53 protein-coding genes (1 of these 53 cut by a window edge) are annotated in these 50,822 nt (G+C 66.5%); 10 read left to right on the top strand and 43 right to left on the bottom strand.

Translation table 11 applies throughout. The annotated features are described in order from the left end of the window. The 3 genes from AC1DIX_RS01040 to AC1DIX_RS01030 form a co-directional block, all read right to left on the bottom strand. Positions 1–896: NBR1-Ig-like domain-containing protein (locus AC1DIX_RS01040; RefSeq protein WP_477321327.1), on the bottom strand; the 896-nt coding region annotated here is incomplete at its 3' end. A 1,237-nt stretch (positions 897–2,133) separates the two neighbouring features. Then, on the bottom strand, positions 2,134–4,632 hold the full coding sequence (locus AC1DIX_RS01035) for a hypothetical protein (protein ID WP_477321325.1): 2,499 nt from the start codon (positions 4,630–4,632) through the stop codon (positions 2,134–2,136). A gap of 532 nt (positions 4,633–5,164) precedes the next feature. After that, positions 5,165–6,190 carry an IS110 family RNA-guided transposase gene (locus AC1DIX_RS01030; protein ID WP_477321323.1) on the bottom strand — a complete coding sequence of 342 codons (1,026 nt, stop codon included), beginning with the start codon at positions 6,188–6,190 and terminating at the stop codon, positions 5,165–5,167. 233 nt (positions 6,191–6,423) lie between these two features. Between AC1DIX_RS01030 and AC1DIX_RS01025 the strand changes: the two genes are divergently transcribed. Both AC1DIX_RS01025 and AC1DIX_RS01020 read left to right on the top strand, forming a co-directional pair. Then, positions 6,424–7,572: a DNA topoisomerase IB gene (locus AC1DIX_RS01025; protein ID WP_477321321.1), complete on the top strand. Its 1,149-nt coding sequence runs from the start codon at positions 6,424–6,426 to the stop codon at positions 7,570–7,572. Between the two features lie 27 nt (positions 7,573–7,599). After that, complete coding sequence (locus AC1DIX_RS01020) at positions 7,600–8,646, top strand: L-dopachrome tautomerase-related protein (RefSeq protein WP_477321319.1); 1,047 nt, start codon at positions 7,600–7,602, stop codon at positions 8,644–8,646. Positions 8,647–8,655: 9 nt separating this feature from the next. On the opposite strand, the gene AC1DIX_RS01015 is transcribed toward AC1DIX_RS01020, so the two are convergent. Continuing rightward, a complete protein-coding gene (locus AC1DIX_RS01015) occupies positions 8,656–8,808 on the bottom strand; it encodes a hypothetical protein (RefSeq protein WP_441934129.1) in 153 nt (50 codons plus the stop codon). A gap of 144 nt (positions 8,809–8,952) precedes the next feature. Here AC1DIX_RS01015 and AC1DIX_RS01010 point away from each other — a divergent pair, with 144 nt between their 5' ends. After that, on the top strand, positions 8,953–9,846 hold the full coding sequence (locus AC1DIX_RS01010) for an AEC family transporter (protein ID WP_477321317.1): 894 nt from the start codon (positions 8,953–8,955) through the stop codon (positions 9,844–9,846). On the opposite strand, the gene AC1DIX_RS01005 is transcribed toward AC1DIX_RS01010, so the two are convergent. Together AC1DIX_RS01005 and AC1DIX_RS01000 are read right to left on the bottom strand one after the other, a co-directional pair. Then, a complete protein-coding gene (locus tag AC1DIX_RS01005) occupies positions 9,829–10,737 on the bottom strand; it encodes a pyridoxamine 5'-phosphate oxidase family protein (protein ID WP_477321315.1) in 909 nt (302 codons plus the stop codon). The genes AC1DIX_RS01010 and AC1DIX_RS01005 overlap by 18 nt on opposite strands. 10 nt (positions 10,738–10,747) lie before the next feature. Further along, positions 10,748–11,356, bottom strand: a complete 609-nt coding sequence (locus AC1DIX_RS01000) for a glutathione S-transferase family protein (RefSeq protein WP_477321313.1) — start codon at positions 11,354–11,356, stop codon at positions 10,748–10,750. Positions 11,357–11,461: 105 nt separating this feature from the next. Between AC1DIX_RS01000 and AC1DIX_RS00995 the strand changes: the two genes are divergently transcribed. Then, positions 11,462–12,355, top strand: coding sequence for a LysR family transcriptional regulator (locus tag AC1DIX_RS00995; RefSeq protein ID WP_477321311.1), 894 nt, complete (start codon positions 11,462–11,464; stop codon positions 12,353–12,355). Here AC1DIX_RS00995 and AC1DIX_RS00990 read toward each other — a convergent pair. From AC1DIX_RS00990 to AC1DIX_RS00890, 21 genes are all read right to left on the bottom strand, one after another. Next, positions 12,352–13,314: a DMT family transporter gene (locus AC1DIX_RS00990; RefSeq protein ID WP_441934119.1), complete on the bottom strand. Its 963-nt coding sequence runs from the start codon at positions 13,312–13,314 to the stop codon at positions 12,352–12,354. The genes AC1DIX_RS00995 and AC1DIX_RS00990 overlap by 4 nt on opposite strands. A gap of 66 nt (positions 13,315–13,380) precedes the next feature. Continuing rightward, complete coding sequence (locus AC1DIX_RS00985) at positions 13,381–14,142, bottom strand: helix-turn-helix transcriptional regulator (RefSeq protein ID WP_477321309.1); 762 nt, start codon at positions 14,140–14,142, stop codon at positions 13,381–13,383. 67 nt (positions 14,143–14,209) lie between these two features. After that, entirely contained in the window at positions 14,210–15,598 is a 1,389-nt protein-coding gene (locus tag AC1DIX_RS00980; protein ID WP_477321307.1) for an FAD-binding oxidoreductase, read from the bottom strand. 92 nt (positions 15,599–15,690) lie between these two features. Further along, positions 15,691–16,437, bottom strand: a complete 747-nt coding sequence (locus AC1DIX_RS00975) for an SDR family NAD(P)-dependent oxidoreductase (protein WP_477249384.1) — start codon at positions 16,435–16,437, stop codon at positions 15,691–15,693. Positions 16,438–16,454: 17 nt separating this feature from the next. Continuing rightward, positions 16,455–17,642 carry a nicotinate phosphoribosyltransferase gene (gene pncB, locus AC1DIX_RS00970; protein ID WP_441934111.1) on the bottom strand — a complete coding sequence of 396 codons (1,188 nt, stop codon included), beginning with the start codon at positions 17,640–17,642 and terminating at the stop codon, positions 16,455–16,457. Positions 17,643–17,657: 15 nt separating this feature from the next. Beyond that, on the bottom strand, positions 17,658–18,149 hold the full coding sequence (locus tag AC1DIX_RS00965) for an SET domain-containing protein (RefSeq protein WP_441934109.1): 492 nt from the start codon (positions 18,147–18,149) through the stop codon (positions 17,658–17,660). 87 nt (positions 18,150–18,236) lie between these two features. Next, the gene (locus tag AC1DIX_RS00960) at positions 18,237–19,925 is read right to left on the bottom strand and encodes an AMP-binding protein (protein ID WP_477321304.1); all 1,689 of its coding nucleotides are present in this window, start codon (positions 19,923–19,925) and stop codon (positions 18,237–18,239) included. A gap of 68 nt (positions 19,926–19,993) precedes the next feature. Continuing rightward, a complete protein-coding gene (locus AC1DIX_RS00955; protein ID WP_477321302.1) occupies positions 19,994–21,682 on the bottom strand; it encodes a 4Fe-4S binding protein in 1,689 nt (562 codons plus the stop codon). Beyond that, positions 21,679–22,200 (bottom strand): DUF3306 domain-containing protein, encoded by a 522-nt coding sequence (locus AC1DIX_RS00950; protein ID WP_477321337.1) that lies wholly within the window; start codon positions 22,198–22,200, stop codon positions 21,679–21,681. Before AC1DIX_RS00950 ends, AC1DIX_RS00955 begins: the two co-directional genes overlap by 4 nt. 2 nt (positions 22,201–22,202) lie before the next feature. After that, positions 22,203–22,643, bottom strand: coding sequence for a DUF3305 domain-containing protein (locus AC1DIX_RS00945; protein ID WP_477321300.1), 441 nt, complete (start codon positions 22,641–22,643; stop codon positions 22,203–22,205). Between the two features lie 18 nt (positions 22,644–22,661). Beyond that, the gene (locus AC1DIX_RS00940; RefSeq protein WP_477321298.1) at positions 22,662–23,189 is read right to left on the bottom strand and encodes a hypothetical protein; all 528 of its coding nucleotides are present in this window, start codon (positions 23,187–23,189) and stop codon (positions 22,662–22,664) included. A 42-nt stretch (positions 23,190–23,231) separates the two neighbouring features. Next, on the bottom strand, positions 23,232–23,681 hold the full coding sequence (locus tag AC1DIX_RS00935; RefSeq protein ID WP_477321296.1) for a hypothetical protein: 450 nt from the start codon (positions 23,679–23,681) through the stop codon (positions 23,232–23,234). Then, a complete protein-coding gene (locus tag AC1DIX_RS00930) occupies positions 23,678–24,763 on the bottom strand; it encodes a formate dehydrogenase subunit gamma (protein WP_477321294.1) in 1,086 nt (361 codons plus the stop codon). The genes AC1DIX_RS00935 and AC1DIX_RS00930 overlap by 4 nt, the downstream gene beginning before the upstream one ends. Positions 24,764–24,773: 10 nt before the next feature. Further along, positions 24,774–24,986 carry a hypothetical protein gene (locus AC1DIX_RS00925; RefSeq protein ID WP_441934093.1) on the bottom strand — a complete coding sequence of 71 codons (213 nt, stop codon included), beginning with the start codon at positions 24,984–24,986 and terminating at the stop codon, positions 24,774–24,776. Then, positions 24,983–25,663, bottom strand: coding sequence for a formate dehydrogenase FDH3 subunit beta (gene fdh3B, locus AC1DIX_RS00920; RefSeq protein ID WP_477321292.1), 681 nt, complete (start codon positions 25,661–25,663; stop codon positions 24,983–24,985). The genes AC1DIX_RS00925 and fdh3B overlap by 4 nt, the downstream gene beginning before the upstream one ends. A gap of 49 nt (positions 25,664–25,712) precedes the next feature. After that, positions 25,713–28,535, bottom strand: coding sequence for a formate dehydrogenase subunit alpha (locus AC1DIX_RS00915; protein ID WP_477321290.1), 2,823 nt, complete (start codon positions 28,533–28,535; stop codon positions 25,713–25,715). Between the two features lie 9 nt (positions 28,536–28,544). Further along, on the bottom strand, positions 28,545–28,763 hold the full coding sequence (locus AC1DIX_RS00910) for a formate dehydrogenase (protein WP_477321288.1): 219 nt from the start codon (positions 28,761–28,763) through the stop codon (positions 28,545–28,547). An 8-nt stretch (positions 28,764–28,771) separates the two neighbouring features. Further along, entirely contained in the window at positions 28,772–29,407 is a 636-nt protein-coding gene (locus AC1DIX_RS00905) for a TorD/DmsD family molecular chaperone (RefSeq protein ID WP_477321286.1), read from the bottom strand. Between the two features lie 124 nt (positions 29,408–29,531). Next, entirely contained in the window at positions 29,532–29,654 is a 123-nt protein-coding gene (locus AC1DIX_RS00900; RefSeq protein WP_441934083.1) for a DUF2474 family protein, read from the bottom strand. Then, on the bottom strand, positions 29,654–30,661 hold the full coding sequence (cydB, locus tag AC1DIX_RS00895) for a cytochrome d ubiquinol oxidase subunit II (protein WP_441934450.1): 1,008 nt from the start codon (positions 30,659–30,661) through the stop codon (positions 29,654–29,656). Before cydB ends, AC1DIX_RS00900 begins: the two co-directional genes overlap by 1 nt. Before the next feature lie 8 nt (positions 30,662–30,669). After that, on the bottom strand, positions 30,670–32,097 hold the full coding sequence (locus tag AC1DIX_RS00890; protein WP_477321284.1) for a cytochrome ubiquinol oxidase subunit I: 1,428 nt from the start codon (positions 32,095–32,097) through the stop codon (positions 30,670–30,672). 198 nt (positions 32,098–32,295) lie between these two features. Here AC1DIX_RS00890 and fnr point away from each other — a divergent pair, with 198 nt between their 5' ends. The 3 genes from fnr to AC1DIX_RS00875 all read left to right on the top strand — a co-directional run bounded on the left by fnr (position 32,296) and on the right by AC1DIX_RS00875 (position 34,082). Then, positions 32,296–33,066, top strand: a complete 771-nt coding sequence (fnr, locus tag AC1DIX_RS00885; protein ID WP_441934079.1) for a fumarate/nitrate reduction transcriptional regulator Fnr — start codon at positions 32,296–32,298, stop codon at positions 33,064–33,066. A 209-nt stretch (positions 33,067–33,275) separates the two neighbouring features. After that, positions 33,276–33,737, top strand: a complete 462-nt coding sequence (locus tag AC1DIX_RS00880) for a GNAT family N-acetyltransferase (protein WP_477321282.1) — start codon at positions 33,276–33,278, stop codon at positions 33,735–33,737. 24 nt (positions 33,738–33,761) lie between these two features. Then, a complete protein-coding gene (locus AC1DIX_RS00875; RefSeq protein ID WP_441934075.1) occupies positions 33,762–34,082 on the top strand; it encodes an EthD family reductase in 321 nt (106 codons plus the stop codon). Positions 34,083–34,096: 14 nt separating this feature from the next. Here AC1DIX_RS00875 and AC1DIX_RS00870 read toward each other — a convergent pair whose 3' ends face one another. Further along, entirely contained in the window at positions 34,097–34,318 is a 222-nt protein-coding gene (locus tag AC1DIX_RS00870) for a hypothetical protein (RefSeq protein ID WP_477321280.1), read from the bottom strand. Positions 34,319–34,648: 330 nt separating this feature from the next. Between AC1DIX_RS00870 and AC1DIX_RS00865 the strand changes: the two genes are divergently transcribed. Then, positions 34,649–34,846 carry a hypothetical protein gene (locus tag AC1DIX_RS00865; protein ID WP_477321278.1) on the top strand — a complete coding sequence of 66 codons (198 nt, stop codon included), beginning with the start codon at positions 34,649–34,651 and terminating at the stop codon, positions 34,844–34,846. Positions 34,847–34,961: 115 nt separating this feature from the next. On the opposite strand, the gene AC1DIX_RS00860 is transcribed toward AC1DIX_RS00865, so the two are convergent. The 5 genes from AC1DIX_RS00860 to AC1DIX_RS00840 form a co-directional block, all read right to left on the bottom strand. Continuing rightward, entirely contained in the window at positions 34,962–35,480 is a 519-nt protein-coding gene (locus AC1DIX_RS00860; protein ID WP_477321276.1) for a GNAT family N-acetyltransferase, read from the bottom strand. 91 nt (positions 35,481–35,571) lie between these two features. Next, on the bottom strand, positions 35,572–36,012 hold the full coding sequence (locus AC1DIX_RS00855) for a DUF695 domain-containing protein (RefSeq protein ID WP_441934067.1): 441 nt from the start codon (positions 36,010–36,012) through the stop codon (positions 35,572–35,574). Positions 36,013–36,077: 65 nt separating this feature from the next. Then, positions 36,078–37,916, bottom strand: a complete 1,839-nt coding sequence (locus AC1DIX_RS00850) for a DUF885 domain-containing protein (protein WP_477321274.1) — start codon at positions 37,914–37,916, stop codon at positions 36,078–36,080. A 35-nt stretch (positions 37,917–37,951) separates the two neighbouring features. Then, on the bottom strand, positions 37,952–39,340 hold the full coding sequence (locus AC1DIX_RS00845; protein ID WP_477321272.1) for a heavy metal sensor histidine kinase: 1,389 nt from the start codon (positions 39,338–39,340) through the stop codon (positions 37,952–37,954). Beyond that, entirely contained in the window at positions 39,337–40,005 is a 669-nt protein-coding gene (locus AC1DIX_RS00840; RefSeq protein WP_477321270.1) for a heavy metal response regulator transcription factor, read from the bottom strand. Before AC1DIX_RS00840 ends, AC1DIX_RS00845 begins: the two co-directional genes overlap by 4 nt. Before the next feature lie 121 nt (positions 40,006–40,126). On the opposite strand from AC1DIX_RS00840, the gene uraH reads away from it, so the two are divergent. Then, the gene (gene uraH / locus AC1DIX_RS00835; protein WP_477321268.1) at positions 40,127–40,531 is read left to right on the top strand and encodes a hydroxyisourate hydrolase; all 405 of its coding nucleotides are present in this window, start codon (positions 40,127–40,129) and stop codon (positions 40,529–40,531) included. 3 nt (positions 40,532–40,534) lie between these two features. On the opposite strand, the gene AC1DIX_RS00830 is transcribed toward uraH, so the two are convergent. Genes AC1DIX_RS00830 through ccoN form a run of 6 tightly spaced genes read right to left on the bottom strand, consistent with a single transcriptional unit; the run spans position 40,535 to position 45,655 of the window. Then, on the bottom strand, positions 40,535–41,047 hold the full coding sequence (locus AC1DIX_RS00830; RefSeq protein WP_477321266.1) for a FixH family protein: 513 nt from the start codon (positions 41,045–41,047) through the stop codon (positions 40,535–40,537). An 11-nt stretch (positions 41,048–41,058) separates the two neighbouring features. Then, a complete protein-coding gene (gene ccoG, locus AC1DIX_RS00825; protein ID WP_477321264.1) occupies positions 41,059–42,447 on the bottom strand; it encodes a cytochrome c oxidase accessory protein CcoG in 1,389 nt (462 codons plus the stop codon). Continuing rightward, entirely contained in the window at positions 42,444–43,379 is a 936-nt protein-coding gene (ccoP, locus tag AC1DIX_RS00820) for a cytochrome-c oxidase, cbb3-type subunit III (RefSeq protein WP_477321262.1), read from the bottom strand. Before ccoP ends, ccoG begins: the two co-directional genes overlap by 4 nt. Next, complete coding sequence (locus tag AC1DIX_RS00815; RefSeq protein WP_441934051.1) at positions 43,372–43,548, bottom strand: cbb3-type cytochrome oxidase subunit 3; 177 nt, start codon at positions 43,546–43,548, stop codon at positions 43,372–43,374. Before AC1DIX_RS00815 ends, ccoP begins: the two co-directional genes overlap by 8 nt. Positions 43,549–43,561: 13 nt before the next feature. After that, positions 43,562–44,176 carry a cytochrome-c oxidase, cbb3-type subunit II gene (gene ccoO / locus AC1DIX_RS00810; protein ID WP_441934050.1) on the bottom strand — a complete coding sequence of 205 codons (615 nt, stop codon included), beginning with the start codon at positions 44,174–44,176 and terminating at the stop codon, positions 43,562–43,564. 18 nt (positions 44,177–44,194) lie between these two features. After that, entirely contained in the window at positions 44,195–45,655 is a 1,461-nt protein-coding gene (ccoN, locus tag AC1DIX_RS00805; RefSeq protein ID WP_477321259.1) for a cytochrome-c oxidase, cbb3-type subunit I, read from the bottom strand. Between the two features lie 133 nt (positions 45,656–45,788). Between ccoN and AC1DIX_RS00800 the strand changes: the two genes are divergently transcribed. Beyond that, a complete protein-coding gene (locus AC1DIX_RS00800) occupies positions 45,789–46,094 on the top strand; it encodes a TraR/DksA family transcriptional regulator (protein WP_477321257.1) in 306 nt (101 codons plus the stop codon). A 160-nt stretch (positions 46,095–46,254) separates the two neighbouring features. Here AC1DIX_RS00800 and ccoS read toward each other — a convergent pair whose 3' ends face one another. The 4 genes in view from ccoS to hemN are tightly spaced (at most 7 nt apart) and all read right to left on the bottom strand, a layout consistent with a single transcriptional unit that may run on beyond the window. Next, complete coding sequence (gene ccoS / locus AC1DIX_RS00795; RefSeq protein ID WP_477321255.1) at positions 46,255–46,395, bottom strand: cbb3-type cytochrome oxidase assembly protein CcoS; 141 nt, start codon at positions 46,393–46,395, stop codon at positions 46,255–46,257. After that, positions 46,395–48,812 carry a heavy metal translocating P-type ATPase gene (locus AC1DIX_RS00790; protein WP_477321253.1) on the bottom strand — a complete coding sequence of 806 codons (2,418 nt, stop codon included), beginning with the start codon at positions 48,810–48,812 and terminating at the stop codon, positions 46,395–46,397. The genes ccoS and AC1DIX_RS00790 overlap by 1 nt, the downstream gene beginning before the upstream one ends. Beyond that, complete coding sequence (locus tag AC1DIX_RS00785; protein WP_441934449.1) at positions 48,809–49,558, bottom strand: sulfite exporter TauE/SafE family protein; 750 nt, start codon at positions 49,556–49,558, stop codon at positions 48,809–48,811. The genes AC1DIX_RS00790 and AC1DIX_RS00785 overlap by 4 nt, the downstream gene beginning before the upstream one ends. A gap of 7 nt (positions 49,559–49,565) precedes the next feature. After that, a protein-coding gene (gene hemN, locus AC1DIX_RS00780) for an oxygen-independent coproporphyrinogen III oxidase (protein ID WP_477321251.1) crosses the window boundary here: on the bottom strand, positions 49,566–50,822 show its 3' portion. The gene runs 189 nt beyond the window's last position; 1,257 of the gene's 1,446 nt are visible here — the last part of the coding sequence; its start codon lies off the right edge, out of view; it ends in the stop codon at positions 49,566–49,568.

The following is a 50,822-nucleotide window of genomic DNA, read 5'->3' as shown; positions in this document are numbered from 1 at the left end:
GTGCTGTACTGGCCGAAGCGCTGGTGGAATTCCCACACCATGCCCCACTGGAAGGTATAGGTGCCGGCGCTCGACGGTGCGCTGACCTGGAAGTTGAAGGTGGCGTTCTGGCCCGGCGCGACGGTGGACGGGCTCATCGCAATCCGGTTCATGCCAAAGGCAACGTTGTCGTCCGGCGTGGCCAGCAGGAAGTCGGGCGAGGTCCAGGTCGTGTTGCCGCTATTTCGGAACATCATCGAGACGTTGTAGCCGCCGCCGGGTGTCATCGTCGTGGGCACGCTGGCCGACACCAGTTGCGCGTCGTAGACCGGCGCCGGCGCGGCCACCGTGATCGTCGACGAGATATTGCCGCCGAACCAATGCATCCCTTCGCGCAGCATGGCCCAGCCGAAGGTGTAACTGCCCGGTGTCGTCGGCGCCGTGATCGTGAAACCGAATACGGCCTGGCCGCCCGGCGCGACGGTGCTGCCCAGGTCGACGCGGCCCATCCCCCAAGTGGTATTGTCCTGCGGGTTCTGCGAACCCAGGCGGTAGGGATAGGACAGGCCCGRATACCAGGTCGTGGTGCCGCTGTTGCGGATCGTGACCGTGACGTAGGCGGTCGAGCCCGGCGCCATCGTCGACGGCGCCGAGATGCTCACGCCCGTGGCGCCATCGTAGGGCGCGGGCGGCTCCGGGTCGTCCGGCGGCGGCGGCAGGTAATTGGTACCGGGCGGTGCCTTAATGACGGACGTGGTGGATGTCCCGAGCTGCGCCCAGGACGTGCCGCTCACACACAAGAGCAGCAGCGCGAGCGCCAGCGATTGCAGCAGGGTGCGTGCGCCGCGCAGGGCCGGCAAGAAGGCACGGACCAGCGTCGCGGAAAGGTCAACAGCGGGAGTTCGAACGGCCAGCATTACTTCACCTCCGCGATCTGGTGATTGTGCAGATAGATGTACTTGGTGCCGCTGCTGCCGCTGGGTGCGGTGTACAGCAGTTGCCCGGCCTGGCTATAGACCTGGATGCGGTTGACGCCRTCGGTGCCGACCACGCTGGCGCGGCGGCCGAGGCCGTCGTAGACATAGGTCGCGCGCCCGGGCGCGGCCGTCATGCGGTTGGCCAGGTCGAACTGGAAGCTCTGCGCGCCGCGRCTSGTGATGTTGCCCTGGCTGTCGTAGCCGTAGGCGAAGTTGAAGCTGGCCGGGCCGTTCGTGATGCTGGCCAGGCGGTTGGTGGCGTAGTCGATGTTGTGCAGCGTGTTGCGCGCATTCGGCCCAGCGGTGATCGCCGTCGAGACCAGGTTGTCGAGCGTGTCGTAGCCATAGGTCGCGGTACCCCACAGGTTCGGCGCCGTTGTCGTTTTGAGCCGGTCGAGGTTGTCGTACCCCATGCCGCGCGTCGCCACGCCCTGCAGCTGGTCGGTGATGCTCTCGACGTTGGCGTTGCTGTCGTAGGTGTATCGCTCGTTGAGCACGGCGCCGTCGGCCGCCACCTCGGGCAGGCCGCGCGCGTTCTGCGTCATTGTGTGGCGGATGCCGTTGCCGTACGTGAAGCCGGCAATCGCGCCGCTCGGGTGATAGCTGATCGCCGTCGCATAGCTGCCGACCTGGCGCGGCTCGCCCAGCGCGTTCGGGTTGTACGCGACCGTCAGGTTGTCGACCGGATAGCGCAGCTGGGACAGCGAACCGTTGGCGTCATAGCTGCGGGCGATGCCGTAGTTGACCCCGCCGTAGAGCAGGTTCTCCCCTTCCAGCAGGCGCCGCTTGTTGTAGCTGTAGGTCCACCTGGTGCCGTTCGAGGACACCGTCTCCGGCAGGCCGTCGGGCGTATACGTACGGTTGATGGCGGCGCTGCCGTCGCCGAAGCTGGTGTCTGTCAATCGATTGCGGGCGTCGTAGCCGAACGAGGCCTTCTTCGCCGCCCCCACGCTCGCGGTGTCGCAAGCGCTCGTGGACGGCAACGACAGGCCGGTCGCGCGCCAGGCAACATTGTTGGCCAGGTCGTAGTCCTGGACGGTCGCGCCGGTCTCGGGCTCGATGGTCTTGCACAGGCGCTCGTAGGCGTCGTAGAGATAGCTGCGGGTCAGGCTCAGGCCGGCGCCGCTGCGGGTGATCGATTTCGTCTTGCCGAAGACATCGCGCGCGATCGTGACCGTCACGCCTTCCGGCATCGCGATGCCGGCGATCGCCTCTTCGCTCGGCTGGTCGAAAGCCTGGTAGCTGGTGTAGCTGGTGTTGCCCCTGGCGTCCGTGTGGCTCTTCTGGAAGCCGCCGGTATAGCCGTAGTACTCGTAGAGCATCCCCAGTTCGCTGTCGGTCGCGCTTCCTGGGCGCCGACCTGGGCAAAGAATAGGGTGGTCTGGTTCCACCCGACCGTGTCGGCCGCCGGGTAGCCGATCGATGCCAGCCGGCCCATCGCATCGTAGCCGAAGCTGTGGGTCGAGCCTGCTTCGTTGGTCAGCGAGGTGATCTTGCCGAGATTGTCGACGATGGCCGTCTCGACGCTGCCGTCCGGGTAATCGATGCGCTGGGCAATGCCACGCTTGTAGTTCGAGAACGTGGTGGCCGGGTTCTTTTCGTCCGCGACGGTCCGGATGGTGCCGTCGGCGTTGTACGTGAACGACTGCTGCAGCTTGCCGAACTTCCTGACGCTCAGCACCGTGGACAGCGACGGATCGAAGGTGTTCTGCTGCATGACCTTGCCGGTATTGAGCTCGGTTACCTGCTTGACCTGGCCGAGTATCCATTTGGCGAGGTTGTCTTCGTAGACCGTCTGTTCGATACGGCCGCTGTTCAGGCTGCTGGCGCGGCTGGCTTGGGTGGGACGCGCGAAGCCGTCGAACTGCGTCGCCTCCCAGGTGAAGGTCGCGCCCTGCTGGGTCGTCTCGCGGCGGTCGACTTCCATCACGCGGGCCGCCATGATGCCGTCGCCGCGGCGTTGCAGGCTGTTGCCGTAAGGCTGGACCGGCTCGCGGTAGCGCAGCACGGTGGCACTCAGGGTTTCTCCGGTCGCGCTCACGGTTTCGGTACCGAGGGGCTGCCCTTCCGTTTCGCGGAACAGGGTGCCGAAGGTGTGCCGGGTGATGTTGCCGGCCGGGTCGGTGACGCTCACGACCTTGGTGGCGTTGCAGCCGTTACACGGTGCCCAGCTCGATGCCTCCGCCGGGTACTGGGTCGTCCAGATCAGGGCGGACAGGCCCGGGCCGCTCAAGACCTTGCGGGTCAGCGCATAGGTATCGAAGATTTTCGGATAGGTCGCTTTATAGCGGATCGGGCCGCCACTCGGGTCCATTTCCTGCAAACACATACTTTCGACCCCGGAACGTCCGTGCCGCGTTGCCGCGAGGGTAAATGTGCCGACGGCGCCCGACGGGTGGGTCATGGAACCCGTTATTTGATCGGTCGACAGGTAGCCGGGAACGTCGCAGTCGCCATCGCCCAGATATTGGACGCTGAACAGCAGGCTGCCGATGCCGCCCAGTTGCCATGCCGAGCCGTCCGGCAGGGTGACGGTTTGCAGTTGTCCATAGCTGTCGTAGGCATAGCGCCAGGTGCGCGTGCCGTCCGTGACGGACGACACGAGGTTCGACGCGGTCGAGCCAGGCGTCTGGTAATTGAGCGTGATCGTGCGCGGACTGCCCGAGGCATCGTTGGCGACGATGCTCTTCAATTGCCATTTGTTGGTGGTGTCGTAGGTGTAGCTGACCGTGTTGCCGAAGCGGTCGGTGACGAGCGTGGGCAGGATCCAGATTTCGACACGGCTGAGCTGCGGCGAAGCCGACACCGCCGGCGTGTTTTCTCCGCCCCCGAGGCCGAGCGCTCCCCCGGCGCCGGTCATGGCCGCCGTGGCGGAAGTTGTGGCGGAGGTCGTTTCAGGTCCAGAGGTGCCGGGATCTGCAGGCGCGCTCCGCAATTCCGGGGCGGAGCTCGACTTTTGAAGCGGCGGCAAAATGCGCTTCACCAGCCAGTCGAAGCGATATTCGGTGCCGTCCGGCGACACGGCAACAAAGCCTTCGCCGCTCTCGCCATTGGCCGCCGCCAGGCTTGGCAAGCAGCGGATCGCCCAGTTGTTCCGGGTGACCACGGGATAGGCCGACGGCGCGCTGCCGTTGGGAGCCGTGGTGTAGGCGGCGCTCCGTTGCAGCATTTCTTGGTCGCCCACACCGGGCACATACAGGAAACTGCCGTGCCAGTATTCGGTGCCGCTCCAGGACGCGGTCGGACTGGTCGCGGCCGGGGCCGCACTGAACCCGCTGCAACGGGCAGTCGAGTTATTGAGGGTCAACCATCCCTTTTGCTGGGAAAAAATACCATGCAAATGGGGAATTTCGAGATCCCAGCGGCCGAACAGCGTCTGATTCGTCCAGTCTTCGCCGGCCCGGATATGCCGTCCGACCGATACCGGAAGCGCACTATTGCCTGCCAAGGACACGTCGGTCTGGATGAATTCCAGTGCGCCCGTATAGAGGTTGATTTTGTCGCCAAACAGATCGGCACCGAGCCGGGTGACGGCCTGTGGCGCCCGGATCAATTTATTCTGGTCAGAATAACTGGTAGGACTTTCTTGCGCATGGGTGGCCTGGGAGAGCACCGCAACGGCAAAGATGGCGAACTTCGTGAAACCCTGAGCATTGACGAACTTTTTCGTTTTCATGTGCAAGCCGTGAGGGAAGTTCCGGTGGGAAACTTCATCATGGCACTAAACGTACATATGAAAACTCTCAAAAAGTTTCATTTAACGAATATTTTTCAACGATTGCCCTAATTTCATACCGGCAGTTTGAAAAAATCTTCAGTTGCCGATCTTTTCATTAATCGGGAGCCCCTCATGTTCGGCACCGGCCATCCCAACCTTCCCACCGTACGAAGGCGGCCATGTTCATGCTGAGAAGCCAATGATCGCGAACGGCCGTATATGGACTCCTCCTCGTTTGCAAACAATCCGTCGTCAGGCCGTGAGGTACGACTGCTCACGTATATCCGGTCTCCTACTGCGGCACCTGTGCCAGGCGCTGGACCCTGATGGGCTATTCGCGCGCCGGCTCTCTATCGCTTCTTCGGGCTCGAAGGCCTCGGACATTCTCGGGTTCTGCCAGCGCCGGTTCGACCTGTTGGCCATCATGCGGCTTGTCATGCAATCGTGGTTCGGATGCTCCGACGTCGTAACGATACTATTATTGCTGAGCTTACACGGGTATCGGCTGATAATCTGTTCCTCTGCTCATCATCGCCCAAGCGATACGTGCCGTCTTGTTTGCCAACGCTACCGCGGCAACATTTGGATGTCGTACAGTTGCAATACGCGTTACCCAAGTGCTCAATCGGTCGGCTTTGGCATTAGCCGTGCGAAGCACCGATCGCGCTCCGTGTATCAGCAAGCACCGCAGGTACGTGTCGCCTCTCTTGCTTATCCCTAGCAAACGCTCCTTTCCTCCAGAGCTGTTTTGCCTGGGCGTCAAACCAAGAGAAGCCGCCATTTGTCGGCCATTTGCAAAATGTCTGGCATCGCCAATCGTTGCCACAAGAGCTGTCGCAGTTATTGGGCCAATTCCACGCAACTGCTGCAAGCGAATCGCTACCGGATCCTGCCGCGCAATCTGCTCGATTTCCCGCTCGAGCTCGGCAAGCCGTCGATCCAACATCAGCAGATCTTGCCAGAGCCCTCGCAAGAGTCGACGAAATCGCTCGCTAAGCCCGTTGTCGTTGTCTTCAAGCCAGCAAGGGATCGCTGCTCTCAAGTGAACCAATTCTTTCGGCGCAACCAATCCGTACTCGGACGTCAAGCCACGTATTTGATTGGCCGTGGCCTTGCGTTGATCTGCCAGGTTTGCACGTACGCGATGCACTGCCTGGATGTCTTCCTGCTCGACCGTCTTGATGGCCGCGAATCGCATGTGCGGCCGGCTCATCGCTTCACAGATCGCTTCGGCATCGTTGGCGTCATTTTTGTTACTCTTGACGTAGGGTTTAACGAATTGCGGAGCGATCAGCTTGACTGTATAACCTTGTGTCTGCAGCACTCGGGCCCAGTGATGGGCGCCACTGCAAGCCTCCATGCCGATTTCACAGCCGGGCTCGATCTGGGCCAGCAAGGCCTTGATCCAGTCAGCCCGGACAAGTTTGCGTCGCCAAACTGCCTTCTCGGACCGATCGACGCCATGCACCTGAAAGACGTTCTTTGCCAGATCGACCCCAACGCGGATAAGCTCCATGGTGGACTCCTTCTTTCCAAACCGGTTGTGTGGAAACTCCAGTTTGGCACTTACGTGCCCTCAGGGGGAGGAGGAGTCCATCCCACTGCTTCTGGCCGATATTGTGCCCGAGGCCGGCCGCACAAAGTGCGCTCCCGTACGGAGCGCCCGCTCCGACCGCGTAGACTTCGCATGACCGCCGGTGGGCACCGCGTGCCCCACCGGCGACGGTTTGCATGTCGAACGGGAGCATCATGAAGAGCGATACCGACCTGGAAGAACGCGCATCGGGCAGCGACCCGATACCGAACAGCGATCCGCCCGCCGCGGCCAAGGCTGCCGGCCTGCGCTACGTGCACGACGACCGCCCCGGCATCCGCCGCGAGCCGGACAAGGAGGGCTTTCGTTATCTCGACGCCCGCGGCGATCCGGTCGAGGACGAGGCCACGCTCAAGCGCATCAAGTCTCTGGCCATTCCGCCGGCCTGGACTGAGGTCTGGATCTGCCCCCAGGCCAACGGCCACCTGCAGGCCACCGGGCGCGATGCGCGCGGGCGCAAGCAGTACCGCTACCACCCCAAGTGGCGCGAGGTGCGCGACGAGGTGAAATACGAGCGCATGATCAAGTTCGGCAAGGCCCTGCCGCAGATCCGCAAGGAAGTCGACCGCGCCCTGGGCCTGCCCGGGCTGCCGCGCGAAAAGGTGCTGGCGACCATCGTCTACCTGCTCGAAGCGACCATGATGCGCATCGGGAATGACGAATACGCCCGCGAAAACAAATCCTACGGCCTGACCACGCTGCGCAACCGCCACGTCAAGATCGACGGCAGCGAGGTCGAGTTCCGCTTCCGCGGCAAGAGCGGGGTCTACCACGACGTCAAGGTGAACGACCGGCGCCTGGCGCGCATCGTCCAGCGCAGCCGCGACCTGCCGGGCCAGGACCTGTTCCAGTACCTCGACGGGGACGGCGAAACGCACACCATCGGCTCTGCCGACGTCAACGACTACCTGCGCGAGATCAGCGGCGAAGACTACACGGCCAAGGACTTCCGCACCTGGTCGGGCACGGTGCTGGCCGCGATCGCGCTGCAGGAATTCGAGAAGTTCGATTCCGAGGCCCAGGCCAAGAAGAACGTGGTGCGCGCCATCGAGACGGTGGCCGAAAAGCTCGGCAATACGCCCTCGGTGTGCCGCAAGTGCTATGTCCATCCGGCCGTGCTGGAATCCTATATGGACGGCACCATGGTCGAAGGACTGCTCGCGCGCGCCGAGGAAACGCTGGCCGAAGACTTGCAGGACCTGCAGCCCGAGGAGGCGGCCGTGCTCGCCTTGCTGCAGCAGCGCCTGGCACAGGACGTGCCGGCGGAACCCAGGAAAGTGCAGCACACGCGCAAGGCCGCGTGATCCCAAACGACCAGGAAAGGAAGCAGCATGCCAGCAAGTATCGAGCTCGTGGCCGAATTCGGGCACCAGGTGACCGGCGTCTCGGTCTCGGAAACCGGACGCATCTTCGTCAACTTCCCGCGCTGGACCGAGGACAGCGCCGTCTCGGTGGCGGAGCTGAGGGACGGCGGCCTCAAGCCCTACCCCGACGAGGAATGGAACGCCTGGCGCAATGCGAAGAAGGACGAGATCACGCCGGACGACCACTGGGTCTGCGTGCAGAGCGTGGTGGCGGACCAGCGCGGCAGCCTGTGGGTGCTGGATCCGGCGGCGCCGGCCCAGGCCCATGTGGTGTCGAAAGGGCCGAAACTGGTGAGGATCGACCTCGCCAGCGACAAGGTCGCGCAGACGATCGCCTTCGACGAGGACGCCGCGCCGCAGGGCTCCTACCTGAACGACGTGCGCTTCTCGCAGGACGGCAAGTACGCCTTCATCACCGATTCGGGCGTCCGGGGCGCGCTGCTGGTGGTCGACATCGCGGCCGGCAAGGCGGTGCGCGTGCTGGACGGCCATCCGTCCACGCAGATGAAAAAGGGACTGAACGTGAAGCTTGAGGGCAAGGAGTTGCGCCGCCCGGACGGACGCGGCGTCGAGTTCTCGGCCGACGGCATCGAGCTGTCCAAGGACGGCGATTACCTGTACTGGCAGGCGATCAAGGGCGATGAGCTGTACCGCATCCCGACCGCCGCCCTGCTAGGTGCCAGTTTGAAGGGCGAAGACGTGTCGGGCCAGGTCGAGCAGTACGGCATCAACGGCGTCAACGACGGCCTGCTGATCTCGCGCGGCACCGACGACATGTACCTCACCTCGGTCCAGGACAATGCCATCAAGGTGCGCAAGCTGTCCGACGGTCCGCAGGCCGAGGCGAAAGTCGTGGTGCAGGACGAGCGCCTGCGCTGGCCGGATACTTTCAGCCAGGGTCCGGACGGCACGATCTACGTCACCACGTCGCACATCCAGGATTCGGCCTTCTTCAAGCCGGATGCGCCGCCGGCGCTGCCGACGCAGCTCTGGAAGCTGCGCTTTGCAGGCTGAGGGGCGCGCTCAGGCGCCGCTGACGACAGGGGCAGCGGCCTGCGCGGGCTGCGGCGCGGCGGCATGCGCCTGCAGGCCGATGCTGGCAAGCGCCACCAGGGCCGCCAGGATGGTCAGCACGCGCAGGCGGCGATAGCGGGTGGAAGGCAGGGAGTGTCTCATCTTGTTATCCTAGTTTTGGTATTTACGTACTGCTAGCCAATCAGCATACCAAAGCCTCCCTCGCCAAAAATACGCGGATTGTAACGAGTGCCGAGAACGCAACACTCGACTAGAATACGGCTGCCCCGACTCCTTTTCGCGCCGATGCCATTTACCCTGCTGCTGCCGGTCTTCCAGCTCGCCGGCCTCGGCGCCCTGCTCGTGAAACTGCCCTGGCTGCGTCCCGGATGGCATACTGGCGTGACCGAACTGACGGCGAAATTCCTCGTGCCGGCGCTGCTGTTCGCCAGCGCTTGGCGCACCGGCATCCCACCCTCGCTGTCCTGGAAAGTGCTGTGCGCCTTCTACCTGCCGCTCGGCTTCCTGTTCGCCGGGGCGCGCCTGTTCGCCGGGCGCGCCGGCACCGGCGCCGCGGCGGCCCTGGCGGCCACCTATTCGAACACGGTATTCGTCGGCGTACCGGTGCTGATCCAGGTGCTCGGTGAAGGCAGCCTGCAATTCGCCTATCCGGTGATCGCCTTCCACAGCCTGTGCTGCTTCACGCTGTATCACCTGAGCGAGGAAGGCGGACCCTCCGGCTGGCTCGGGCCGGTCGTCAATACGCTGAAGAACCCGATCGTGGCGGCGCTGCTGCTGGGCCTCGCGCTGAATCTCGCCCACGTAATGCTGCCGCCGGCGCTGCTGCGCGTGATCGACATGCTGGGCGCGGCCGCCCTGCCCTGCGCCCTGCTGTCGCTGGGGGCCTCGGTGGCCTCGCTGGCGCCGGGACGCTGGCTTGCCACCGGCGCCATCGTGCTGGCCAAGCTGGTCTTCCTGCCGCTGGGCGTGATGCTGCTGTCGGTGTTCGTGTTCAAGCTGCCGCCGGCGGCGGCGATGGTGCTGATCGTGCTGGCTTCCTGCCCGGTCGGCGTYAACGCCGCCTTCGTGGTCAGGCCGGCCGGCGGCGGCGCCCAGCTGGTGAATTCGGCCATCCTGCTGTCCAGCCTCCTGTGCGCGGCCACCATCCCGGCCTGGCTGTGGCTATTGCGCCATTTCTGAGGCCAGCCCCGAGGCCAGCCCGAAGGCGCCTTCGCGCAGCAGGCCGCGCACGATGCGGAAGCGCCAGACCCGCTCGACCGGCGGCATCTGGTCGGGATCGGCCGCGGCCCAGTCGATGTCGGCCAATCCCTGCAGCTGCAGCAGGTCGCCACTGGCGAAATCGGCCAGCACGATGGCGGCGCGCGGCTCGGCGATGAAATTCCCGAGCGTGTTGAAGTAGCGGTTGCCGTTGTAGTCGGGCACCGTCAGCACGCCATTTTCCAGCCGCGCGAAGCCGGGCGGGCCGCCGCGGTGCGAGATGTCCAGCCCGGCCGCGGCGCCCTGCACGGCGGCGCCGCTGGCGCTGGCCACGAACAGGGTGCCGCAGGCCGCCAGCATCTCGCGCGCACGCGCAGGCAACCCGGTCCCGAATGCCGTCACCGCGCCGGGCATGCGCGCCACCGGCGCCAGGCTGCGCACCTGGATGTAGCGCGGACAGTTGCCGAAGGACTGGACCACGTCCACCGAAAAACCATCGTCACTCACCCGGCCGACGACGCCGTTCAGGCGATTGCGGCGGCGCGTGCCGAGGTCGATGCCGAGCAGGCCGGCCGGCGCTCCCGCATGCAGATGCGCGCGCACCGGGTCGCCGGACTGCGGCAAGGCGGCGATGCTGAGCTGCGCCGGGTCCGGCGAACTGGCGAAGCCCGGCGGCCCTTCCACCAAGGTGGCGAGCGGCCAGCCCTCGGCATCAGGCACGGCGACGCAGACGAAGCGCAGCAGAGGGAAGAAGGCGCGATGCTGTTCCGGCATGCGGGTGCGGATCGGCGCAGCGGCCGGCGCCGCTCCCGCCAGGCGCTGGGCATGCAGCTCGCCGGCGTGGAAAGGCAGGGCGATGCGGTCGTTGTCCATGGCCGCCGCCTCAGTCCGCGGGCATCGGCACGAAGCCGGGCAAGGCCTGCACGCGGGCGATCCAGGCGCGCACCTGAGGGTAGGCATCCAGCGCGATGCCGCCTTCTGGCGCGTGGGCGATGTAGGCGTAACAGGCCAGGTCGGCGACGGTCGGCGCGGCGCCGGCCAGCCAGTACCGCGCGCCCAGCTCCTCTTCCATCAGGCCGAGCACCCGGGCGGCGAGGCGCTGCGCCAGCGCGGCCGGCACGCCGGTATCGAAGAAGCGCGCGTTGATGCGGGCGGCGGCCGGGCCGTAGGCGATCTCGCCGGCGGCCAGCGACAGCCAGCGCTGCACGCGCGCCGCGCCGACCGGGTCGTCCGGCAGCCAGTTGCTGCCGGGGGCGTAGCGCCTGGCCAGGTAGACGAGGATGGCATTGCTGTCGGCCAGCGCCAGGCCATCGTCTTCCAGCACCGGGATCTGGCCGAGCGGATTCAGGCCGCGGAATGCGGGCGACTGGCGCACCGCGGCCGGGCTGTCGACGAATTCATGGGGCAGGTCGAGCAGGTGCAGGAAGAGCATGACCCGGTGGGTATGGCCGGACAGGCGGGTGCCGTGGAGGATGCGTGCTGGCTGTTCCATGGTGGTCTCGTTTCTCGTCATGTGATCGGAGATGCCATCCTAGGCCCATTGCCTTATTGCGAGAATCCAGCATAATCGCAATTCACCATTTCGACATTCGCAATAATGGACCGATTCGACGAGCTGCACGTGCTGGTCGCCATCCTCGACACCGGCAGCATGGCGGCCGCCGCGCGCAAGCTGGGCCGCTCGCCGGCCGCCGTGACCCGCGTGCTGGGTGCCCTGGAAGCGCGTGCCGGCGCCCGCCTGCTCGAGCGCAGCACCCGCCGCATGACGCCCACGGAGGCCGGACTGCGCCTGGCCGAACAGGCGCGCCGCCTGCTGGCCGATTACGAGGCCGCGCTGGATGCCGAGGAAACCTCGATGCCGCGCGGCCTGCTGCGCATCGCCGCGCCGAACGTGTTCGGGCGCCGCCACGTGGCGCCGGTCGTCACGCGCTTCCTGTCCGCCTATCCGGACGTGCAGGCCGAGCTGCTGCTGTCGGACCGCAACGTCGACCTGATCGAGGAAGGCATCGACGCCGCCGTGCGCATCGGCCCCTTGACCAACCTGAGCCTGGTGGCGCGCCGCCTGGGCGAGGTACGCCGGGTGACGGTGGCCAGTCCCGCCTACCTGGCGCGGCGCGGGACGCCGGCGACGCCCGCCGACCTGTCCACGCACGAACTGATCATGTCGACCTCGGTGCGCAGCGTGGCCGAATGGCGTTTCCGCTCGGGCGCCCACGAGCAGGTGGTACGCTACAGCCCGCGCCTGCGCGTGAACGACGTCGAGGCCATGCTATCGAGCGCCTGCGACGGCTTCGGCATCGCCCGCGCCCTGTCCTACCAGGTCGAGCCCCTGCTGCGCGCCGGCAGCCTGCAGCGCCTGCTGCGGGACTACGAGCCGGAACCGCTGCCGGTCCACCTGGTGCTGCCGAGCAGCCGCCACATGCCGGCGCGGCTGCGCGCCTTCGTCGATTTCGCCGTCAAGGAGTTGCGCCAGGATTCCGCGCCGGGCTAGGCGCTCAGTGCGGTTTCAGGCTCGACCTCCGGCGCCGCCTTCTTGCGGTGCGCCGACGCGCAGGACAGCACGCCGCCCAGCAGCAGCGCCATCGCCAGCCATTCCAGTCCGCTCGGCCAGCGCTGCTCCCACAAGAAGCCGTACAACAGCGCGAACAGGGTCTCGAAGACGATCATCTGTCCGGTCATGGTCAGCGGCAGCAGGCGGCTGGCGTGGTTCCACAGGGCGTTGCCGACCACCGAGCACAGGATCGCGACCGTGGTGACGATGCCGGCGAAGCTCCACCAGGCCGAGGACGCATGCACGCCCGGATGCAGGATGAAGGCCGGCACCGCCAGCAGCACCGCCTGGGCGCCGGTGACGACGCCGACCAGCAGGCTCCAGTCCTGTGCCGAGATCCCCTTCAGGCGGGTCAGTTCACGGCTGTTGACGACCGCGTACCAGGTCCACGCGGCCAGCGAACCTGCCGCGCACAGCAGGCCGAGCAGGGATCCCTGCAGCGAGCCATGCTGCGGCGCCGACAGCGACTGCCAGCTGATGCAGACCAGCCCCGCCACGCCCAGCGCCAGCGAGGGCAGCAGGCGCAGCAGGGGCGCGGCATCGGCATCGCGCCGGCCGGCCAGGGTCACGGTGACCGGCAACAGGCCGATGATGAGCGAAGTCATCGCCACACCGCCCAGCAGCACCGCATTCGCCAGGAACACGTAATAGATGATGTTGCCGGCAAGGCTGAGCAGGGCCAGGGTTTTCCATTCGCGCCAGCCCAGCAGGGGCCGCACGCGCCGCCACGAAGGCGCCAGCAGGCTTGCTGCGACCAGGCCGTAGGCCAGGTAGCGGCCGGCCGACAGCTGGATCGGCTGGAAGCCGCGCGTCAGTTCCGGTGTGAGAAAGACCAGGCCCCAGAAGGCGCCGGCCAGGATGCTCGCGCCAATGCCGAGCCAGTGATGTCGTACAAGCATGTTCTACCAACCTCCCGAGTCCGGAATGATCTCCGGACTACCCCGGGATTGTCTTGACCGGCCCTGCTATTGTTTTGACGTATTCTCCAGGCTGGCTTCCCGGTGCCGGCGCCGGTAGGCCGCCGGCGTCATGCCGGTGGCCTTGCGCAACGCCCGCGTCAGCGCGCTCTGTTCCGAAAAGCCGCTCCGTAACGCCAGCTCGGCGATCGGCACATCGGTGCGCGCCAGCCATTCGCGCACGCGGGCAAGGCGGTGTTCCAGCAGCCAGGCATGCGGCGTGGTGTCGTGCTCCTCGCGGAACAGCGCGTGCAGGCGGCTGACGCTGCAGCCCAGCGAGTTCGCCATCGAGCCGGTGCTCCACGCCAGTCCCGGCTCGGCCTCGATGCGGGCCAGCAGCGCGGCCAGGCGCGAACTCGGACGCGGCGCGTCCAGGGCCAGGGTGTCGAGCAGCAGCGGCACCCAGCCCTGCAGCACCGATGGCGCCACGGCGCCGCCGTCGGCCATCAGCGCCATGAACTCGACCAGCTTGCGCGAGGCCGCGCCGAGCGGCGCGAAGGGGCGCTCGAACAGACGCCCGGCGGTAGCGGCGTCGAGCGCTTCGGTGCCGATGTCGACGATGATCGAGCGGTTGGAAGCATTGCCGTGCTGGGCATGCCAGGCGCCGGGGGCGACGAAACCGGCGCGCAGCGGATCCAGCATACCCTCCCGTCCTTCGACCTCGAGCAGCAGCTCGCCCTTCAGCGGCAGCACCAATTGGGCGAATTCGTGGCGGTCGGGCGCGCTGGGCTGGCCGTAACTGCGCAGGTGGAGGTCGACGGTAGAAGGCATCGGCCGAGTGTAGCATGTGGACCCCGGGGCCCGCTGGAGGCGCCCCGGGGACATCCTGTCCGGCGCKTCATGCGTCAGGACGGATGTTGTGATTGAAGCGGAACAGGTTGTCCGGGTCGTACTGGCGCTTGATGTCGACCAGGCGCGCGTAGTTCGGGCCGTAGGCCTCGTGGATGCGCCCCCCTTCGTCCTGGGTCAGGAAGTTGATGTAGACGCTGCCGGCGGCATACGGTGCGGCGGCGCCGAAGAATTCGCGCGCCCAGGAGATCACCTTGCCGTCGTCCGCCGCCTCCGTCCAGCGGCCGTGGACGTTCATCGCGAACTGCACGTTGCGGTGCGGATAGGCGGTGGCGTCCGGTGGACGCGTATTCGCCTTGCCGCCGATCAGTCCGAGGAAGATCTCGCAATGCGGCGTCGGCAGCGAAGCGGCATAGCGCAGCACGACGTCGATGGCCTCGTCGGACAGATGGGTGAAGTTGTGCGATTTCCAGTAATTGCGGGCGCCCGGGGCCAGCAGCGGGTCGAAGGTCTTCTGCCACGCCTCGTAGGGCATCGCGCCGACGTGCTCGCCCACTGCCTGGCCGCAGGCACGTACCCGCTCCACCAGCGGCGCCACCGCATCCATGGGCTGCGGCGAGAACAGCGCCAGCGCCACGATGTCGCTGCCGTGCACCTCGGGCGCCAGGAAAGGCAGGGGCGGCGCCTGGCGCAGCACGGCCCACACGCTCATTTCGTCCGGCAGGGTGTCGACCAGGTCGCGGTAGCGGCGCATCACCTCGCGCCCCTGCGCGGCCGAAAACACGACCAGCCCGGCCGTGACCTCGGGTCCGACCGGGTGCAGGGCGAACTGGAACAGCGTCACCACGCCGAAATTGCCGCCGCCGCCGCGGATGGCCCAGAACAGGTCCGGCTCGTCCTGGGCGCTGGCCCAGTGCCGCCGGCCGTCCGCGGTGACGACCTCGGCGCCGATCAGGCTGTCGACCGCCAGCCCGTACATGCGGCTGAGCCAGCCGAAGCCGCCGCCCAGAGTCAGGCCGCCCGCGCCTGTCGTGGAATTGATGCCGAGCGGCACCGCCAGCCCGCAGGACTGGGTTTCGTGGTCGACGTCGGACAGCAGCGCACCGCCGCTCACCCAGGCCAGGCGCGAGCGCGGGTCCACGTGGACGTCGCGCATGCCCGACAGGTCGATCACCAGGCCGTCATCGCACAACGCGCTGCCGGCGATATTGTGCCCGCCGCCGCGTACCGCCAGCGGCAAACCGTTGTCGCGCGCGAAGCCGACCGCCGCCACCACGTCGGCGGTGCCGGAACAGCGCGCGACCAGGGCCGGACGGCGGTCGATCATGCCATTCCAGATCGCGCGCGCGTCGTCGTAGCCGGGGTTGCCCGGCTGCAGCACCGGCCCCCGCAGCGTGGCCTTGAATGCATCGACCACTTCGTTTTTCATATTGGTCATGCTCCACCTCCACCAAAGAGGACGCCACAGGGCGCCATCCATGCAGCATAGGTGCTATCGGGGGATGTGCAAGCAGAGAAGTGGTCGAGGCATCAGAGCCGCACCAAGCGCCCGCCGTCGACGCGGATGGCGTCGCCGCAGATGAAGGCGGCAGCCGGCCCGGCCAGGAAGGCGATGGCGGCGGCGATGTCGTCCGGCGAGCCGATGTCGGCCTTGTTGATGGTCTCGGCGCCGGAGCGCACGTTCGGGTTATCCCACAGCATCGGCGTATCGACCGCACCCGGCAGCACGGCGTTCACACGGATGCCCTTGGGCTTGCCCTCCAGCGCGGCCGAGCGGGTCAGCGACAGCAGCGCCGTCTTGGCCGCCGCGTAAGGCGCGACCAGGGGCTCGGTCCTGATCGCATGCACGCTGGAGACGTTCACCACCGTGCCGCCCGCCTTCATCTTGAGGAAGGCCTGCTTGATGAAGAGGAAGGCGCCCAGCAGGTCGACGCCGAGGATGCGCTGCCAGTCCTCGACGGTCTGTTCCTCGATCGGCTTGAAGCTCATCAGGCCGGCATTGTTCACCAGGATGTCCCAGCGGCCGAAACCGGCGATGGCGGCGTCGGCCGCTGCCGCCACCTGGTCCTCGCGCGAGACGTCGCAGACGATGGTGGCGATGCGCTTGGGATCGGCCCCGGTGTCGGTGGCCAGCCGGCCCGCCGCATCGTCCAGCCGCTTCTGGTCGAGGTCGGCCAGCAGAACGCTGGCGCCCTCCCTCAGCAGCTGGCGCGCGGTGGCGTAGCCGATGCCACCGGCGGCGCCGGTGACGATGGCACTGCACTCATCGAGCTTCATGGCGACCTCCTTGTCGTTCAAATACGCTGATCGAACACCTGGCGCAGATAAGCAATGAAAGTCTCATCCGTGCCCATACCCTTGCCCGGGCTGTCGGACAGCTTGGCCACCGGCTGGCCATTGCAGCGCGTGAGCTTCATGACGATGTTCAGCGGCTCGAATTGCGTATCGTTGGTGAGCTTGGTGCCGATGCCGAAGCCGAGCTGCACGCGGTCGGCGAAATGGCGGTAGAGGTTCAAGGCTTTCGGCACCGACAGCGCGTCCGAGAACACCAGGCGCTTGGTGCGGGCGTCGATGCGCAGCTTGGTGTAATGGGCCAGCGCCTTCTCGCCCCATTCGACCGGATCGCCCGAGTCGTGGCGCAGGCCGTCGAAGAGCTTGGCGAAATACAGGTCGAAGTCGCGCAGGAAGGCGTCCATGCCGACCACGTCGGTCAGCGCGGTGCCGAGGTCGCCGCGGTATTCCTGCACCCAGTCTTCCAGCGCCTTCTTCTGGAAGTCGCGCAGGCGTACGTCGAAGGACTGGAAAGCCTGCATGTATTCGTGGGCCATGGTCCCGATCGGCACCAGGTTGAATTTCTTTGCCAGGTAGACGTTCGAGGTGCCCTTGAAGAACTGCGGCAGCTCGCGCGCCATGGTCCGCACCACTTCTTCGTGCCACTCGCCGGAAAAGCGGCGGCGTACGCCGAAGTCGAAGAAGTCGAAGGGATTCAGGCGCTTTGGCTCCGCATCGAAGGCGCGCAGTTCCTCGATCTTCTGGGCCAGGCGCCGCCGAGCCTCTTCCAGCGCGGCGGCCTGGTCGAAGCGGCGGAAATACAGCTCGTTGACGATGTAGAGGACGAAGATCTCGAAGCCCATCACGTGCACGACCGGACCGGTGGCGCGGATGCGCAGGTGGGGGCCGTCGGTCGTCACTTCGATGAACTTGCGCTGGAAGCGGAACAGGGTCAGGAAGTCGGCGAAGTCACTCTTGATGAAGCGCAGCGAGCGCATGTACTCGACCTCGTCCTCCGTGAACATCATCCCGCACAGGTGATCGAGTTCGCGCTCGACTTCCTCCTTCAGCTCGGCCAGCGGAAAGGCCGGCGTGTTGCGGCACTTGAATTCGTACTCGCCGATGGCGTTCGGGTGCATGTGCAGGAAGGCCTGCCACATCGTGAATTTATAGAGGTCGGTTTCGATCAGGCTGCGGACGACTGGTTTCATTGAAGGTCTTTCGGTTCAGGCACGGGCTTGCGCCTGTTTTTTCGTGCGGCGCTTCGGCGCCAGCATGGTGCCGCTGCAGCCCGGCGTGCCGCAGCGGCAGGCAAACAGGCGCTTGAGCGCGGGTGTGTGGCGCTCGTCATAAATGAGCGCGTAATTGTAGTTCAGCTCCTCGCCCTCGTCGATGTCGCGCAGGGCGTGGATATACACCCGGCCGTCTTCCTCGTAGGCTTCGCAGTTCGGTTCGCAGGCGTGGTTGATCCAGCGCGCATCGTTGCCGCGCCGGCCGCCGTCGATCACATTGCCGTCGGCGAGGCTGAAATAGAAGGTGTGGTTGACCGGGCCGCCGCGCTGCGCGGCGCGGGCGGTGGCATCGTCCCAGCTGATGCGCTCACCGCGGTATTCGATGATGCGTTCCCCGGCTTCGATGGGCCGCAGGGCGAACACGCCGTTGCCGTGGACCGGGGACTTCCTGACTTCATAAGCTGCGGATTTCTTCGGGATGCTCATTGCTGGGCCGGAAAGATTGAGGGGGCGGAGGCCTCATTATTGCCTGAATTCCGGCAAGCCTGCCACACCGCCCCCCATTTCCAGACCTCAGGCGCTGAAGTCTTCCTCGCGGAATTCGGCGCCGGCCCGGCTCCCCGCCTGCTCGGCCCTGCGCAGCTCGACGCGGCGGATCTTGCCGGAGATGGTCTTCGGCAGGTCCGTGAATTCCAGGCGGCGGATCCGCTTGTACGGCGACAGGCGCTCGCGCGCGAAGGCAAAGATCCTGCCTGCCAGCTCGCGGGTCGGCTCCACCCCTGGCCGCAGGGTGATGAAAGCCTTCGGCACCGACAGCCGCAGCGGATCGGGGCTGGGCACGATGGCCGCTTCCAGCACGTCCGGATGCTCGATCAGCACGCTCTCCAGCTCGAAGGGGCTGATGCGGTAGTCCGAGGACTTGAACACGTCGTCGTTGCGGCCGACGTAGAAGTAATAGCCGTCTTCATCGACGGTGGCGGTGTCGCCGGTGTGATAGTGGCCGGCGCGCATGACGTCGGCCGTCTTGGCCTCGTCGCCCTCGTAGCACAGCATCAGGCCCAACGGCGCCGGGTCCAGGACAAGGGAGATCTCGCCCTCCTGGGCCGGCTGTTCGTCGGCGTCCAGCAGCGCCACACGGTAGCCCGGCAGCGGACGGCCCATCGAGCCCGGCTTGAGGAGCTGGCCCGGCGGATTGCCGATCTGGCAGGTGGTTTCGGACTGGCCGAAACCGTCGCGGATGCGGATGCCCCAGGCCCGCTCGACCTGTTCGATCACTTCCGGATTCAGCGGTTCGCCGGCGCCGACCAGTTCGCGCAGCGGCGGCTTCCACGCCGCCAGGTCTTCCTTGATCATCATGCGCCACACGGTCGGCGGCGCGCACAGCGAGGTCACGCCGCAGCGGCAGATCACGTCCAGGCAGGCGCGCGCCGAGAATCGCTCGTAGTTGTAGACGAAGATGGTGGCGCCGGCATTCCAGGGTGCGAAGAAGCAGCTCCAGGCATGCTTGGCCCAGCCGGGCGAACTGATGTTCCAGTGGACGTCACCCTGCTTGAGGCCGATCCAGTACATGGTCGACAGGTGGCCCACCGGATAGCTCTGGTGGCTGTGCAGCACCAGCTTGGGCTTCGCGGTGGTGCCGGAGGTGAAGTACAGGAGCAGCGGGTCGGTGGCGCGCGTAGAGCCGTCCGGGGTGAACTGCCCGTCGGCCGTGCTGCTATCCGCAAAGTCTTGCCAGCCGTCCGGCCTGCCCGCATTGCCACCACCTACCGCGATGCGGGTATAGTCGCCAGCCAGCTCCGCGAACTTATGGGCTTCGGAGGCCTGGGCAATCACGTGGCGGATATGGCCGCGCTGCAGGCGGTCTTCGAGGTCGGCGGGCGAGACCAGCATCGTGGTCGGCACCAGCACGGCGCCCAGCTTGATCCCGGCCAGCATGATTTCCCACAGCTCGACCCGGTTGGGCAGCATCAGCAGCACGCGGTCGCCGCGGCGCACGCCCTGCTCCCTCAGCCAGTTGGCCACCTGGCCGGAGCGGAGCGCCATGTCGGCATAGCTGATCTTCTTCTCGCTGCCGTCTTCCTCGACCACCCACAGGGCCGGGGTCTGGTTATCCTTCGCCTGGACGTCGAAGTAGTCGAGGGCCCAGTTGAATTCATCGAATTCCGGGGCCGGATAGTCGCGGTAGGCGGTGTCGTAGTCGAGGCGGTGCTGTTGCAGGAAGTCGCGCGTGCGGATGAAGCGCTCGTAGGGGGATGCTGCCATGGCGGTCTCCTATTATGTTCTCCTTCGAACATTCTGCCATGCCGGGCGGCATCCCTGCCACACCTGCTTCAGGGACGGCGCAATTCCTTCACTTCGCGGATATCGACTTCGCCTACGCGCACGTCGTCCTTCGGCATCATCATGTCGATGACGCGGCAGTCGCCGCACATGCGCATGCGGTCGAGGTTGCCGGCGAAGGCCGGATGCGAGGCCAGGCGCGCCAGCATGGTCTCGACCATGCGCAGGGTGCCGAAAGGCTTGCTGCAGCGGATGCAGTGGAAGGGCTGGGTCTCGTTCAGCACCACGGTCTGCTTGCGCGACTCCGTCAGGTTCATCCGCGGCACCAGGCGGATCGCGTCCTCCGGACAGGTGGTGGCACACAGGCCGCACTGCACGCAGTTCTTTTCGACGAAGCGCAGCTGGGGCGCGTTCTGGCCATCCATCAGCGCCGAACTCGGGCAGGCGCCGACGCAGGACATGCACAGGCTGCAGGCCGAGGCATCCACCGCCAGCGTGCCGAACGGCGCGCCCGCCGGCAGCGGGATCTGGTCGACCTTGACCGGGGCGTGGCGCACCAGGTGGTCGAGGGCGTAGTCCAGCGTGTTGCGCTTGTCGGCGGCGATGTTGAAGCCGGCGCGCTGGCTTGGGCTCTGCCCACGCGGCGCGTGCTGCAGGCCGACCGCCAGCTCGTCCACGCTCCCGGCCCGCAGCAGCTGCAGGTGGGGGCCGGCGTAGCCGAGACCGTCGAGGATGGCCTGGGCGATCTCCATCTGCTGGGCCAGCGCGGCCGCGTATTGCGGCGCCTCGGCCGCCGTCGTCAGCACCGTGATGCCGGCCGCGCCATAGGCCAGGGCGCTCAGCCAGACGTCGATGCCGGTCGAGGCCGTGTGGTGCAGGCCGAGCGGCAGCAGGCGGCCGGGGACGGCATCGCCGAGCTGGGCCAGCAGGGCCGCTCCTTCGGCGCCGTGCAGCAGCACGACGGGCTCCGCGCCGCCGGCCTCCGCATAGGCCTGCAGCGCGGTCTTGATGCGGCCGCCCGTGTGGCCGGCGGACGGATAGGCGTAGGAGATCGCACCGGTCGGGCAGACCGTGGTGCAGGCGCCGCAGCCGGCGCACAGATAGGGGTTCACCTTGATCAGGTCGCCGGCGCCTTCGATCGCACCGGCCGAGCAGATCTCGACGCAGGCATTGCAGCCGACCAGCTGGTTGCGGCTGTGGGCGCACAGGCGCTCCTTGTAGCTGAAATATGTCGGTTTTTCGAATTCGCCGACCATGTCCAGCAGCTCCTCGACGGCAGCCGCGCGCGCGGCTTCGTCCAGTCCCGGCGCGTAGTAGCCGTGCGGGTGCTGGTGGGTCGCGATCTGCGGACTGGCGCCGAGGTCCAGCACCAGGTCGAACTTGCCATGCTCGGGCGCGCGGCCAGGTGCCTGCCAGGTGGCCTGGAAGGCGCCCAGCCAGCCGCTCAGGACGATGGCGCGGGCCGGGAACACGGGGTAGATGCGCAGCGGCGGTTTGTCTTCACCATCGAGCAGCAGCACCGTCACGTTCAGGCCGGCGGCCAGGCGGTCGGCCCAGGGCAAGGCCTGGGCGCTGCTGCCGATCACCAGGGTGTGGCCGGCGGAGCGGTAGCCGACCGTGTCCAGCGCCTCCGGCGGCTCGATGTTGCCGAGCGCGGCGATGGCGGCCGTGCGGGCGAGCCGATTGCGTGCCTCGATTTCCGGATCGGCGCCCTGCCCTTCGATGAAGCGGATATTCATTGTGTCTCTTGCTCAGGTGGTTGTTGTGTTTGTATTTGCGGTTCTTCTTCCGGGTCCCCGATCATCTTCAGGAAGGCGCTCCTGGCGTGATCGAGCGAGGCCAGCATCTGTTCCGACACCGGGCTGGGCTGGGTGTAGTCGTCGATGTAGACGTCCAGCCTGTCCATGGTGTTGAAGTGCGGGTCGGCGAACAGTTTCTTCAGCGCGCTGCGGCGCACGGCCTGGTCGACGCCGCGGGCGACGAAGGCCGAGAAGTCGGATCCGCTGTCCAGGGTGGCGACGTCGTCCATCGTCGGCAGCGGGCGTTCCGGGGCCTCATTCGGCTGAGGCTGCGGCTGCGGCTGCGGCTGCGGGATCGAGTGCGATGCGGGCTGCGCGGCAAGGGCCGTGGCGACGGCGGCGGGCTCGGCCGGCTGCAGCGGTGCCGGCCCGGCCGGCGCCACGCCGCCTTCCCGGGCTTCGGTCCGAAGTTCGTTCTTTCTACGCGCCCAGCGGCGCAGGAAGCCTTCGTCGGACATGGTCACCCGTGCTGCCGGCCGCGCCGCGGCTTGGGCTGGTAGTGCTCGCGCAGATAGGCGGCCACCCAGGCGTAGATATCGGCGGACATGGTGACCCCGTCGGCGTTCTCGCCCGAGTCGAACATGCGCGTGCCCTCGACATAGCTGACCGAGGCCCGCACCGGCATCGCCCGCCCGTCTTCCATGCGCCACAGCACGAAGACCTTGGACTCGGGCGCCATCACGTTTTCGTAATAGCCCTCGTTCTCGTCCGGATAGAGTTCCAGTTCGAGGCCGGAGACCAGGTAGTAGTCGCGCTCCGGCGCCTGGCTGAGCATCTGCACGTGCGGCAAGTTGCCGCGGTCGGGCACCACGCCCACCGCTTCCCAGGCTTCGTCCGCCCACACGTGGCGGACGCTGCGGCGCTGCATCAGTACCGCGATCGGCATGCTGCCCATCTTCATCGCTCGCTCACCTCATCCTCACTTCTTGCTGACATTCTTCGGCGTGTCCTTCTGTACCGTCGGCGGGGCGTCCTTCGGCTGGGCCTGGGTCGGGACCTTCTTGACGTCCTCGCTCGGCGGCGCCGTGCCCAGCTTCTCGCTCTTGATCGCCGGCTGTCCGGCTGCCTGTCCTGCGGCCGTGGTGTTGCCGGCGCCAGGCGAGCCCGCAGGCGGCGGATTTGCCGGCCCGGCGGCGGTGACGGCGCCTGCCGCCGGCGCCGCCGCCGCGATCGCCACCGCGGGATTGGTCTTCCAGCCCTGCTCGGCGGCGCGCGAGCGCCAGCGTGTGGTGACGGCATCCATCGACGCCGCCAGGCTCAGCTTGTCCTTGGCGGCCTGGGCGTCGGCCTTGGCCTTCTTCTCGGCGGCGGCCTGCTGCTGGGCCGGGGTCGGCGGCGGCAGGGTCGCCCAGGCCACGCTGGCGATCAGCAGGCCGGCAATCAGCAGGGCCGCCTTGATCGCCGGGTGGCGCCTCTTGTGCGCCCTCTTGAAATGAATGGTTCTCATCGCATCGTCCTCGTCGTTTCCGCGCTTCGCCCAACCTCCGGCTCAGCGTCCGGGGGCAGCGCTGTTGGCGCCCGGATCGCGGTGGGCGGCGGCCGGCTGCGGCGCCGGTTCCGCCGCCGGCTTCACCGGATTGTTGCCGCTGTCGCCGGACGGTTTCTCGGTCGCGCCCGTCCGTGCGGCGGTGCCGCTGGACGGCGTCGACACACCCGAGCTCGGGCCCTGGCCGGTTTCGTGCGTGCTGCCGCCGGTGCCGGCGCCCGCCGTATTACCGCCGGCGCCGCCGGCGATGCCCGGGGTACCGCCCGCATAGGTGGCGTCGGTCTTCGGTTTGTTATTCCTTGCCATCACCACGCCGCTGGACTCGCCGCCGGCCGTCACCATGCCCGGGAACCTGGTCTGGCGCATCGACTCGTCGCCGTGCTTCTTGCAGCCGGCCGCGCTCACAAGCAGCGCCAGGGCGCCCGCATGCATAAGAAAAGCTAATGCTTTCATGGCCTGACTCCCGGCGGCAGAGTGCCCGGTGCGCCGCCGGCCGGCGGATGGTCGGGCGGCGGCACGTGATTGTCGAAGGTGCCCGGCGGCACGCCCGCCTTGACCTCGTCGTACCAGATGCCGTGGTGGGCCCGCGCCCAGGCTTCGTCGACGTCGCCATGGCGCATCGCGTGGTAGGCACCCGGCGTGCCCCAGGTGCCGATATAGATGTGGCCCATGGCGGCGGCGATGTAGAAGGTGGCGCCCAGCAGGTGCAGGTAGTTCGCGATCTGCAGCACGTAGCGGGTCTGGCCGAAGGCGACGAAGTCGAGGATCAGGCCGCTGATCGACATCACCAGGCCCAGCAGGGTCACGCCGAACCAGAACCAGCTCTTCTCGCCGGCATTGAAGAAGCCGGCCGGCACGTGTTCGTGGCGCAGCATGCCGCCGGCCTTCCTGAACCACAGCCAGTCGACCCTGCGGAAAAAATTCCGGCGCAGGAAAGTGAAGAACATCAGCACCGAGCACAGGATGAACAGCGGACCGACGAAGTTGTGCAGGTACTTGAAGATATAGGCGATGAAGGCGAACACGTCATGGCCGACCAGCGGGATCAGCAGCTTCTTGCCGAACAGGATCACCAGGCCGGTGACGGCCAGGATGATGAAGCTGATCGCCGTCGCCCAGTGGATGTGGCGCTCCCAGTTGGTGAAGCGCTGGATGCGGCGCCCGGTATCCGGCGATCCCGTCTGCAGCTTGCCGACCACCTTGGCGACCAGGAAGACTGCCAGCAGGGCCAGCACCAGCACGGTGCCGGCCAGGGTGGCGAGCGGGCCGTTGCGGAACACCCGCCACTGGTTGCCGCCGCGCTGGACGATGACGTCCCCTTCCTTGTTGCCGTACTGGCCGAGGTAGTGGCGGTCGATGTGCACGCGGCCGGAATCCTTCGAGGCCAGGCCGGGATCGGGCACGCGCGAGTCCTGCTGGGCCTGCAGGATGGTCTGCTCCTCGGCATAGGCCGGCTCGGCGCGGTTGTTCGGCACGCCGGCCCAGGCCGCCGACAGGCTGAGCGCCATGAGCACACACAGGATGATCGATCGCATGGTCGGCTCCTCAGGGATTGGCCCGGTTGTATTCGTTCTGGTGCTGGTTGCGGTTGCTGATCGTGCCCCACCAGGCCAGCCTGTCGTTGTGGAAGTGGGTGGCGAACGGCAGGTTGTCCTTCTTGCCGGCGTACTGGCCCTTGATCCAGTGCGGATGCTGGTCGACTTCCAGGCAGCCGGCCAGCAGCGCCATGGGAATCAGCATGAGGATGAGACGCTTCATGTCGGCAGCCTCCCCTCGTCGTTCTGTGAGTCCTTGAGGTTCTGGTTGTCGCGCGGGCCCTGGCCGGTGGCCTTGATGTCGCCGCCGCGCTTGGGTTTGCCGTAGGCGATCTTCCAGCCCCACAGTTCCGGGCCGTAGCCGCGGGTTTCGACGCGCTGGCGGTAGATGTCCGCGATGACGCCGGCATCGCCACCGATCAGGGCCTTGGTGCCGCACATCTCGGCGCAGGCCGGCAGCTTGCCTTCGGCGATGCGGTTGCGGCCGTATTTCTTGAATTCGGCTTCCGAGGTATCCGGTTCCGGACCGCCGGCGCAGAAGGTGCACTTGTCCATCTTGCCGCGGTGATTGAACAGGCCGCTCTCCGGGAACTGCGGCGCGCCGAAGGGACAGGCGTAGTAGCAGTAACCGCAGCCGATGCACTGGTCCTTGGAGTGCAGCACGATGCCGTCCTCCGTGTGGTAGATGCAGTTGACCGGGCACACCGCCAGGCAGGGCGCATCGGTGCAGTGCATGCAGGCCACCGAGATCGAACGTTCGCCGGGAACGCCGTCGTTGATCGTCACGACGCGGCGCCGGTTCACGCCCCAGGGCGTCTCGTTCTCGTTCTTGCAGGCCGTCACGCAGCCGTTGCAGTCGATGCAGCGCTCGGTGTCGCAAATAAACTTCATTCGGGCCATAAGACCTCCTAAACTTGGGCCCCCGCCTGCGCGGGGGCGACGAGCTAACTTATGCGCGCACCAGGCGGCACAGCGATACCTTGGTTTCCTGCATCATCGTCACGGCGTCGTAGCCATAGGTCCAGCCGGTGTTGACGGCCTCCCCGCGCACTTCCGGCGCCCCGCCCTCCGGATAGTGCTTTTCGAGGTCCTCACCCATCCACCAGCCACCAAAGTGGAAGGGCATCCACACCAGGCCCTGCGGCACGCGCTCGGTCACCATCGCCATCACCTTGAGGTTGGCGCCGGTCGGGGTTTGCACCCAGATGAAGTCGCCGATCTTGACGCCGATCTGGGCCGCATCGTTCGGATTCACCTCGCAGAACATGTTCTGCTGCAGCTCGGCCAGCCAGGGGTTCGAACGCGTCTCCTCGCCGCCGCCCTCGAACTCGACCAGGCGACCGGAGGTCATGATGAGCGGATAGTCCTTCGAGAAGTCGACCTGCTGGACCGACTTGTACAGGGTCGGCAGGCGCCAGAAGGCGGCCTTGTCGTCGTAGGTCGGGTACTTCGCCACCAGATCGCGGCGCGGCGAGACGATCGGCTCGCGGTGGGTCGGGATCGGGTCCGGGAAGTTCCAGACATTGCAGCGCGCCCGCGCATTGCCCCAGGGCGCGCAGCCGTGGGAGATGACGACGCGGATGATGCCGCCCGACAGGTCGGTCTTCCAGTTCTTGCCCTCGGCAGCAAGCTGCTCTTCCGGCGTCAGGTCGGCCCACCAGCCGAGCTTCTTCAGGAAGACGTGGTCGAATTCCGGATAGCCGACGTCGAGTTCGCTATCCTTGTTGGTCGAACCGTCGGCCGCCAGCAGGGTCTCGCCGTTGTGCTCGACGCCCCAGTTGGCGCGGAACGGCAGGCCGCCTTCGGCCACGGACTTGTGCAGGTCGTACAGGATCGGCGTGCCTGGATGCTTCATCTCCGGCGTGCCCCAGCAGGGCCAGGGCAGGCCGTAATAATCGCCCTTGCAGGGCCCGTCCTCGGCCCGCAGTGTGGTCGGGTTGAAGGTGTGCTTGTTCTGCATGTGCAGCTTGAGGCGCTCCGGCGAGCAGCCCGTATAGCCGATGGTCCAGCAGGAGCGGTTGATCTCGCGGAGGATGTCCTCGATCACCGGCTCGTTCTCGACCACCTTGATGTTCTTGACCAGTTCCTCGCCGAAGCCCAGCTTGCGGGCGAACAGGTACATGATCTCGTGGTCGGTCTTGCACTCGAACAGGGGCTGGATGACGCGTTCGCGCCACTGGATCGAGCGGTTCGAGGCCGTCACCGAGCCCTGGCACTCGAACTGCGAGGCGGCCGGCAGCAGGTAGACGCCATTCTCGCGCCCGTGCATCGAGGCCGTCATGCTCGGATAGGGGTCGATCACGACCAGCATGTCGAGCTTCTGCATGGCCGCCTTCATGTCCGGCAGGCGGGTCTGGCTGTTCGGCGCGTGGCCCCAGTAGAACACGGCGCGCAGGTTGCTCGGCTGGTCGACGTACTGGTTCTGCTCGTTCACCGCGTCGAACCAGCGCGACACCGTGATGCCCGGCTTTTCCATCAGCTCCTTGGAGCCGAAACGCGACTTGATCCACTCGTAGTCGACGCCCCAGACGGCGGCGAAGTGCTTCCAGGCGCCCTCGGCGATGCCGTAATAGCCCGGCAGCGAATCGCCGTTCGGGCCGACGTCGGTGGCGCCCTGCACGTTGTCGTGGCCGCGGTAGATGTTGGCGCCGCCGCCCTGGATGCCGATATTGCCCAGCGCCAGCTGCAGGATGCACAGGGCGCGCACGTTGGCGGTGCCGACGTGGTGCTGGGTGATGCCCATGCACCAGACCACCGAGGACGGGCGGTTCTTGGCCAGCATCTCGGCCGCCATGCGCACCGAGGCCTCCGGCACGCCGGTGACGTCGGTCACCTTGTCCGGGGTCCACTTGGCGACTTCCTTGCGGACATCATCCATGCCGTTGGTGCGGGCGGCGATGTATTCCTTGTCTTCCCAGCCGTTCTCGAAGATGTGCCACAGGATGCCCCACACCAGCGGGATGTCGGTGCCCGGACGGACCCGTACGTAGTGGTGGGCGAAGCGTGCCGTGCGCGTGAAGCGCGGATCGACCACGATCATCTTGGCGCCCAGCTCCTTCGCGTGCAGGAAGTGCAGCATCGAGATCGGGTGGGCCTCGGCCGGATTCGAACCGATGAACATCACGGCCTTGCTGTAGTGCAGGTCGTTGAAGGAGTTCGTCATCGCGCCGTAGCCGAAGGTCTGGGCCACGCCCGCCACCGTGGTCGAGTGACAGATGCGCGCCTGGTGGTCGCAGTTGTTGCTGCCCCAGAAGGAGACCCATTTGCGCAGCAGGTAGGACTGCTCGTTGTTGTGCTTCGAGCTGCCGATGACCATCAGCGCGTCGGGACCGGATTTCTGGCGCAGCTCGAGCAGCTTGTCGCCGATCTCGTTGATGGCCTGGTCCCAGGAGATGCGCTCGTACTTGCCGTTGACCAGCTTCATCGGATAGCGCAGGCGGTGCTCGCCGAAGCCGTGCTCGCGCACCGAGGCGCCCTTGGCGCAGTGGGCGCCCATGTTGATGGGCGAATCGAAGGCCGCTTCCTGGCGCACCCAGACCCCGTTGCTGACCACCGCCTCCACCGAGCAGCCGACCGAGCAGTGGCTGCAGACGGTGTGCTTGATCTCGGTCTTGGTCTCGGCCGCATTGACCGGATCGGCCGCGCTGGCCGGTTCGATGACGTTCAGCGGCAGGTGACGCGCGACCGCCGCGGCGCCAGCCGTCACGCCGGCACCGACCAGGAATTTGCGGCGTTTCAGCCCGCTGTCGCGCGATGTCTTCACCAGGGTCATGGCAACTCCTTACCAGTAAGCGGCCGTCTGGTAGTAACGGCGGATGTGTTCGGTCTCGTGGTAGCCCTTGGGTTTGGCCGGCGGCTCCGGGGCCGGCACCGGTGGCGCGGCCTCGGCGGCGCCGGCGCGGACGGCCACCACGGCCAGGGCTCCCAGCGGCGCGGCCTTCAGCAGGCTGCGGCGGGCGGGGTCCTGAACTTTGTCCTTATTTATGTCCTTATCTGCCATGGCGATCCTCATGCGGCAAGGGTTGCGTCGGCCGGCTCCCACACCCTGAAGGCATGGGCTTCGACCGCCAGGAAGGCGCCGGCGAAGGCGGCGACCACCCGGTAGAAATTGGCGGGTTCCGCGCCCGCGATGGCGGCCACGCAGGCCGCGTACCAGGGCTGGATGTGGGTGACGAACAGCTGCTTCTGCTCCAGCAGCGGCTGGCGCGCGATGCTTGGCGCGCCGGTGATCAGGACCCGCATGGTTTCGCACAGGGCGCCCAGGTGGTCTTCGAACTCGCCGACGCCACGGGCGCGCGCGATGCGCAGGCGCGCCAGGTCCTGGCGCAGCCCGGCCAGCGGAAAGTCGTTCATGTGGCCCGTCAGGTAGAAGGAGCCATAGGGATTCAGGAGCGGGGTGCCGGTGCTGATGAAGAGGTCCGCGAATTCCTCGGACACCGCGCTGGCATCGACCACGCTGGCGGCCTGGGTCAGCTTCAGCCACGCGTCTTCGAGCGCGCGCCCTGCCTCGTCCTCGCCGTCGGCGGCGATCGGGTCGGCCGCCGCCAGGGCAGCCAGCAGGGCATCGTCGGGCGGTGCCAGCATCAGGCGGGCGATCAGGGCATAAAAATCGGCCCTGGCCTGGTCTTCGTCGGACACGGGCATCGAGATCGTTTGTAAAGACGTGGCTTCCTGCGGCACTGAGCGGTTCTCCCGTTAACAAATCTGCACTGAAAGTGTAGTCCCGGGGAACCCAAAGGGCGCGCACGGTTGAACTTCTTCGCCTTTTCTATTTCATGCCGGCCGCGTGCATCAGTACCCGCAACAGCCAGGCGACGGCGCCCAGCGCCGCAACACCGAGCAGCCAGAGGCCGAGCATCCAGCCCAGCCTGCGCATCCAGAGCGTATTCATCAGTGATAACCCTCCGTGTCGACCACCTTGCCTCGGAACACGTAATACGACCACCCCGTATAAGCCAGGATCAGGGGCAGCACGATCAGGGTGCCGATCAGCGCGAAGCTCTGCGTGGCCGGCGGCGCGGCCGCTTCCCAGATCGTGATCGCGGGCGGCACGATGTGCGGCCAGATGCTGATTGCCATGCCGATATAGCCGAGCAGGGTCAGCGCCAGCGCGGCGATGAAGGGCTGGCGGTGCGGATCGCGCTTGAGCGACCACAGCAGCCAGAATGCCGACCCGGCCACCAGCAGCGGCACCGGCGACAGGATCAGCAGGTTCGGGAAGCTGAACCAGCGCGCGGCCACCTGGTGCTGGGACAGCGGGGTCCAGATGCTGACCACCACCACCGCCGCCAGCAGCAGCAGGGCGAAGGGCCGCGCCAGGGCAACCATGCGGCGCTGCAGTTCGCCCTCGGTCTTCATCACCAGCCAGGTCGCCCCCAGCACCGTATAGGCGATCATCACGCCAAAGCCGGCTGCCAGCGGAAACGGCGCGAACCAGTCGAGCGGCCCGCCGGCATAGCTGCGTCCCGACACCGGAATCCCGGACAGGAAGGCGCCCAGCGCCACGCCCTGGAAAAAGGCCGCCGCCATCGAGCCGCCGGTGAAGGCCAGGTCCCAGATCGGCCGTTCGCGGTCATTGGCCTTGAAGCGGAATTCGAAGGCGACGCCGCGGAAGATCAGGCCCAGCAGCATGAAGATCAGCGGCAGGTAGAGGCCCGGCAGGATCACGGCGTAGGCCACCGGGAAGGCGGCCAGCAGCCCTTCGCCACCCAGCACCAGCCAGGTTTCGTTGCCGTCCCAGATCGGCGCCACCGAATTCATCATCGCGTCGCGGTCGCGCCTGGCCGGGACGAAGGGGTAGAGCATGCCGATGCCGAGGTCGAAGCCGTCCAGGATCACGTACATGAACACGGAGAAGAAGATGATGCCGGCCCAGACCGCGGTGATGTCGATGTCCATGTCCATGTTCACGTCATATTGTCTTGGTTGGCGGAGGCATCGGCCTCCGGCACCGACAGCGGCCGCGCCGGCGTGCGTCCCCTGCCCGGCCCGCCTTGCGGGATGCGCGTGGTATCGAAGGCCTGCGGCCCCTTGCGCACCAGCCTCAGCACATAGGCGATGCCGACCCCGAACACAAAAAAGTAGGAAACCACGAACAACGCCAGGCTCAGCGCCACCGGTCCGGCGTCGATCTTCGAGGCGCCGTCCGCGGTGCGCAGCACGCCATAGACGATCCAGGGCTGGCGCCCGACCTCGGTGGTGATCCAGCCGGCCAGCACCGCCACCAGACCCGCCGGTCCCATCCACATGGCCATGCGCAGGAAGCCGCGGCTGTCGAACAGGCGCTTCCTGAAGCGTAGCCACACGCCCCAGGCGCCCAGCGCGATCATCAGCAGGCCCAGGCCCACCATCACGCGAAAACTCCAGAACAGGATCAGGGAATTCGGCCGCTGGTCGCGCGGAAATTCCTTCAAACCCTTGATCTGGCCGCCCCAGGTATGGGTCAGGATCCAGCTGCCCACGCGCGGGATGCCGATGGCGAATCTTGTCTCCTCGTCCTTCATGCTGGGAATGCCGAACAGCAGCAGGGGCAAGGGTTTGTCGCCTTCGTTTTCCCAATGCCCCTCGAGGGCGGCGATCTTGGCCGGCTGGTGCTTCAGGGTGTTCAGGCCATGCATGTCGCCGACCACGGCCTGGATCGGCGCCACGATCAGCACCATCCACATCGCCATCGACAGCATGGTGCGCACCGCCTCGCTCCCCCGTCCCTTGAGCAGATGCCAGGCCGCCGAGCTGCCGACGAACAGCGCGGTCGAGAGGAAGGCCGCGATCGACATGTGCACCAGCCGGTACGGGAAAGAGGGATTGAAGACGATCTTGAACCAGTCGACCGGCACCATGCGGCCGTTGACGATGTCGTAGCCCTGCGGCGTCTGCATCCAGCTGTTCGAACCGAGGATCCAGGTGGCGGAGATGAGTGTACCGAGCGCGACCATGCAGGTGGCGAGGAAGTGCAGCCCGGGACCGACCTTGGACCAGCCGAACAGCATCACGCCGAGGAAGCCGGCCTCCAGGAAGAAGGCGGTGAGCACCTCGTAGGCCAGCAGCGGCCCGGTGATGGCGCCGGCGTATTCGGAAAAATAGCTCCAGTTGGTACCGAACTGGTAAGCCATCACGATGCCGGAGACCACGCCCATGCCGAAGTTGACGGCGAAGATCTTCAGCCAGAAGTGATAGAGATCGACGAAGACCTGGCGCCTGGTCTTCAACCAGCACAGCTCGAGCACGGCCAGGTAGCTGGCCAGGCCGATGGTGATGGCCGGAAACAGGATGTGGAACGACATCGTGAACGCGAACTGCAGGCGCGCCAGGTCCAATGCCGCCAAGCCGAACATGAGTCCCCTCCGCTATTGTCGTGTACGGAATCTAGCACGTGCTGAGCCGCGCACGATTGGCGCAGTAGCGATGCCTGGCCGCGTTCAAAATGCCACGGAGTATGATCAGGCGTCGAGGAAGCCCCGGCTTTGCGAACGCAAGCTCGGCATGGGGCCGTATAATCCTGGGTATTGACATCCATTCGCATCCTTTATCCGATGATCCAGGCCATCTCTTTCCAGAGCGACGACAAGCCGCTGAACGTTCCCGCGCTCAAGGCCAGCTGCTCGGCCTGCAGCATGCACCAGCTGTGCCTGCCGATGGGCCTGGAAGACGCGGACATCGACCGCCTCGACAAGATCATCGGCCGCCGCCGCCGTCTCGAGCGCGACGAAGCCCTGTACAAGATGGGCGAGCCCTTCCGCAACCTCTACGCGGTGCGCTTCGGCCACTTCAAGACCTACCAGGTGAATGCGGCCGGCGAGGCGCAGATCACCGGTTTCCAGATGGCCGGCGAACTGCTGGGCATGGATGCGATCAGCGCCGACCGCCACCACTGCGACGCCGTCGCGCTGGAAGACAGCGAAGTCTGCGAGATCCCCTTCACCAACCTGGAAGACCTGTTCGGCCAGGTGCCTGCCCTGCTGCGCCACTTCCACCGCATCATGAGTCAGGAAATCACGCGCGAGCAGAACGTCATGCTCCTGCTCGGCAATATGCGCGCCGAGCAGCGCTTCGCCGTCTTCCTGGTGAACCTGTCGGCCCGCTACGCCGCGCGCGGCTATGCGGCCAACAGCTTCCAGCTGCGCATGTCGCGCGAGGACATCGGCAACTACCTGGGGCTGACCATCGAGAGCATCAGCCGCCTCCTGTCGCGCTTCAAGAAGCTTGGCCTGCTGCAGGTCGACAAGCGCGAAGTGACCCTGCTCGAACCGGCGCGGCTGAAGGCGATGGCGGCCGGGACCGAGCAGTGCAGTCCGATGGCATGATCAGCCAGCCTGTTGGATTGCTTCCGGCTTTTGATCGGCCGGTGCGGCTTCCGGCGCGACGACGTTGCCGTCGACGACTTGCACGACCATTTGTTCGCCTTGCGGGCCCAGGGCCAGGCAGTTGTATTTCAGGCACTCCCCTCGACAATAAGATCCAGTGGGTACATGCTGGTCGTCCGACGTAGGCCAAGCACAAAACGGAGGTCGACATGACGACAAGTAACTTAGTTGAAGAACTCTCGGGCGCTCCATCCCGCCATGGGCTTCTTGAGGACATTGGCAGCTTGCGCGAAGGCCGAACCCGGCTCGATCTCGATGGGTTTCGATTCGATCCAATACGCAAGCTTCCACTCTATGTCTTCAATCTCGTCGACGACGACGGGGCTCTTGTCGGCCAGTATCACTTTGCACCGGGCGCGCCGGAAGCGGTGGGAGAGATCGGCAACGCCGGGGGATACGTGGATGAAGCGTACCGGAACAGAGGTCACAGCAAAGAAGCCGTCAAGGCCTTGGGCGAGCTGGCGTCGCGACACGGAATGGACTCGTTCATCATCACCTGCCCGGAGGACAACGAGGCTGCACGAAAAGCCCTGGACCAGGTCGGCGTGGAAATGGCGAATCGTGGCGACAAACTCTGTTTTTACGAAATTCCGGCATCGAAATCGAACTGAAGCAACCACGACGAGGAGACAGAGATGATCAAGGTGAGCGTGATGTATCCCAACGGCCCGGACGCCCGTTTCGACGACGACTACTACCGGGAGCGGCACATGCCCATGGTGAAGGAACTGATGGGCGATGCTTTAATGTACTACACGATCGACAGGGGAATGGCCGGCGGTGCGCCGGCGTCGAACGCGCCCTACATCGCCATGGGTCACCTGTTCTGCGACTCGGTCGATGCCTTCCAGGCCGGCTTCGGCCCGCATACGAAGGAAATCATGGGCGACATTCCGAATTACACCAACCAGACGCCGGTCGTCCAGATCAGTCAGGTGGTGGTCGGCCAAGCCTGAGCCGGGCGGCCGCCTCATCCTTCCCAGCGCGAGCCGGGAAGGATGCCGCACATGTTCCCGCGCTGGAATCCGGGTTCCTTGAAGGCGAGGAAATCGTCATTGAAGCTAGCGAAGGTGGTGTCCAGGCGCCGCTTCAGCACCCGGTGGCCGAAATCCTGCCCGCGCGGGTGGGCGGCGACCACGGCGGCGCGCTGTTCCGCCGTGAACTGGTCGAAGTTGCGGCCCGCCATGTCCATGGCGGCGCCGGCCTGCGAAGGCAGAACTACCTGAGCAACGTGGATGCGGACCGTGTGGCCGCCGCCTGGCGGAACTGGTGCGGCGCCTTGGGTGATATTCGATCGCTCACCACGACGGTTGGCAAACCGGTGCCGAAATGACCCACCCGAGGGTAAACCATATTCGTGCAGATCGGCGCCAGGATCTACCAGCGTCGTCGATGCAGTACACGTAATCCCGGGCGGTGCCGAGCCAGGCTGCATAAGCCGGATTCGCTTCACTGCCGGGCGCGCCACCTCAAGCGCGAATGGATATACTCAGCATATCCGCCCACTATTGGGAATCGCGTGATGAACCGACGCCGCGACTACAAGACCGCCCTATTGATCGACGCAGCGATCTACTCGAGCTCTGCTGAAGTACGCGCGCACGCCGCCGGCGAACTTTCAGAGCGGCCCCTCCCGCCTGATTTCGAGATGCGCATCTTTTTGGAGCCGAATAGGCGTCGCCACAACCCACCTTCGCAGCCGCCGGAATTTCCGGAGTAATCGCGTCCAGGTGGACTGTCCGGGACCGCATGCAAATACGATTGCCATGATGCGACTGCCCACGTCCGCTCATGGGACCCGAAGGGACATCGGCATATCGCCGATCGCAGCCGCTTCAGGTATTCTCACGCACGTAACTATTGATTTCCTTGCCGTTCAGTTCAGTTTTCATTTCGTACCTCATTCCCAGGCGCTCGGCGACACGACGCGATGATTCATTGCCGGAAGCGATCAGTGCCCGAACCTTCGGCTCACCCCGGACCTCGAACGCATACTTCAGGACTGCCGCCGCCGCTTCGTTCGCAATTCCCTTTCCCCAGAATGCCCGATAGGTATTCCATCCCATCTCCATCACGGTTGATTCGTGGCGGAAGAAAGCGCCCACGCTGCCAACCAGCTGACCTGTCTGCCGGTCCTCTATAGACCACCAGCCAGCCCGGTTCAGGAGCCAGAATCCAGCATGCGAGTTGAAGATGCGCCAGGCGGTCTGACGGTCTGCCGAGCCTAAATGCGCTGAGCTTTCGGCATTCGACAAATGATCCGCAAATAATTCGAAGTCTTCAACACGATATTCCCGAAGCGTAAGCCGATCTGTGTGAAGGCGAGGCACGGAAATCGTAAGGGCGTCATTCATGAGAAGTGCATCCTTAAATGTTTACATGGTGTTCAGCCACCGCGTACGGCATCCTTGCTCAGCGACAGGCACGAGGTTTTGTTCGGCGCTCCTAAGCAAACTGAAACTCCCCGGCATAGCCATGAAAAAACTTCCACGTCGGGTCTTCATGCACCTTGCCGGCGAACTCTTCGTCGGGAAAACGATCCTTGACTCCCTGAACAAAAGCTTTCGCATCGAATGAAGGCGCAAGATAGATATAGTAAGTCCGCTTGCCTGCAAAGGTTTCTATAACGGCAATCAGCCCTCGCGTTTCATCATCGAAGGGCGTCGTCACGCAGCTGCCCAGCGTTATGAGCGAGTCGTTGTAATCCCCTTCCGGAAGACCGTTTTCCCTCACATGCTTCAGCTTGTGCGTCAGTACCAGCAATCGCGGAAACGTCGGCCGAAGTCGCGCGAACTCCGCGACCTTGACGTCCGGCCGGCGCATATAGAGCGGAAAGCCCTCGTACATGGTATTGCCGTTGAGCCAGCTTCGCTTCGATGTCGTCATGGCTTGTTTGCCTTCATCTTTCCGATAACAGCGTGGAGTCGAACCACACATCCTCGTATCCGTCTTCAGGCAGCTTTCTGCTGCGCCACCCAGCGCTGCACGATCTCCCCCAGCACATCCAGCGGCACCGAACCATTCTTCAGCACCACGTCATGGAAGGCCGGCAGCGAGAACTTGTCGCCCAGCTCGCGCCTGGCCTGGTCGCGCAGTTCGAGGATGCGCAGCATGCCGATCATGTAGGCGCAGGCCTGGCCCGGGCGGGCGATGTAGCGCTCCACTTCCTGGGCGCCGATGCCGTAGTCGATCGCCTGCTGGCGGGTCCAGCCCTTGGTGTGCAGGCCGGTGTCGACCACCAGGCGGCGGGCGCGGAACAGTTCGGAGCCGAGGGCGCCGAGCAGGCCCGGGACGTCCCCCTCGTACCAGCCCTGCTCCACCGCCAGGCGCTCGGCGTACAGGCCCCAGCCTTCGCTGTGGGCGCTGCCGCCGCCGAAGATGCGCTGGGCGCGGAATTTCGGCAGGCCGGTCTGCTCCTGCTGGATCGCCAGCTGGAAGTGGTGGCCCGGCACCGCCTCGTGGTATGACAGGCTGCGCATGCGGATCATGTCGAAAGTGGGGCCGCGCATCGGCACCCAGAAGATGCCGGGACGGCTGCCGTCCGGCGCCGGCAGCGAGTAGTGGGCCGACGCCGAGGGCTCGGTCAGCGGCGGCTCGCGGCGCACTTCGACCGGGGCGCGCGGCTTCAGCTTGAACAGGGTGTTGCTGCGCTGTTCGGCGTCCGCCACCATTGCCGCGTACTTCTGCAGGATCTCGGGACGCGGATCCCCTTCTCCCTTCGGCTGGAAGCTGGCATCCAGCTGCTTCATGCGCTGCTCGATCGTGCCGTCGGTATAGCCGAGCGAACGCAGGTGGCGGTCCATCTCGGCTTCGATGCGGGCGACTTCGCGCAGGCCGATCTCGTGGATCTGTTCCGCCGTCAGGTTGGTGCTCGTGTAGGTTTTCAGGGCTTGCTGGTAGGCCGCGAGCCCGCCCGGCAGGCGCGAGATGCCGGCGGTGTCGTTGGTCCGTGGATGGATCTCGGCCAAAAAGGCCTGGATGCGCTGGTAGGCCGGGCGGATCTTCGCGTCGACGATGCGCGCGGCATCCGCGACCGCCTTGCTGCGCGCCGCTCCCGGCACGTCCGGCAGCTTGGCCAGGCGCTGGTCGAGCGTTGTCACCAGCACGTTCTGGCCGGCTTCCGGCTTGAGGAAGAGGTCGACCTGGTACTGGCCGCGCTCGAGGATGAAGCGCGGCGGCAGCATGCCTTTCGCGGCGGCCTCCCTGGCGCGTACCAGTGCTTCGTCGAGGCGCGGACCCACCTGCTCCAGGCGCGCCATATAGCTGGCCAGGTCGGATGCGCGGCGCAGCGGATGCGTGGTGGTCATGAAGTTGACCAGGCCGACCTGGGCGCCGAACTGGCTGAACACGAAGTTGTAGTCTTCGTAGGGCTCGCTGTCGACGGTGTTGGCCAGGCTCCAGCGCATTACCGCGGCCGAGGTGCGCTGTTCTTCGCTCAGCGGGCCGGCCAGGAATTTGTCCAGGCGCGCCACGCCGGTCCTGGCCAGTGCGATCCGCTTCTGGCGCTGGGCGCGGGTCAGCGGGGTCAGCTGGCGGTCGAGGGCGTCCTGTTCGGCGCCCGTGAAATACTGGGTCGAGGTCGCCTCTTGCGGATTGGCGCGCACCCAGTCTTCGGCAAAGCGGTCGGCCCAGGCGTCGAAGGCCTTGTTCGGCTTGACGGCGGGCGCCGTGGCGGCGGCCTTGGCCGTCTTGCCGGCGGCAATGGCCTGAGGCATGACGGCGGCCAGGGCCAGCGGGAGGAACAGCGAAGCGATGGTCGTGCGCAGGATGCGCTGTCGGGTCTGGGTCATGTCTCTCTTCCGTGTTTTTATTGACTATCGGAAATTTAACATGAAGCCTCCACGCTTGGAAACGTCAATACGAAGCGGGTGCCCTCGGGGCCGCTCTCCGCCCGCACGCTGCCGCCATGCAGCTGCATGATGGAACGAACGATGGCGAGGCCGAGGCCGCCCGATTCGCCGGGGCCGTGCCGCGCCGGATCGCAGCGGTAGAAGCGCTCGAACAGGTGCGGCAGGTGTTCGGCCGCGATCGGCGCGCCGCGGTTGTGGACCGCGAGTTCGGTGCCGTTCGCCGCGGCCCCGGCGGCGAGCGTGATCGCGGTGCCGGCCTCGCCATAGCGGAGGGCATTGGCCAGCAGGTTGGCCAGGGCGCGGCGCAGCAGCTCGCGGTCGGCCGGGAGGCTGCCCTGCATGCGGTTCAGCAGCGCCATGCCGCGTTCCTCGGCCATGCCTTCGAAGTAGTCGCACAGCTGGGCGGCCAGTTCGTGCAGGTCGACGGCTTCGCGCGCGATCGCGGACGAGGCTTCGGTGCGGGCCAGGAACAGCATGCTGTCGATCATGCGCGCCAGGCGCTCGTACTCCTCCTGGTTCGACACCAGCACGTCCTGGTAATCCGCGGCCGAGCGGGCCCGGCTCAGGGCTTGCTGGGTCTGCCCCATCAGGTTGTTCAGGGGCGTGCGCATCTCGTGGGCCAGGTCTTCGGAAAAGCGCGCCAGCTGGGCGAAGCCGGCTTCCAGGCGCTCCAGCATCTGGTTCAGCGCCGCGCGCAGCGCCTGCAACTCGCTCAATTCGCTGGCGTCGACCAGGCGCAGCGACAGGTGCTGGACGTCGATCGCGGCGGCGCGTGCGGCCAGCTCGCGCACCGGCCGCAAGCCGCGCGTGGCGACCGCCAGTCCGAGCAGGTAGGCCAGGCCGGAACCGGCGGCCAGCGCCAGCCACAGCTTGAGGCGGTAGGCGCCCAGCATCTGCTCGCGCTCGGCCAGCAGCTTGCCGGCGATGAGGGTCAGGCTGCCGTCCGGGCCCGGCACCCGCATCCAGGCCAGGCGCACCGGCTGCCTGCCCTCGATGGTGCGCAGCACGAGCTTGCCGTCGCCGGGCGCCAAGGTGGAGAGCGACGAGGGCAAGGCCACGCCGGCCGGGTCGACCGCGATGCGTACCTGGCCGGCGGCATCGACGATCCACAGCGCGCTGTCGCGGTTGCCGAGCATATTGTCGTACAGGCGCGGACGGCGCCGCAGGACCTCGAGGTCGGCGCTGTCTTCGATCAGGGAACGCGTCCGCTCGATGCGTCCGGCCAGGGCCTGGTCGTCGCGCCAGGCGATCTCGCGTTCCAGCGCGCCGTACAGGAAGATGCAGATGGCGCCCAGCAGCAGCGCGCTGCCGAGCGCGAACAGCAGGGCCAGGCGCTGGCTGAGCGCGCGCGGCCAGCCGCTCAAGCGCGCGCCTCCAGCACGTAGCCGACCCCGCGCACGGCGTGGATCAGTTTCAGGGAATGGCCGTCGTCGATCTTGGCGCGCAGGCGGCGGATGGCGACGTCGACGACGTTGGTGTCGCTGTCGAAGTTCATGCGCCAGACCTGGGACGCAATATAGGTGCGCGACAGCACCTCGCCTTCGCGGCTGAGCAGCAGGTGCAGCAGCGCGAATTCCTTGTTGGTCAGCTCGACGCGCTCGCCGGCGCGGATGGCCTGGCGGCGCAGCAGGTCGAGTTCGAGGTCGGCGGCCTGCAGGCGTTCGGCGTCGCGCGCGGTGCGCCGCAGCAGCGTGCGCACGCGCGCCAGGAACTCGGCATACGAAAAAGGTTTTACGAGGTAGTCGTCGGCGCCCAGTTCGAGTCCCTTGACCCGGTCTTCGACGGCATCGCGCGCGGTCAGGAACATCACCGGCACATCGGATTCGCGGCGCAGCAGCCGCAGCAGCTCCCAGCCGTCGACGCCGGGCAGCATCACGTCCAGCACCACCAGGTCATAGCGCTCGCTTTCGATCAGCCTGCGCCCCTCGGACCCGGTGGCCGCCACCTGCACCAGGTAGCCGGACTCCTGCAGGCCCTTGCGCAGGTAGTCCGCGGTCTTCGCTTCGTCTTCCACAATCAGGATCGTCATGCCGCATAGCTTACCGCGCGCGCGCCGCCGCTGGCTTACAAATTTGTAATCGAAGCGTCATCCATGCCTGCGACGCTGCTGGCTACCATGGATGCCATCGATATGGACGAGGAGGATGACGATGAAGAAAATGGCTTGCCTGCTGGCCGCCGGCGCCCTGATGAACGCTGCCCATGCGGCCGCGCCGAACCCGCTGAGCGTGCACGTGCTGAACCTGCAGGATGGACGGCCGGCGCCCGGTGTGGAGGTCATGCTCGAAAAGCAGGAGGACGGACGCTGGACCCCGCTGAATACCGCCGCGACCGACCAACAGGGCCGGATCGGCGCCCTCTTCCCGGACGGCCGCGCATGGAGCGCGGGCACCTACAAGGTCACCTTCAAGACCGGCAAGTGGTTCGCCGCGCGCCAGGCCGAGACCTTCTTCCCGGAGGTGCCGGTGATCTTCAGGGCGGACGGCAAGCTGCCGCACTACCACATCCCGCTGCTGCTCAGCCCCTACGGCTTCTCGACCTACCGCGGCAACTAGCGATCACGAGCGGTCGGCCTCGATCGCCAGTTCCTGCTGGCGCGGCCAGGACCAGCTCTTCGCCAGCCGCCAGTCGCGCCGGCTGCCTTCGACGACCACCTGCCAGTGGGTCTGTTCCAGCACCGGCAGCGGCACCGAGAAGGCGCCGTCGGCATCCGGCTTCACCAGCAGGCTCAGGTCGCGCTCCGGCAGGGTCGGATGCGCGAGCCGGATGGTAAACGGCGCCGCCAGCGGCCGGCCGAGGCTTTCGATCCGGCCGGTCAGGCGCCCGCCCCCGTAGCGCATGTCCAGCACGATGCGCATCGCGCTGGCCACGCGGTCGCGGCGCAGGTCCTGGTTGATGGCCTTGCCCTGCTTGTAGTAGTCGTCGACCACCATGGCGTCCGGGTGGCCGAGCGCCAGCCAGGTGGCGAAGGAGCCGGCCACCACCACCGTGGCGGGGCCCAGCATCAGGAACCAGGGCCAGCGGTGCGTGTACCAGGGCGTCGCCTGGGCGGTATCGGGCGAGACGTGCATGTCGCTTCCTCTCATTTCGGAACGATGAAAACCGCCTTCTCGCTCACCTGCAGCGAGGGGTCGTCGAGGGCGCTGACCGTGAAGCGGATCGGGTGCGAGCCGCCGGCCGCCCTGCCCGGCTGGACGCGGACCCGCACCGGCACCGCCCGCGTCGAGGCGCCGGCCAGTTCGACCAGGTCCTCGTCGGCGATGCCGGCGGTGGCGATGCCGTCCACGTGGATGCGGTACAGGTGCTCGCGCTCGGCCGTATTCATGATCTGCAGGCGGTAGACGTTCTCGATCATGCCGTCCTCGACTTCGCGCCCCATCGCGCCGCGGTCGCGGATCACGTCCAGCTTGAGCGGGGTGCGCAGGGCCAGCGCGCCGGCGAAGGCGGCGGCGATGGCGAAGAACACCAGGCCGTAGCCGACCACGCGCGGACGCAGCAGGCGGCGCCTGACCTGGGCCGCGGACCAGCCGCCGGCCAGCGCATTCTCGGTCGCGTAGCGGATCAGGCCGTGCGGTTTGCCCACCTTGTCCATCACGCTGTCGCAGGCGTCGATGCAGGCCGCGCAGCCGATGCATTCGTACTGCAGGCCCTTGCGGATGTCGATGCCGGTCGGGCAGACCTGCACGCACATGCTGCAGTCGATGCAATCGCCCTTCTGCTCGGTCCTGGAGACGCCGCGCGGTTCGCCGCGTGCCGTGTCGTAGCTGACGATCAGGGTGTCGCGGTCGAACATCGCGCTCTGGAAGCGCGCATAGGGGCACATGTACTTGCAGACCTGCTCGCGCATCCAGCCGGCGTTGCCGTAGGTGGCGAAGGCGTAGAACAGCACCCAGAAGGCTTCCCAGGGGCCGAGCGAGAAGCCCAGCGCTTCATGCCCGAGCTGGCGCACGGGCGTGAAGTAGCCGACGAAGCTGAAACCGGTCCACAGCGCGACGACGCCCCAGGCCAGGTGCTTGGCGCCGCGCTTGCCCAGCTTTTCCGCCGTCCACGGCTGGCGGTCGAGGCGGATGCGCGCGCTGCGGTTGCCCTCGATGCGGCGCTCGATCCACAGGAAGATCTCGGTGTACACCGTCTGCGGGCAGGCATAGCCGCACCATACGCGGCCGGCGACGGTCGTCACCAGGAACAGGCCGTAGGCGGAGAATATCAGCAGGCCGGCCAGGTAGATGAAGTCCTGGGGCCACAGCACCAGCCCGAACAGGTGGAACTTGCGGGCGCCAAGGTCGAACAGCACGGCCTGGCGTCCGTTCCATTGCACCCAGGGCAGGCCGTAGAACAGGATCTGCGTGAGCCACACGCAGGCCCAGCGCAAGGTGGCATAGCGGCCCTTCACCTCGCGCGGATGGATCTCCTCGCGCGCGGCGTACATCTTGATGACCGCTTCCTTCACCACGGGCTCCGGCGCATTCATTTTGCCGCCTCCGGCGCGTTCGGATCGTTCGACAGGCTCCATACATAGGCCGCCAGCACGTGCGCCTTGCCCTCGCCGAGGAATTCGCCCCAGGCCGGCATGGTGTTGTTGCGGCCCTTGCGGATGGTCTCCATGATGGTTTCCGCGCTGCCGCCGTAGAGCCAGACCTTGTCCGTCAGGTTCGGTGCGCCCAGGGCCGGGTTGCCATGGGCGTCGGCGCCATGGCAGGCGGCGCAGGCGCCGAACTTCGGCTTGCCGAAGGCGACCTTGACCGGATCCGCGGTCAGGCCGGACAGGCTGCGCACGTAGTGGGCCACGTTCTCGACATCGCTGTCGGCACCGAGGGCCGCGCCCATCGGCGGCATCTGGCCGTTACGGCCCTTCATGATGGTTTCCTTGATGACGGAGGGTTCGCCGCCGTACAGCCAGTCCTTGTCGGTCAGGTTCGGATAACCCTTGTTGCCGCGCGCGTCGGAGCCGTGGCATTGGGCGCAGTAGTTCAGGAACAGGCGCTCGCCGATCGCATGGGCCTGCGGGTCGCGCGCCACCATCTTGATGTCCTGCTTCAGGTATTTGTCGAACAGCGGGCCGTAGTCGGCATTCGCCTGCTTCACCTCGAGCTGGTAGGCGCCGCTGGATTTCCAGCCCAGCTTGCCCGCGTACGTGCCCAGGCCCGGATACAGCACCAGGTAGACGACCGCGAACACGATGGTCAGGTAGAACAGTCCCATCCACCAGCGCGGCATCGGGGTGTTCAGCTCCGTCAGGTCTTCGTCCCAGACGTGGCCGGTGGTCTTGTCAAGCTGGCCGTCCTCGCCGATCCTGACCTTGTGCTTTGACTGGGACCACAGCAGGATCGCGCAGCCGGCGATGCCGAGCACCGTGATCAGCACGATGTACCAGTTCCAGAAGCCGCTGGTGAAGTCAGACATAGTCTTCTCCGATGTCGTCGTTATCGTCGGCGAAAGGCAGCGCGGCYGCCTGGGCGAAATCGTGTTCCTTGCGCAGCACGTAGGTCCAGGCCAGGATGCCGGCGAAGGTGGCGAAGCTGATCACCGTCATGATGCGGCTCGCGTCGTCGAAAATATGTTGAAGTGCCATGTCGGTTCCTCGCTCAGTTCCTTGTCTTGATTTGCGTGCCCAGGCCCTGCAGGTAGGCGATCAGTGCGTCCTGTTCGCTCTTGCCTTCCAGTTCGGCCGGCGCGTCCTGCACGTCCTTTTCCGAGTACGGCACGTTCAGGCGCTGCATCGCGCGCATCTTCGGCACGATGGATTGCGGGTCGAGCTTGTTGCTGGCCAGCCAGGGATAACCCGGCATATTCGATTCCGGGACCACGTCGCGCGGGTTGTCCAGGTGGGTACGGTGCCACTCGTCCGAGTAGCGGCCGCCCACGCGCGCCAGGTCCGGGCCGGTGCGCTTGCTGCCCCACTGGAACGGGTGGTCATAGACGAATTCGCCGGCCACGGAATAGTGGCCATAGCGCTCGGTCTCGGCGCGGAAGGGACGGATCATCTGCGAGTGGCAGTTGTAGCAGCCTTCGCGGATGTAGATATCGCGGCCGGCCAGGCGCAGCGCGGAATACGGTTTCAGGCCGGCGACCGGCTCGGTGGTCGACTTCTGGAAGAACAGCGGCACGATCTCGACCAGGCCGCCGAACGAGATCACGACCAGCACCAGGCCGATCAGCAGCCAGGGGTTCTTCTCGATCCACTCGTGGGTGAATTTCATGATGGTTCCTTGCTTTGTTTATGCGTGTTCGGGGGCGTCGTTCGAGGCCGGTGCCGGCTGGTGCGGCCGCAGGTCCGGGATGCGCGCATCGACGGACCGGGTGCCGCGCATCGTCAGCCAGGTGTTGTAAGCCATCAGGAACATGCCGCTCAGGTACATCAGGCCGCCGCCGAAGCGGATCACGTAATAGGGATAGGTCGCCTTGACGCCCTCGACGAAGGTATAGGTCAGGGTGCCGTCCGGGTTCACCGCGCGCCACATGAGGCCCTGCATCACGCCGGCGATCCACATCGCGGCGATGTACAGCACGATGCCGATGGTGCCGAGCCAGAAGTGGGCCTCGATCAGGGCCACGCTTTCCATCTGCTTCTTGCCGGCCAGGCGCGGGATCAGGTAATACAGCGATCCCATGGTGATGAAGCCGACCCAGCCCAGCGCGCCGCCGTGGACGTGGGCAATGCCCCAGTCGGTGTAGTGGGACAACGAGTTGATGGTCTTGATCGACATCATCGGGCCCTCGAAGGTGGCCATGCCGTAGAAGGACAGCGAGACGATCATGAACTTCAGGATCGGATCCGAGCGCAGCTTGTGCCATGCGCCCGACAGGGTCATCATCCCGTTGATCATGCCGCCCCAGGACGGCGCCAGCAGGATCAGCGAGAACACCATGCCCAGCGACTGGGTCCAGTCGGGCAGCGCGGTGTAGTGCAGGTGGTGGGGGCCGGCCCACATATAGGTGAAGATCAGGGCCCAGAAGTGCACGATCGACAGGCGGTAGGAATACACCGGGCGCTCGGCCTGCTTGGGGATGAAGTAGTAGACCATGCCGAGGTAGCCGGCGGTCAGGATGAAGCCGACCGCGTTATGGCCGTACCACCACTGGATCATCGCGTCCTGCACGCCGGCGTACATCGAATAGGACTTCCACAGCGACGCCGGCATCGACATGCCGTTCACGATGTGCAGCACCGCCACGGCGATGATGTAGCCGCCGAAGAACCAGTTGGCGACGTAGATGTGCTGCACGCGGCGCTTGACGATGGTGCCGAAGAAGACCACCGCATAGGCCACCCAGACGATGGCGATCAGGATCGCGATCGGCCATTCCAGCTCGGCGTATTCCTTGCCGCGCGTGAAGCCCATCGGCAGCGTGATCGCGGCCGACACCAGCACCGCCTGCCAGCCCCAGAAGGTGAAGGCGGCCAGCCTGTCCGAGAACAGCCGCACCTGGCAGGTCCGCTGCACCACGTAGTAGGAGGTGGCGAACAGGCCGCAGATGCCGAAGGCGAAAATGACCGCATTCGTGTGCAGCGGACGCAGGCGGCCGTAGGTCAGCCATGGGATGTCGAAGTTCAGCGCCGGCCAGGCCAGCTGGGCCGCGATCCAGACGCCGGCGAGCATGCCGATCACGCCCCAGACCACGGTGGCGATGGCAAACTGGCGCACGATCTTATAGTTGTAGTTTAGACTGGTGCTCAAGATGCACTCCCTAGAAAATATAAAGGACGACATCAGGAGCGTAAGTTTCTGAACGTGGAAAATCCTTGATGTGAATCAAAATGTCCGGAACGGGCTGTGGCAGGAGACAAAAACCCACACTTGAGGACTTCGCATGCCGCCCATCGCATCAGAACTGCACGAAGAAATCGGCAAGCGTCTGCGCCGGAGCCGCGAAGACATGCTGGCCACCATCCGTGCCCGCACCGGCGGCGGCACCGACGACCGCCCGGCGATCTCGCCGATGGCCCGCATGGGCTCGAACGACGACGCCCCGGCCGGCGAAATGCTGAGCCACAACGAAGAACACCTGGCCGAGCACGAAACCGATCTGCTGGCGACGCCTACGGTGCAGACCCGTATCGAATGCCATGAGCGGATCGAGAAGGAACAGCGGACCGGGCGCGGGCCGACGATGTAACGACCTGCAACGCGGAGCCCCGCCGCCTTGTCCCAGGCACCATTGACGTGTAAACGTCGCCCCCGCGCAGGCGGGGTCCAAGTTCTGCGAGCGTCGTGCCAGCTCAAGCAAACTTGGGTCCCCGCCTTCGCGGGGACGACGGTGGTAGCGGGAACGACGCTTAATCATCATCATTCAGTATCCGCAAAGCCGGCCCATCCAGATCCTCGAACTGCCCGCCCTCGGCCGCCCCGAAGAAAATCCACACCGCAAACGCCACCAGGATCAGGCTCAGCGGAATCAGCAGATACAGGGCTTCCATCAGCCCGCCCTCCTCAGCCGCAAGGCATTCAGCACCACCAGGGCCGAACTGCCGGCCATGCCCAGGCCGGACAGCCAGGGATTCAGCAGGCCGCTGGCAGCGGCCGGTATCGCCACGAGGTTGTAGAGCATCGCCCAGCCCAGGTTCTGGCGGATGATGCGCACGCAGGCGCCGGCGGTGCGCACCGCTTCGCCCAGCGGTTCGAGGCCGGCGTCGCCGGTATCCAGCAGCACGCAGTCGGCATGCAGCTGGGCCAGCTGGGCGCCCTGGCCCATCGCGAACGAGACGTCGGCGCCGCTCAGCACGGCGGCGTCATTGATGCCGTCGCCGACCATCGCCACCACCGCACCCTCGGCCTGCAGGGCGCGCACCGCGTCCAGCTTGTCCTGCGGCAGCTGGCGGCCGCGCGCCTCGCGGATGCCGAGCTGGGCGGCCACTGCCTGCACCGCTTCCTCGTCGTCGCCGGACAGCAGCAGCACCGTCTTGCCGCGCGCCTGCAGCTGGCGCACCAGGGCCGGCACTTCGGGGCGCAGGGCGTCGACCAGGTCGAAGCGGGCCAGCCAGCGGTCGCTGCTGCCCAGCCAGACCGCGCTGGCGCCGGCCGGCGCGCCCAGGGGCGCCACGCCGCCGGCCAGGGCGGCCACGAAATCGGCGCTGCCCAGGCGGTAGCGCAGGCCGGCCACCTGGCCTTCGATGCCCTGCCCGACCACATTCTCGATACTGTCCGCCTCCAGCGCGGCGGCGTCCAGCGCGGCCCGCGCTTCGCACAGGGCCTGGGCCAGCGGATGCGCGTTGCCCGCTTCGAGCGCCGCTGCGATGCGCAGGCAGTCGGCGCTTTCGGCCATGCCCAGGGTCACGGTGTCGCGCAGCACGGGACGGCCGCGGGTCACGGTGCCGGTCTTGTCGAACACCACGTGGGTAGCCCGCTCCAGGGTCTCCAGCACGTGCGGCTTCACGGCCAGCACGCCGTGGCGCAGCAGGCGTTCCAATGCCGCCGCCAACGCGGTCGGCGTCGCCAGCGACAGCGCGCAGGGACAGGACACCACCAGCACCGCGATTGCCGCCGGCCAGGCGCGCGCCGGGTCCACCGCATGCCAGTACTCGAACACGGCGGCCGTCAGCACCAGCAGCACCACCACGAACCAGGCGCCGACGCGGTCGGCCCACTGCGCCAGTCTCGGCTTGTCCTGGCCGGCGCGTTCGCTCAGCCGCACCAGGGTCGCCAGGGTGCTGGCGGCGGCGCTGCTGCTCACCCGCACCGTCACCGCCTGGGCCACGTTGACGGCGCCGCCGGGCAGCTGGTCGCCGGGCGCCATCGGCCGCGTGCGGCTCTCGCCGGTCAGCAGGGACAGGTCGACTTCCGTGTGACCTTCGAGGATGACGCCATCGGCCGCCACCGTCTGCCCGGGCGGGACCAGGATCACGTCGCCGGGCGCCAGCTTGCCGGCGGCGATGGTTTCGGGCTCGATCGAAGCCGGCCAGTGCGGCAGCCGCAGCGCGGTGGCGGGCGCCGCATGCTGCAGGCTTTCCAGGGCGCGCGCGGCCTTGCGGCGGGCATCGAGTTCCAGCCAGCGGCTGCCCAGCAGCAGGAACACGAACATGGTGATCGAATCGAAATAGACCTCGCCGCTGCCGCGCACCAGCGACACCGCACTGCCCACGAAGGCGGCCAGGATGCCCAGCGCCACCGGCACGTCCATGCCGGGCAGGCCGCGCCGCAGGTCGCTCCAGGCGCCGCGCAAGAAAGGCCAGGCGCAGTAGCTCACCGCGGGCAGCGTGAGCAGGAAGGAGGCCCAGCCCATCAGGGCCGTCATGTCGGCGTCCATGGTGCCGTCGGTGGCTAGGTAGACCGGAACGGCGTACATCATCACCTGCATCATCGACAGCCCGGCCACGAACAGGCGCCGCATCAGGGATTTGCGGGCGCGTTCGAGCTGGGCGCCGTGGCGGGTGGCGTCGTAGGGATAGGCGGTATAGCCGATGGCGCGCAAGGCCGCGATGATGGCGCTGGGACGGCAGATCGATGCATCCCAGCGCACCTGCAGGCGCTCGGTGGCGACGTTCAGCACGCAGGACTGCACGCCCGGCAGCGAAGTTACGCGGCGTTCGATCAGCCACACGCAGGCGGCGCAGCGCAGGCCCTCGACGGTGAACACGGCGTCGCCGTCCAGCCCCATCTCGTCGTAGAGCTTCAGGGACGCATCGCTGCCGCCGGTGTCGTCAGGCGGGGCGGCGAAGGCGGTGCGGCTGTCGTAGTAGTCGTGCAGGCCGGCGTCCGCGATCGCCTGGGCGGCGGCGGCGCAGCCGGGACAGCACATGGTGCGTGCCTGCCCGCCGATGCTGGCCTGCCAGCGCCTGCCCCCGACGGCCGGCTGGCCGCAGTGGTAGCAGGCGGCAAAGTCGGCAATCGCGTTCATGCTCCACCTCCCGGCGTCAGGCAGACGCTCTCCAGCCAGCTGTGCGGCAGGCCGCCCGCCGCGCGGGCGAGGCCGAGCAGGCCGAAGCCCAGCACCAGCGCGCCGCAGGCCAGGCGCACCTCGCGCCGGCGCAGGGAAGCGCGCAGGCGCGCGCCCAGCAGGCCGAGACCGAGCAGCATCGGCAGCGTGCCGAGGCCGAAGGCCAGCATCACCAGCGCGCCGCCCGCGGCGGAGCCGGACAGCATGGCCGTCACCAGCACGCTGTAGACCATCCCGCAGGGCAGCCAGCCCCACAGAAGCCCGGCGGCCAGCATGCGGCCCGGGCCGAGGCCCGCGCCCGGCCCCGGGCTCACACGGCGCAGTAGCGGCTGCACGCGGCGCCAGACGATCTGGCCGCCCTGCTCCAGCCGCGCCAGGCCGCGCCAGGCATCCATCAGATACAGCCCCAGCATGGCCAGCATCAGGTTGGCCATCCAGTAGGCGCCCGTCTGCAGCGCCGGCAGCCGCGCCAGCGCGCCGGCGCCCTGGCCGATCCCGCCGGCCAGCGCACCCGCCAGCATGTAGCTGCCGATGCGGCCGGCGTTGTATGCCAGACCATTTGCCAGCGCCGGACGGGCCGGGCGCGCAGCATGCAGCGTCACCGGCGCCACCGACAGCGCGCCGACGATCCCGCCGCACATGCCGGCGCAGTGCACGCTGCCGAGCAGCCCGACCACGAACACCGGCAACAGGCCGATACCACCGATACCCATTTCACACCGTCTTCGAATAATGCGGTTCGGCGCTGCGGGTGGCGAGGTAGCGGTCGAACACCATGCACACGTTGCGGATCAGCAGGCGCCCTTTGCTGCTGACGCTGATCCAGTCGCCGTTCACGACCACCAGTCCATCCTCTTCCATCGCCGCCAGCTGCGCCAGTTCGGCCGCGAAGTACTGGCGGAATACCACCGGGAAGGCCTGCTCGATGGTGGAGATCGACAGCTCGAACTGGCACATCAGCTTCTGGATCACGGTGCGTCGCAGGACGTCGTCCATGCCGAGGCGGGTGCCGCGCGCCACCGGCAGATCGTTGCGGTCGAGCGCATCGTAGTAGGCGTCCAGGGTCTTGACGTTCTGGCTGTAGGTCGCGCCCACCGCGCCGATGGCGGAGACGCCACAGGAGACCAGGTCCGTATCCGCATGGGTCGAATAGCCCTGGAAGTTGCGGTGCAGGCGGCCCTGGCGCTGGGCGATGGCGAGGTCGTCTTCCGGCTTGGCGAAATGGTCCATGCCGATGTAAACGTAGCCGGCGGCGGTGAGGCGCTCGATGCACAGCTGGAGCATGCGCAGCTTGGCGTCGCTGTCCGGCATGTCCTGTTCCAGGATGCGGCGCTGCGGCTTGAACAGGTGCGGCAGGTGGGCGTAGTGGTAGACGGCGATGCGGTCCGGATCCGCGGCCACCACTTTCGCGAGGGTGGCCGTCATGGTCTGCGGGGTCTGCTTCGGCAGGCCGTAGATCAGGTCGATGCTGACCGAACGGAAGCCGGCGGCGCGCGCGGCGGCGATCACGGCGCGCGTCTCTTCTTCCGGCTGGATGCGGTTGACGGCCTTCTGGACCTCGGCGTCGAAATCCTGCACGCCCAGGCTGATGCGGTTGAAGCCTTGCGCGCGCAGGCTGTGCACGCGCTCCACCGACACGGTGCGCGGGTCGACTTCGATGGAATACTCGCCGATTGCATCCGGAGCGAAGCGGAAGCAGCGCCGCAGGTGGTCCATCAACTCACCCATCTGCGCATCCGACAGGTAGGTCGGGGTGCCGCCGCCGAAGTGCAGCTGTTCGACCTCCTGCGTCTCCGCGCAGATCCCGGCGAACAGCGCGCCCTGCATCGCGACTTCGCGCTTCAGGTAAGCCAGGTAGGTGGCCGCCTTCTCGCGGTTCCTGGTGACGATCTTGTTGCAGGCGCAGTAGTAGCAGACCGTGTCGCAGAACGGAATGTGCAGGTACAGCGACAGTGGACGCGCATTGCCGCG

This window comes from Massilia sp. 05N420 (assembly GCF_056397205.1).
Note: the sequence above shows the minus strand (reverse complement) of the source record. Positions and strands in the feature narration are given on the sequence as shown.

Excerpts from the sequence above, each read along its gene's own strand:
- AC1DIX_RS01035 (WP_477321325.1), bottom strand. The coding sequence starts at position 4,632 with ATGAAAACGAAAAAGTTCGTCAATGCTCAGGGTTTCACGAAGTTCGCC.
- AC1DIX_RS01030 (WP_477321323.1), bottom strand. The coding sequence starts at position 6,190 with ATGGAGCTTATCCGCGTTGGGGTCGATCTGGCAAAGAACGTCTTTCAG.
- AC1DIX_RS01025 (WP_477321321.1), top strand. The coding sequence starts at position 6,424 with ATGAAGAGCGATACCGACCTGGAAGAACGCGCATCGGGCAGCGACCCG.
- AC1DIX_RS01020 (WP_477321319.1), top strand. The coding sequence starts at position 7,600 with ATGCCAGCAAGTATCGAGCTCGTGGCCGAATTCGGGCACCAGGTGACC.
- AC1DIX_RS01015 (WP_441934129.1), bottom strand. The coding sequence starts at position 8,808 with ATGAGACACTCCCTGCCTTCCACCCGCTATCGCCGCCTGCGCGTGCTG.
- AC1DIX_RS01005 (WP_477321315.1), bottom strand. The coding sequence starts at position 10,737 with ATGGACAACGACCGCATCGCCCTGCCTTTCCACGCCGGCGAGCTGCAT.
- AC1DIX_RS01000 (WP_477321313.1), bottom strand. The coding sequence starts at position 11,356 with ATGGAACAGCCAGCACGCATCCTCCACGGCACCCGCCTGTCCGGCCAT.
- AC1DIX_RS00995 (WP_477321311.1), top strand. The coding sequence starts at position 11,462 with ATGGACCGATTCGACGAGCTGCACGTGCTGGTCGCCATCCTCGACACC.
- AC1DIX_RS00990 (WP_441934119.1), bottom strand. The coding sequence starts at position 13,314 with ATGCTTGTACGACATCACTGGCTCGGCATTGGCGCGAGCATCCTGGCC.
- AC1DIX_RS00985 (WP_477321309.1), bottom strand. The coding sequence starts at position 14,142 with ATGCCTTCTACCGTCGACCTCCACCTGCGCAGTTACGGCCAGCCCAGC.
- AC1DIX_RS00980 (WP_477321307.1), bottom strand. The coding sequence starts at position 15,598 with ATGACCAATATGAAAAACGAAGTGGTCGATGCATTCAAGGCCACGCTG.
- AC1DIX_RS00975 (WP_477249384.1), bottom strand. The coding sequence starts at position 16,437 with ATGAAGCTCGATGAGTGCAGTGCCATCGTCACCGGCGCCGCCGGTGGC.
- pncB (WP_441934111.1), bottom strand. The coding sequence starts at position 17,642 with ATGAAACCAGTCGTCCGCAGCCTGATCGAAACCGACCTCTATAAATTC.
- AC1DIX_RS00965 (WP_441934109.1), bottom strand. The coding sequence starts at position 18,149 with ATGAGCATCCCGAAGAAATCCGCAGCTTATGAAGTCAGGAAGTCCCCG.
- AC1DIX_RS00960 (WP_477321304.1), bottom strand. The coding sequence starts at position 19,925 with ATGGCAGCATCCCCCTACGAGCGCTTCATCCGCACGCGCGACTTCCTG.
- AC1DIX_RS00955 (WP_477321302.1), bottom strand. The coding sequence starts at position 21,682 with ATGAATATCCGCTTCATCGAAGGGCAGGGCGCCGATCCGGAAATCGAG.
- AC1DIX_RS00950 (WP_477321337.1), bottom strand. The coding sequence starts at position 22,200 with ATGTCCGACGAAGGCTTCCTGCGCCGCTGGGCGCGTAGAAAGAACGAA.
- AC1DIX_RS00945 (WP_477321300.1), bottom strand. The coding sequence starts at position 22,643 with ATGAAGATGGGCAGCATGCCGATCGCGGTACTGATGCAGCGCCGCAGC.
- AC1DIX_RS00940 (WP_477321298.1), bottom strand. The coding sequence starts at position 23,189 with ATGAGAACCATTCATTTCAAGAGGGCGCACAAGAGGCGCCACCCGGCG.
- AC1DIX_RS00935 (WP_477321296.1), bottom strand. The coding sequence starts at position 23,681 with ATGAAAGCATTAGCTTTTCTTATGCATGCGGGCGCCCTGGCGCTGCTT.
- AC1DIX_RS00930 (WP_477321294.1), bottom strand. The coding sequence starts at position 24,763 with ATGCGATCGATCATCCTGTGTGTGCTCATGGCGCTCAGCCTGTCGGCG.
- AC1DIX_RS00925 (WP_441934093.1), bottom strand. The coding sequence starts at position 24,986 with ATGAAGCGTCTCATCCTCATGCTGATTCCCATGGCGCTGCTGGCCGGC.
- fdh3B (WP_477321292.1), bottom strand. The coding sequence starts at position 25,663 with ATGGCCCGAATGAAGTTTATTTGCGACACCGAGCGCTGCATCGACTGC.
- AC1DIX_RS00915 (WP_477321290.1), bottom strand. The coding sequence starts at position 28,535 with ATGACCCTGGTGAAGACATCGCGCGACAGCGGGCTGAAACGCCGCAAA.
- AC1DIX_RS00910 (WP_477321288.1), bottom strand. The coding sequence starts at position 28,763 with ATGGCAGATAAGGACATAAATAAGGACAAAGTTCAGGACCCCGCCCGC.
- AC1DIX_RS00905 (WP_477321286.1), bottom strand. The coding sequence starts at position 29,407 with ATGCCCGTGTCCGACGAAGACCAGGCCAGGGCCGATTTTTATGCCCTG.
- AC1DIX_RS00900 (WP_441934083.1), bottom strand. The coding sequence starts at position 29,654 with ATGAATACGCTCTGGATGCGCAGGCTGGGCTGGATGCTCGGCCTCTGG.
- cydB (WP_441934450.1), bottom strand. The coding sequence starts at position 30,661 with ATGGACATCGACATCACCGCGGTCTGGGCCGGCATCATCTTCTTCTCC.
- AC1DIX_RS00890 (WP_477321284.1), bottom strand. The coding sequence starts at position 32,097 with ATGTTCGGCTTGGCGGCATTGGACCTGGCGCGCCTGCAGTTCGCGTTC.
- fnr (WP_441934079.1), top strand. The coding sequence starts at position 32,296 with ATGATCCAGGCCATCTCTTTCCAGAGCGACGACAAGCCGCTGAACGTT.
- AC1DIX_RS00880 (WP_477321282.1), top strand. The coding sequence starts at position 33,276 with ATGACGACAAGTAACTTAGTTGAAGAACTCTCGGGCGCTCCATCCCGC.
- AC1DIX_RS00875 (WP_441934075.1), top strand. The coding sequence starts at position 33,762 with ATGATCAAGGTGAGCGTGATGTATCCCAACGGCCCGGACGCCCGTTTC.
- AC1DIX_RS00870 (WP_477321280.1), bottom strand. The coding sequence starts at position 34,318 with ATGGACATGGCGGGCCGCAACTTCGACCAGTTCACGGCGGAACAGCGC.
- AC1DIX_RS00865 (WP_477321278.1), top strand. The coding sequence starts at position 34,649 with ATGAACCGACGCCGCGACTACAAGACCGCCCTATTGATCGACGCAGCG.
- AC1DIX_RS00860 (WP_477321276.1), bottom strand. The coding sequence starts at position 35,480 with ATGAATGACGCCCTTACGATTTCCGTGCCTCGCCTTCACACAGATCGG.
- AC1DIX_RS00855 (WP_441934067.1), bottom strand. The coding sequence starts at position 36,012 with ATGACGACATCGAAGCGAAGCTGGCTCAACGGCAATACCATGTACGAG.
- AC1DIX_RS00850 (WP_477321274.1), bottom strand. The coding sequence starts at position 37,916 with ATGACCCAGACCCGACAGCGCATCCTGCGCACGACCATCGCTTCGCTG.
- AC1DIX_RS00840 (WP_477321270.1), bottom strand. The coding sequence starts at position 40,005 with ATGACGATCCTGATTGTGGAAGACGAAGCGAAGACCGCGGACTACCTG.
- uraH (WP_477321268.1), top strand. The coding sequence starts at position 40,127 with ATGAAGAAAATGGCTTGCCTGCTGGCCGCCGGCGCCCTGATGAACGCT.
- AC1DIX_RS00830 (WP_477321266.1), bottom strand. The coding sequence starts at position 41,047 with ATGCACGTCTCGCCCGATACCGCCCAGGCGACGCCCTGGTACACGCAC.
- ccoG (WP_477321264.1), bottom strand. The coding sequence starts at position 42,447 with ATGAATGCGCCGGAGCCCGTGGTGAAGGAAGCGGTCATCAAGATGTAC.
- ccoP (WP_477321262.1), bottom strand. The coding sequence starts at position 43,379 with ATGTCTGACTTCACCAGCGGCTTCTGGAACTGGTACATCGTGCTGATC.
- ccoO (WP_441934050.1), bottom strand. The coding sequence starts at position 44,176 with ATGAAATTCACCCACGAGTGGATCGAGAAGAACCCCTGGCTGCTGATC.
- AC1DIX_RS00800 (WP_477321257.1), top strand. The coding sequence starts at position 45,789 with ATGCCGCCCATCGCATCAGAACTGCACGAAGAAATCGGCAAGCGTCTG.
- ccoS (WP_477321255.1), bottom strand. The coding sequence starts at position 46,395 with ATGGAAGCCCTGTATCTGCTGATTCCGCTGAGCCTGATCCTGGTGGCG.
- AC1DIX_RS00790 (WP_477321253.1), bottom strand. The coding sequence starts at position 48,812 with ATGAACGCGATTGCCGACTTTGCCGCCTGCTACCACTGCGGCCAGCCG.